Annotated in this window: 53 protein-coding genes; 38 read left to right on the plus strand and 15 right to left on the minus strand. The window is 70.7% G+C overall.

Translation table 11 applies throughout. The features are described 5' to 3' along the window. The coding region (locus tag IZR01_RS16880; RefSeq protein ID WP_194924389.1) for a class I SAM-dependent methyltransferase at positions 1–824 on the minus strand (824 nt) is incomplete at its 3' end. Positions 825–883: 59 nt separating this feature from the next. On the opposite strand from IZR01_RS16880, the gene IZR01_RS16885 reads away from it, so the two are divergent. Further along, positions 884–1,465: a TetR/AcrR family transcriptional regulator gene (locus IZR01_RS16885; protein WP_194924409.1), complete on the plus strand. Its 582-nt coding sequence runs from the start codon at positions 884–886 to the stop codon at positions 1,463–1,465. A gap of 43 nt (positions 1,466–1,508) precedes the next feature. On the opposite strand, the gene IZR01_RS16890 is transcribed toward IZR01_RS16885, so the two are convergent. The 5 genes from IZR01_RS16890 to IZR01_RS16910 all read right to left on the minus strand — a co-directional run bounded on the left by IZR01_RS16890 (position 1,509) and on the right by IZR01_RS16910 (position 7,100). Continuing rightward, a complete protein-coding gene (locus IZR01_RS16890) occupies positions 1,509–3,356 on the minus strand; it encodes a protein kinase domain-containing protein (protein WP_194924390.1) in 1,848 nt (615 codons plus the stop codon). Between the two features lie 62 nt (positions 3,357–3,418). Beyond that, on the minus strand, positions 3,419–4,381 hold the full coding sequence (locus IZR01_RS16895; protein ID WP_194897172.1) for an ABC transporter ATP-binding protein: 963 nt from the start codon (positions 4,379–4,381) through the stop codon (positions 3,419–3,421). Between the two features lie 5 nt (positions 4,382–4,386). Next, positions 4,387–5,229 carry an ABC transporter permease gene (locus IZR01_RS16900; protein ID WP_194924391.1) on the minus strand — a complete coding sequence of 281 codons (843 nt, stop codon included), beginning with the start codon at positions 5,227–5,229 and terminating at the stop codon, positions 4,387–4,389. Beyond that, positions 5,222–6,016: an ABC transporter permease gene (locus IZR01_RS16905; protein ID WP_194897170.1), complete on the minus strand. Its 795-nt coding sequence runs from the start codon at positions 6,014–6,016 to the stop codon at positions 5,222–5,224. The genes IZR01_RS16900 and IZR01_RS16905 overlap by 8 nt, the downstream gene beginning before the upstream one ends. Before the next feature lie 193 nt (positions 6,017–6,209). Then, positions 6,210–7,100: a helix-turn-helix transcriptional regulator gene (locus IZR01_RS16910; protein ID WP_194924392.1), complete on the minus strand. Its 891-nt coding sequence runs from the start codon at positions 7,098–7,100 to the stop codon at positions 6,210–6,212. A 193-nt stretch (positions 7,101–7,293) separates the two neighbouring features. On the opposite strand from IZR01_RS16910, the gene aroC reads away from it, so the two are divergent. From aroC to nusB, 7 genes are read left to right on the plus strand one after another with little or no spacing between them, the layout of a single operon-like run. Continuing rightward, the gene (aroC, locus tag IZR01_RS16915) at positions 7,294–8,523 is read left to right on the plus strand and encodes a chorismate synthase (RefSeq protein ID WP_194897168.1); all 1,230 of its coding nucleotides are present in this window, start codon (positions 7,294–7,296) and stop codon (positions 8,521–8,523) included. After that, complete coding sequence (locus IZR01_RS16920) at positions 8,520–9,020, plus strand: shikimate kinase (protein ID WP_194924393.1); 501 nt, start codon at positions 8,520–8,522, stop codon at positions 9,018–9,020. The genes aroC and IZR01_RS16920 overlap by 4 nt, the downstream gene beginning before the upstream one ends. Beyond that, positions 9,020–10,135, plus strand: coding sequence for a 3-dehydroquinate synthase (gene aroB / locus IZR01_RS16925; RefSeq protein WP_194897166.1), 1,116 nt, complete (start codon positions 9,020–9,022; stop codon positions 10,133–10,135). Before IZR01_RS16920 ends, aroB begins: the two co-directional genes overlap by 1 nt. After that, the gene (aroQ, locus tag IZR01_RS16930; RefSeq protein WP_194924394.1) at positions 10,132–10,611 is read left to right on the plus strand and encodes a type II 3-dehydroquinate dehydratase; all 480 of its coding nucleotides are present in this window, start codon (positions 10,132–10,134) and stop codon (positions 10,609–10,611) included. The genes aroB and aroQ overlap by 4 nt, the downstream gene beginning before the upstream one ends. Before the next feature lie 24 nt (positions 10,612–10,635). Continuing rightward, positions 10,636–11,775 carry an aminopeptidase P family protein gene (locus tag IZR01_RS16935; protein ID WP_194897164.1) on the plus strand — a complete coding sequence of 380 codons (1,140 nt, stop codon included), beginning with the start codon at positions 10,636–10,638 and terminating at the stop codon, positions 11,773–11,775. Between the two features lie 57 nt (positions 11,776–11,832). After that, on the plus strand, positions 11,833–12,396 hold the full coding sequence (efp, locus tag IZR01_RS16940; protein ID WP_194897163.1) for an elongation factor P: 564 nt from the start codon (positions 11,833–11,835) through the stop codon (positions 12,394–12,396). After that, complete coding sequence (gene nusB / locus IZR01_RS16945) at positions 12,396–12,833, plus strand: transcription antitermination factor NusB (protein WP_194897162.1); 438 nt, start codon at positions 12,396–12,398, stop codon at positions 12,831–12,833. The genes efp and nusB overlap by 1 nt, the downstream gene beginning before the upstream one ends. Positions 12,834–12,938: 105 nt before the next feature. On the opposite strand, the gene IZR01_RS16950 is transcribed toward nusB, so the two are convergent. Both IZR01_RS16950 and IZR01_RS16955 read right to left on the minus strand, forming a co-directional pair. Then, positions 12,939–13,928 (minus strand): phosphotriesterase family protein, encoded by a 990-nt coding sequence (locus IZR01_RS16950; RefSeq protein ID WP_194924395.1) that lies wholly within the window; start codon positions 13,926–13,928, stop codon positions 12,939–12,941. Continuing rightward, a complete protein-coding gene (locus IZR01_RS16955) occupies positions 13,925–14,314 on the minus strand; it encodes a carboxymuconolactone decarboxylase family protein (protein ID WP_194897160.1) in 390 nt (129 codons plus the stop codon). The genes IZR01_RS16950 and IZR01_RS16955 overlap by 4 nt, the downstream gene beginning before the upstream one ends. A gap of 85 nt (positions 14,315–14,399) precedes the next feature. Between IZR01_RS16955 and IZR01_RS16960 the strand changes: the two genes are divergently transcribed. Beyond that, a complete protein-coding gene (locus IZR01_RS16960; protein WP_194924396.1) occupies positions 14,400–14,972 on the plus strand; it encodes a CGNR zinc finger domain-containing protein in 573 nt (190 codons plus the stop codon). Between the two features lie 145 nt (positions 14,973–15,117). Continuing rightward, on the plus strand, positions 15,118–15,963 hold the full coding sequence (locus tag IZR01_RS16965; protein ID WP_194897158.1) for an alpha/beta fold hydrolase: 846 nt from the start codon (positions 15,118–15,120) through the stop codon (positions 15,961–15,963). A gap of 91 nt (positions 15,964–16,054) precedes the next feature. Here the strand turns inward: IZR01_RS16965 and bldD are convergent, their stop codons facing one another. Beyond that, positions 16,055–16,612, minus strand: coding sequence for a transcriptional regulator BldD (gene bldD, locus IZR01_RS16970; protein ID WP_194897157.1), 558 nt, complete (start codon positions 16,610–16,612; stop codon positions 16,055–16,057). A gap of 332 nt (positions 16,613–16,944) precedes the next feature. Here bldD and pyrR point away from each other — a divergent pair, with 332 nt between their 5' ends. The 8 genes from pyrR to pyrF are packed head-to-tail and all read left to right on the plus strand — an operon-like array spanning position 16,945 to position 26,909. Then, complete coding sequence (pyrR, locus tag IZR01_RS16975; RefSeq protein WP_194897156.1) at positions 16,945–17,514, plus strand: bifunctional pyr operon transcriptional regulator/uracil phosphoribosyltransferase PyrR; 570 nt, start codon at positions 16,945–16,947, stop codon at positions 17,512–17,514. Next, entirely contained in the window at positions 17,511–18,497 is a 987-nt protein-coding gene (locus tag IZR01_RS16980) for an aspartate carbamoyltransferase catalytic subunit (RefSeq protein WP_194924397.1), read from the plus strand. Before pyrR ends, IZR01_RS16980 begins: the two co-directional genes overlap by 4 nt. Next, entirely contained in the window at positions 18,494–19,786 is a 1,293-nt protein-coding gene (locus IZR01_RS16985) for a dihydroorotase (protein WP_194897939.1), read from the plus strand. Before IZR01_RS16980 ends, IZR01_RS16985 begins: the two co-directional genes overlap by 4 nt. After that, on the plus strand, positions 19,783–20,355 hold the full coding sequence (locus tag IZR01_RS16990) for a PH-like domain-containing protein (protein WP_194897940.1): 573 nt from the start codon (positions 19,783–19,785) through the stop codon (positions 20,353–20,355). The genes IZR01_RS16985 and IZR01_RS16990 overlap by 4 nt, the downstream gene beginning before the upstream one ends. Next, the gene (gene carA / locus IZR01_RS16995; RefSeq protein WP_194924398.1) at positions 20,352–21,500 is read left to right on the plus strand and encodes a glutamine-hydrolyzing carbamoyl-phosphate synthase small subunit; all 1,149 of its coding nucleotides are present in this window, start codon (positions 20,352–20,354) and stop codon (positions 21,498–21,500) included. The genes IZR01_RS16990 and carA overlap by 4 nt, the downstream gene beginning before the upstream one ends. Before the next feature lies 1 nt (position 21,501). Further along, positions 21,502–24,840, plus strand: coding sequence for a carbamoyl-phosphate synthase large subunit (gene carB / locus IZR01_RS17000; RefSeq protein WP_194897942.1), 3,339 nt, complete (start codon positions 21,502–21,504; stop codon positions 24,838–24,840). A gap of 51 nt (positions 24,841–24,891) precedes the next feature. After that, positions 24,892–26,022, plus strand: coding sequence for a quinone-dependent dihydroorotate dehydrogenase (locus IZR01_RS17005; RefSeq protein ID WP_194924399.1), 1,131 nt, complete (start codon positions 24,892–24,894; stop codon positions 26,020–26,022). A gap of 53 nt (positions 26,023–26,075) precedes the next feature. Beyond that, positions 26,076–26,909, plus strand: coding sequence for an orotidine-5'-phosphate decarboxylase (gene pyrF / locus IZR01_RS17010; RefSeq protein WP_194924400.1), 834 nt, complete (start codon positions 26,076–26,078; stop codon positions 26,907–26,909). A gap of 116 nt (positions 26,910–27,025) precedes the next feature. On the opposite strand, the gene IZR01_RS17015 is transcribed toward pyrF, so the two are convergent. Next, the gene (locus IZR01_RS17015; protein WP_194924401.1) at positions 27,026–28,222 is read right to left on the minus strand and encodes a serine hydrolase domain-containing protein; all 1,197 of its coding nucleotides are present in this window, start codon (positions 28,220–28,222) and stop codon (positions 27,026–27,028) included. 151 nt (positions 28,223–28,373) lie between these two features. On the opposite strand from IZR01_RS17015, the gene IZR01_RS17020 reads away from it, so the two are divergent. Together IZR01_RS17020 and IZR01_RS17025 are read left to right on the plus strand one after the other, a co-directional pair. After that, entirely contained in the window at positions 28,374–29,537 is a 1,164-nt protein-coding gene (locus tag IZR01_RS17020) for a sensor histidine kinase (protein WP_228559634.1), read from the plus strand. Further along, entirely contained in the window at positions 29,534–30,229 is a 696-nt protein-coding gene (locus IZR01_RS17025; protein ID WP_194897947.1) for a response regulator, read from the plus strand. Before IZR01_RS17020 ends, IZR01_RS17025 begins: the two co-directional genes overlap by 4 nt. A gap of 40 nt (positions 30,230–30,269) precedes the next feature. Here IZR01_RS17025 and IZR01_RS17030 read toward each other — a convergent pair whose 3' ends face one another. Both IZR01_RS17030 and IZR01_RS17035 read right to left on the minus strand, forming a co-directional pair. Further along, a complete protein-coding gene (locus IZR01_RS17030) occupies positions 30,270–30,701 on the minus strand; it encodes an SRPBCC family protein (RefSeq protein WP_194897948.1) in 432 nt (143 codons plus the stop codon). Beyond that, on the minus strand, positions 30,694–31,059 hold the full coding sequence (locus tag IZR01_RS17035; RefSeq protein WP_194897949.1) for an MmcQ/YjbR family DNA-binding protein: 366 nt from the start codon (positions 31,057–31,059) through the stop codon (positions 30,694–30,696). The genes IZR01_RS17030 and IZR01_RS17035 overlap by 8 nt, the downstream gene beginning before the upstream one ends. A gap of 88 nt (positions 31,060–31,147) precedes the next feature. Between IZR01_RS17035 and IZR01_RS17040 the strand changes: the two genes are divergently transcribed. Further along, entirely contained in the window at positions 31,148–31,792 is a 645-nt protein-coding gene (locus IZR01_RS17040) for a TetR/AcrR family transcriptional regulator (RefSeq protein WP_194897950.1), read from the plus strand. A 119-nt stretch (positions 31,793–31,911) separates the two neighbouring features. Here the strand turns inward: IZR01_RS17040 and IZR01_RS17045 are convergent, their stop codons facing one another. Next, a complete protein-coding gene (locus IZR01_RS17045) occupies positions 31,912–32,415 on the minus strand; it encodes a cytidine/deoxycytidylate deaminase family protein (RefSeq protein ID WP_194897951.1) in 504 nt (167 codons plus the stop codon). 260 nt (positions 32,416–32,675) lie between these two features. Here IZR01_RS17045 and IZR01_RS17050 point away from each other — a divergent pair, with 260 nt between their 5' ends. Then, positions 32,676–33,356 (plus strand): HAD family hydrolase, encoded by a 681-nt coding sequence (locus IZR01_RS17050; protein ID WP_194924403.1) that lies wholly within the window; start codon positions 32,676–32,678, stop codon positions 33,354–33,356. A 190-nt stretch (positions 33,357–33,546) separates the two neighbouring features. Here IZR01_RS17050 and IZR01_RS17055 read toward each other — a convergent pair whose 3' ends face one another. Further along, positions 33,547–34,476, minus strand: coding sequence for a RecB family exonuclease (locus IZR01_RS17055; RefSeq protein ID WP_228555237.1), 930 nt, complete (start codon positions 34,474–34,476; stop codon positions 33,547–33,549). Positions 34,477–34,616: 140 nt separating this feature from the next. On the opposite strand from IZR01_RS17055, the gene IZR01_RS17060 reads away from it, so the two are divergent. From IZR01_RS17060 to IZR01_RS17090, 7 genes are all read left to right on the plus strand, one after another. Continuing rightward, positions 34,617–35,882 carry a site-2 protease family protein gene (locus IZR01_RS17060; protein WP_194924404.1) on the plus strand — a complete coding sequence of 422 codons (1,266 nt, stop codon included), beginning with the start codon at positions 34,617–34,619 and terminating at the stop codon, positions 35,880–35,882. Positions 35,883–35,936: 54 nt separating this feature from the next. After that, complete coding sequence (locus tag IZR01_RS17065; protein WP_194896624.1) at positions 35,937–36,950, plus strand: tRNA (adenine-N1)-methyltransferase; 1,014 nt, start codon at positions 35,937–35,939, stop codon at positions 36,948–36,950. Positions 36,951–37,152: 202 nt separating this feature from the next. After that, entirely contained in the window at positions 37,153–38,109 is a 957-nt protein-coding gene (locus IZR01_RS17070) for a carbohydrate ABC transporter permease (RefSeq protein ID WP_194896625.1), read from the plus strand. A gap of 65 nt (positions 38,110–38,174) precedes the next feature. Next, on the plus strand, positions 38,175–39,515 hold the full coding sequence (locus IZR01_RS17075; RefSeq protein WP_194896626.1) for an extracellular solute-binding protein: 1,341 nt from the start codon (positions 38,175–38,177) through the stop codon (positions 39,513–39,515). Then, a complete protein-coding gene (locus IZR01_RS17080) occupies positions 39,512–40,384 on the plus strand; it encodes a carbohydrate ABC transporter permease (RefSeq protein WP_194896627.1) in 873 nt (290 codons plus the stop codon). Before IZR01_RS17075 ends, IZR01_RS17080 begins: the two co-directional genes overlap by 4 nt. After that, on the plus strand, positions 40,377–41,114 hold the full coding sequence (locus tag IZR01_RS17085) for an HAD family hydrolase (RefSeq protein WP_194896628.1): 738 nt from the start codon (positions 40,377–40,379) through the stop codon (positions 41,112–41,114). Before IZR01_RS17080 ends, IZR01_RS17085 begins: the two co-directional genes overlap by 8 nt. 17 nt (positions 41,115–41,131) lie before the next feature. Continuing rightward, a complete protein-coding gene (locus IZR01_RS17090) occupies positions 41,132–42,439 on the plus strand; it encodes an MBL fold metallo-hydrolase (protein ID WP_194924405.1) in 1,308 nt (435 codons plus the stop codon). 230 nt (positions 42,440–42,669) lie between these two features. Here IZR01_RS17090 and IZR01_RS17095 read toward each other — a convergent pair whose 3' ends face one another. Further along, the gene (locus IZR01_RS17095) at positions 42,670–42,972 is read right to left on the minus strand and encodes a ferredoxin (protein ID WP_194896630.1); all 303 of its coding nucleotides are present in this window, start codon (positions 42,970–42,972) and stop codon (positions 42,670–42,672) included. Positions 42,973–43,301: 329 nt separating this feature from the next. On the opposite strand from IZR01_RS17095, the gene arc reads away from it, so the two are divergent. From arc to IZR01_RS17140, 9 genes are all read left to right on the plus strand, one after another. Continuing rightward, positions 43,302–45,086 carry a proteasome ATPase gene (gene arc / locus IZR01_RS17100; protein WP_194896631.1) on the plus strand — a complete coding sequence of 595 codons (1,785 nt, stop codon included), beginning with the start codon at positions 43,302–43,304 and terminating at the stop codon, positions 45,084–45,086. A gap of 219 nt (positions 45,087–45,305) precedes the next feature. Beyond that, positions 45,306–46,817 carry a depupylase/deamidase Dop gene (dop, locus tag IZR01_RS17105; RefSeq protein ID WP_194924406.1) on the plus strand — a complete coding sequence of 504 codons (1,512 nt, stop codon included), beginning with the start codon at positions 45,306–45,308 and terminating at the stop codon, positions 46,815–46,817. A gap of 229 nt (positions 46,818–47,046) precedes the next feature. Next, complete coding sequence (locus IZR01_RS17110; protein WP_194896633.1) at positions 47,047–47,256, plus strand: ubiquitin-like protein Pup; 210 nt, start codon at positions 47,047–47,049, stop codon at positions 47,254–47,256. A gap of 76 nt (positions 47,257–47,332) precedes the next feature. Next, on the plus strand, positions 47,333–48,190 hold the full coding sequence (gene prcB, locus IZR01_RS17115; protein WP_194896634.1) for a proteasome subunit beta: 858 nt from the start codon (positions 47,333–47,335) through the stop codon (positions 48,188–48,190). A 63-nt stretch (positions 48,191–48,253) separates the two neighbouring features. Then, on the plus strand, positions 48,254–49,123 hold the full coding sequence (prcA, locus tag IZR01_RS17120; protein ID WP_194924407.1) for a proteasome subunit alpha: 870 nt from the start codon (positions 48,254–48,256) through the stop codon (positions 49,121–49,123). A gap of 73 nt (positions 49,124–49,196) precedes the next feature. Then, on the plus strand, positions 49,197–50,558 hold the full coding sequence (gene pafA / locus IZR01_RS17125) for a Pup--protein ligase (protein WP_194896636.1): 1,362 nt from the start codon (positions 49,197–49,199) through the stop codon (positions 50,556–50,558). A 179-nt stretch (positions 50,559–50,737) separates the two neighbouring features. Continuing rightward, complete coding sequence (locus IZR01_RS17130) at positions 50,738–51,760, plus strand: FKBP-type peptidyl-prolyl cis-trans isomerase (protein ID WP_194896637.1); 1,023 nt, start codon at positions 50,738–50,740, stop codon at positions 51,758–51,760. A 76-nt stretch (positions 51,761–51,836) separates the two neighbouring features. After that, a complete protein-coding gene (locus IZR01_RS17135; protein ID WP_194896638.1) occupies positions 51,837–52,211 on the plus strand; it encodes an FKBP-type peptidyl-prolyl cis-trans isomerase in 375 nt (124 codons plus the stop codon). Between the two features lie 169 nt (positions 52,212–52,380). Beyond that, on the plus strand, positions 52,381–53,010 hold the full coding sequence (locus IZR01_RS17140) for a LysE family transporter (RefSeq protein ID WP_194924408.1): 630 nt from the start codon (positions 52,381–52,383) through the stop codon (positions 53,008–53,010). Positions 53,011–53,912: the final 902 nt, after the last annotated feature.

Consider the following 53,912-nt stretch of genomic DNA (forward strand, 5'->3'; position numbering starts at 1 on the left):
CCACCGTCCTGCCGCACCGCAGTCACCGTCACCGTCGCGTACTCCACCACCAACTCCCCGCCGGCCGCGTCGATCGCCGCGCCGATCGCTTCTCGCAGCGCGGCCACGGTCTCGGGCGGCATGAGTGCGTGGCCGCCGAAGGTGGGGAAGAGGTCCAGCCACTCGGCGCGGGTGTACGTGCGTTGCCATTCGTCGCGCCATTGTTCGACCTGATCGAAGCCGTTCTTCTGCAGGAGGTCGGCGGTGCTGGTCAGCAGGGGTGCGTAGACGTTCCTGGTGTCCCGATTCTCGCTGTCGCGCAGGCCGCGCTGGTACATGGGCGCCTCGGGCAGGATGGTGGCGTAGGCCTGCGCGAAGGCCTTGGTGAGGTCCGGTGGGATCTGGAAGGCGTTCCAGAACAGGGCGATGCGGCCGCCTGGGCGGATCACGCGCGCTGCTTGTCGGGCGCCGGCTGTCGGGTCGACCCAGTGCCAGGTCATGCCGGCTGTGAGGGTGTCGAAGTGGCGGTCGGCGGGGTCCCAGTCCTCGAACTTCGCGATCTCGACGCTCAGGCCGCTTCCCGTCGCGAACGCCGCCATGCGCGGGTCGGGTTCGACGCCGGTGACGGCGCAGCCTGCGGCCTGGAGTTGGCGGGCGACGATGCCGGTGCCGCAGCCGACGTCCAGGACGGTGCGGCCGCTGTGCCCGGCGGCGATGCGGTCGATGAGCTCCTGGGGATAGCGGGGGCGGGCCCGGTCGTAGTGGGCGGGGTCTTCGCCGAAGGATTGCGCGATCGCGGACTTGCTGGGCTGCTCAGCGGGGGTTTCCGCAGGTATAGTGGTCATGTGCCCACTCTAGTGGGCGCGTGCCCACTCGTCGATCGCTGCCGAAGGGAGTCGCCGCCGTGCCGACCGGCGTCGCCATCCGCGACCCCCGCCAACAGCTGTTCGAGGCCGCCGAGCGAGTCCTGCTTCGGGCCGGGCCTGCGGGCTTGACCAGCCGCGCGGTGACCGACGAGGCCGGCGTGGCCAAGGGCGTGCTGCATCGGCACTTCGCCGACTTCGACGCCTTCCTCGCCGACTACCTCATCGACTGCGCGCGGCGCGTGGCGGAGCGGGACGGGCGGCTGCGGGCCCGGGCCGGCCGGGGCGATCTCGCCGACAACCTGACCGAGGCGCTGACCGACTTCTTCGGCTCGGTGGCCCAGCACGTCCTGGTGCTGGTGACCTTCCGCGACGGCCTGCGGGCCCGGCTCCGCGCGGCCGGCGTCCCCGGCCTGCCGGTGCTGACCGAGGGCACGCGCATGGTGGCCGGCTACCTGGCGGCCGAACGCGCGCTGGGACGCCTCCCGGCCGAGCTCGACACCGACCTCAAGACCCTGATGCTGGTGGGCTCCGCGCAGCTGGCGTTCGCCGAACGCGGGGCCGGACCGCTGACGTTCAGCGAGGTGAGGCCGTTCGTCGTGGACGCGCTGGGGCTGACGTAGCCGCCGCCCGATCGTCGGCCGCCCGATCGGCCCACGCGCGATGTCAGCTGCTGGCGCCGCTGGTGGGAACGCCGCCGCCGGTACCGCCGGGGCCGCCGCCAGTGCCGCCGCCGGTGCACTTGATGTCCACGGACCCGGCCGTCGCCGCACCGCCCGACGTGCCCGGGGCGCTCCAGTCCACCTCGACCGTCCCGGACAGCCCCTTCTGCGAGTGTGGGTCGTCGGAGACGGTGAACTGCTCGGTGGTGCTCCCGTCCTGGGCGTTGACCGAGTTCCAGCCGCCACCCGCGCCGCCGCCCGCCACCCGCCAGTGGTAGGAGATCGCCTCCGAACTCCCCGAGGGCAGCCCGCTGACGGTGAACGTGACCGTCCCGGTCGGCGGGTCGGTGGGCGGACACGGCCCGCTGTATGTGCTGTTCTTCATGGTCGCGCTCGCCGAGACCGTCACCGTCACGCTCGGCGTCGTCGGCGGCGTGCTGCCCCCGGCCGACGTGGTGGGCGACCCGCTCGACGGCGGTGGCGCGGACGGATAGCTCGGCAGGGACCCGACCGAGCTCGAGCTCGGCAGCGGCACGCCGATCGGCGTCGCCCCCGGGCCGGAGGTCGGGGGCGTCTTCGCGGTGGCCGACGAAGTAGCCGAGCTGCCTGAAGTGGCCTGCGTGGGAGAAGCGCCGCTGTCCGAACTCCGCGAACCCGGCGTGGGACCGGCCCCGGCCGCCAGCCCCGGAGAAGAGCCGTCGATCACCGACGAGGTGTCGGACGCCGACACGATCTCGCCGGACGGCCCGGCGGTCGCGGCCGCGTGCTTGCCGGGCGAGAAGGCCACGGCCGCCAGCACCGCTCCGATGACCGCGACGACGGCCACCGATATCCCGATCTTGGTCCCGCGGCCCATCCGCTCGCCGTCGTCGCCCAAGGATTCCGGGGCGCTGTCGTCGGCCCAGATGGAAGGGACTTCACCGACACCGACACCGACACCTACACCGACACCGCCGGCCACCGCCGGCAACACACTCGTCGCCACCCCGTCCTCAGAACCGACCCGCGCGACCAGCGCGGCCAACTCCCGCCGCCCCCGTTCCTCCCACTCCAGCCCGTACGCCACCGCCGCGGCCGCCTCCAACTCGGCGAGGAACCCCGCCGCGTCGGCCGGCCGCTCCACCGGCGCCTTGGCCAGCCCCAGCGCCAGCAGCGGCGCCAGCGCCGCCGGCACGTCGGCCGCGGGTATCGGCGCGGCCCGGTGCAGCGTCTGGAGCTCGAACACCGACTCCGCGGTGTATGGCACCCGCCCGGTCAGGCACTCGTAGAAGGTCGCCGTGACCGCGTAGATGTCGGTCACCGATCGCGGCGAAGCGCCCTCCCACAATTCGGGCGCCATATAAGAAGGCGTACCCGCTGCCGGCATCATCGCCTCGGTGCGCACGGCGAGCCCGAAGCCCGTGACCCGGCAGACCCCCTCCGCGCTGACCAAGACGTTCGAAGGCTGATAGTCCCGGTGCACGACTCCGGCTTCCTGCGCCGCGCCCAACCCCGACAGCGACCCGCGCAGCACCGCGAGCGCCGCCTCCGGGGACAGCGGACCCGAAGTCGCGAGCACCCTGCGCAGCGCCGCGCCCTGGACCGCGTCCGTGATCAGCGCCAAGCCGGTCTCGGTCGCCACCAGCTCGCGGACCCGCACCACGTTCGGGTGGTCCACGTCCCGCAGCAGCTCCATCTCGGTGCGGAACCGCTCGCGGAATGCCTCGTCCGAGCCCAGCCGCGGGTCCGGATACGTGATCAGTACCCGCGCCCCGGTGGCGTCCTGGACGGCCTCGGCCACCCGGCCGTCGTCTCCGGCGCCGGGGGCGGACACCCCCGTCGCGGTGTACCCGGCAACAGTCCAGCCGGCCAACGCGCCTCCCAGATAAGTCGTCGCAGTTCAGCAGCCACGCCCGAGATTGCGCGGTTACCGTATCAGCCTGTGTACAGGTTGCGAATAACTTCCTCGATGTCTGCGTCCCTGATCGAGACGTCCAGCAGTTCATAGCGTTCGGCGATGTCGGCCACCAGGGCCGCCGCGTTCGCCTCGGCCGGGAAGGCCAGCCACTGGCGCGGGCCGTCGATCCGGGTCACCGCCGCGCCCGGCACGGCGATCGCCGGGACCGGTTCGGCCAGGTCCACGACCAGGGTCCGGTCCGCGGCCACCCGGGCCCGCAGGGTGTCCAGCTCGCCGTCGTAGGCGACGGTCCCGTGGTCGACGACCACCACCCGGCGGCACAGCCGCTCGATGTCGTCCAGGTCGTGGGTGGTCAGCACGATCGTCGTGCCCTGTTCCCGGTTCAGCTCGGCCAGGAACTCGCGCACCACGGCCTTGCTGGTGACGTCCAGGCCGATGGTCGGCTCGTCCAGGTAGAGCACGGCCGGGTCGTGCAGCAGCGCCGCGGCCAGGTCGCCGCGCATCCGCTGGCCCAGGCTGAGCTGACGGACCGGGGTGTCCAGCAGCGGCTCCAGCTCAAGCAGGGCCACCAAGCGCTTGAGGTTCGCGGCGAAGCGCGCGTCCGGGACCGCGTACATCCGGTGCAGCAGCGCGAAGGAGTCGCGCAGCGGCAGGTCCCACCACAGCGTGGTGCGCTGGCCGAACACCACGCCGATCCGCCGGGCCAGCTGCTTGCGGTCCCGGATCGGCTCCAGCCCGGCCACCCGCAGCCGCCCGGCCGAGGGCGACAGGATGCCGGTGAACATCTTGATCGAGGTGGACTTGCCCGCGCCGTTCGGCCCGATGTAGCCCAGCAGCTCGCCCTCGGCGACGGCGAGGTTCAGGTCGCGGACCGCCTCGACGGTGGTCCGCTCCCGTTTCAGGCGGCCGGTCTTCTTGCGCAGCGTGTAGGTCTTCGACAAGTGCTCGGCTTCGATGATTGGTCGGGATACAGAGGTCACGGCGGTCAGCTCCCGGTGGATCGGTGGTGGCGCAGGGCCGCGCGCCAGGCGAGCAGGGCCACGCCCCACAGGGCGGCGGCGAACAGCGGCCCGGCGAAGCGGAAGAAGGAGGGGGTGCCGAGCGGATCGGCGTGGTTCAGGACGTAGAGCGTCGGCTGCCAGTTCACATAGGCCATCGGCAGGCCGAAGGTCAGGAACAGCATCAGATTCCGGCCGTAGAGGGCCAGCGGGTAGGAAGTCATGAACTGGCCGCCGTAGGTGACGCTGTTCATCACCTCGGAGGCGTCCGCCGCGACGATCTGGAACGCGCCGACCAGGACCCAGACCGCCCCGAACACGACCACCCCGACCAGCAGCGTGTAGGGCACCATCGCGGCGCGCAGCAGGGTCCAGTGCACCGGGGCCTTGGCCAGCCCGACGACCAGCGCGGCGAACGCCGGGATCATCGGCGTCAGCCGGCGCGGCGTGAACTGGTCGGCGAACACCTGCGGCAGCACGCCGACCGGCCGGATCAGCAGGCTGTCGAAGGTGCCCATGCGGATCCGCACGGCCAGGTACTCGGTGCCGGTGAACAGCAGGTCGCTGGTGAAGAACGCGGCCTGCGCGGTCCCGTAGAGGTACAGCGCCTCCGGCAGCGAGAAGCCGCCGATCGACGAGACGTTCCCGAACACCACCAGGATGCCGAACAGTTCCAGGCTGCCCATGAACAGGCTGTTCACCATCACCAGCACCAGGGACGCCCGATACTGCATCGCCGAGCGTCCCCACATCCGCGCGGTGTATAGATAGGTGGCCACGGCGCCCGGCGTCCGCTGCTCGAAGCGCCGTTCGAAGGGCTGCTCAGCCACCCTGCACCACCACCCGGTGCCGGGCCCGCCGGGTGACCAGCCGCCCGGCCAGCAGCAGGGCCGCGGCCCAGCCGATCTCGAACAGGTACCCCGTGCCGACCGCGCCGCCGCTGCGTTTGCCGAGGAAGACGTCGGCCGGCAGCTGTACCAGTGCGGCGAACGGCAGCAGCCGCGCCAGCTGCCCCAGCCAGCCCGGGAACAGCACCAGCGGCACGATCATGCCGCTGAAGAACGAGGTCACGACGGTGGCCATGCCGACCACGCCCTTCTCGTCCAGCAGCCAGAAGGTGGACATCGCCGCCAGGTACCGCAGGGCGAAGCTGACGACGACGCCGAGGAACAGGGCCACCGTGAACGCGGCCCACACCCGGGGATCGGTGGGCAGGTGCAGGTGGAAGAGCAGCGCGCCGATGACGAAGGGCACCACACTGCGGCCCAGGACGCTGAAGGCCGCGCGGCCCAGATCGTTGGCGAGCCAGTAGGTCTGGAAGTCGACCGGCCGGAACAGGTCGGTCCCGATGTCGCCGGAGCGGATCCGGGCCGGGATGTCCAGGCCGTTGTTGAGCGTCGACATCGGCCCGATCATCGCTTGGGCGAGGAAGACGTAGGTGACGGCGTCGGCGACGTCGTAGCCGCCGATGCTCGGGCGCTGGCGCCACACGGCCATCATGATGAAGGCCTTGATGACGCCGAAGACGGTGTTGGCGAGCACTCCGCCGACCATCGCTCCGCGGTAGGTGAGGTAGCGCCGGAAAGCTTGTCGGGAGATGAGGGCATAGACGACCAAGGTCTTGTCCTTCCGGGGGCGAACTTGGCACTCTGCCAGCGGCCGGGAACGCGTCGCAACGGATTTTGCGCCGGCGCGCGGACGGCACCCGGGGTCAGCGCGGCTCGCGGCGGTCGAGTGGCAGACGGCCTCGGGGCCGTCGCTCTCGCCGATCGTTCAGCGCTGGCTCAGACGGACTGAGAAGGTTGGAATATCAGCTGAGTGCTTGGATCTCTGTCGCCAGCTTCTCCTGGCCAGCCGCCCACGACGCCAATAGCGCTAGACCGTCCGCGGTCGCCGTGCCGGCGGGCGCGGTGTAGACGCTCAGGAGCAGGCCGGGTTCGGCAGGCAGCTCCATCGACTCGACGTCCAGGTCGAGCTGGCCCACTACCGGATGGTGCAGACGCTTGCGCCCGGACCGGTGGAGCCGAACGTCCTGAGAAGCCCACCGCTGCCGGAATAGCTCACTGCGTGTCGATAATTCACCGACTAGGGCGATCAGCTCCTCGTCGTGCGGATCGCGGCCGGCGTCCATGCGTAGCTTCGCGGCCACATCGCAGGCGATTCGGTCGTAGTCGACGAAGAACGTTCTCGCCGCTTCGGGATCCAGATACACGAACCGCGCGGTGTTCGCCGGCCGGCGCGTGTCGGCCAGCACCGGTGAAAACAGTGCGCGGGCAAGGTGATTCATGGCCAGCACGTCATAACGGCTGTTGCAAATCCACGCCGGCGCGTCGGTGATGGCGTCGAGTACCTGCTGAAGTGCCGGACGCACCGTCACGGCGGGTCGCCGGCAGTGTGGACCGCCGGGCGCCCCGGACTGCCGCGCAAGGTGGAACAGGTGATCGCGCTCGGCCTCGTCAAGCTGCAAGGCGGAGGCCAACGCGTCGAGCACCCCGTCGGAGGCGCCGGCGAGGCTGCCGCGCTCCATACGCACGTAGTAGTCGACCGACACCTTTGCCAGGAGAGCCACCTCTCCTCGACGCAGACCTTTGACCCGGCGCTTGTCGCCGTAGGCGGGCAGTCCGGCCCGCTCGGGAGTGATCCGCGCGCGCCGCGAGCTCAGGAATTCCTTGATCTCGGTGCGCAGATCGATCTTGGCCACCCCTTCACCATAGGTCCTGTCCGCGGGCGGAGGGAGGTCCTGCTGGTACCCCCGACGGCTACGCACTCCTGTAGGGGCGCCTGCTCGCCAATCACTTTCGTGGCGCGCCGTGCGAGCTCGCGCGGCGCCCCGCGCGGCGTCCGATCCCCGAACGCTGTGCGGCTCGCCGACTGAGACATGGAAGAATCGCCCCATGTCGCTACGCTGGCTCACCGCAGGGGAATCCCACGGTCCGGCCCTCACCGCGGTCCTCGAAGGGCTGCCGGCCGGGGTCGAGACGTCCACCAAGGCCCTCACCGACGCCCTCGCCCGGCGCCGCCTCGGCTATGGCCGCGGGGCGCGCATGAAGTTCGAGCAGGACCAGGTGACCATTCTCGGCGGTGTGCGGCACGGCCTCACCCAGGGCGGTCCGGTGGCGATCCAGATCGGCAACACCGAGTGGCCCAAGTGGGAGACGGTGATGGCCGCCGACCCGGTGGACCCCGAGCTGCTGGACGCGCAGGCCCGCAACGCCCCGCTGACCCGGCCCCGGCCCGGCCACGCGGACCTGGCCGGCATGCAGAAGTACGGCTTCGACGACGCCCGGCCGGTGCTGGAGCGGGCCTCGGCGCGCGAGACCGCGGCCCGGGTGGCGCTGGGCGAGGTGGCCCGGGAGTTCCTGCGCCAGGCGATCGGCGCCGAGATCGTCTCGCACGTGGTCGGCATCGGCGCCGCCGAGTCGCCGCGGGAGGCGGTGCTGCCGCTGCCCGCGGACCTGGACAAGCTGGACGCCTCCCCGGTCCGCTGTCTGGACCCGGAGGCCGAGGCGGCGATGATCGCCGAGATCGACCAGGCGCACAAGGACGGCGACACCCTCGGCGGGGTCGTCGAGGTGGTCGTCTACGGCCTGCCGCCGGGCCTGGGCTCGCACGTGCAGTCCGACCGCCGGCTGGACGCCAGGCTGGCCGGGGCGGTCATGGGCATCCAGGCCATCAAGGGCGTGGAGATCGGCGACGGCTTCCTGCTGGCGCGGATCCCCGGTTCGCAGGCGCACGACGAGATGGAGGTCGCCGCGAACGACCCTCTGGCCGTGCGGCGCCGCACCGGACACAGTGGCGGCACCGAGGGCGGCATGTCGACCGGTGAGGTGCTGCGGGTGCGCGCCGCCATGAAGCCGATCGCGACCGTTCCGCGCGCCCTGGGCACCGTGGACACCGCCACCGGCGAGGACGCCGTGGCCCACCACCAGCGCTCGGACGTCTGCGCGGTCCCGGCCGCCGGCGTCGTGACCGAGGCGATGGTCGCGCTGGTGCTGGCCGACGCGGTGCTGGAGAAGTTCGGCGGCGACTCGGTGAAGGAGACCCGCCGTAACCACGAGTCCTACCTCGCGAGCCTGCCGGTGCGGATCGCAGGGCCCGAGCACACCGTGGGGGCGCAGGCGTGAGCCCGGTCGTCGTCCTGGTCGGGGCCCCGGGCTCCGGCAAGTCCACGGTCGGCCGCCTGGTGGCCGACCAGTTGGGTGTCGTTTTCCGGGACTCGGATGAGGACATCGAGGCCGCGGCCGGGCAGCAGATCTCGGAGATCTTCGTCGAGCACGGCGAGCCGCACTTCCGCGCGCTGGAGAAGAGCGCGGTCAAGGAGGCGCTCGCCACCCACGGTGGCGTCCTGGCCCTCGGGGGCGGCGCCATCCTGGACGCCGACACCAGGATCCTGCTCAAGGAACACCGCGTCGCCTTCCTGGAGGTCACGCTGGCCGACGCCGCGTCCCGGGTCGGCCTCAACCGCGATCGTCCGCTGCTGCTGGGCAATGTGCGCGGCACGCTGCTCAAGCTCATGGATGAGCGGCGTCCCCTCTATGAGGAGGTCGCCGTCCTGACCGTCCGCACCGACCGCGAGCCCGAGCAGGTCGCGGCCGAGATCGTCGAAAGCCTGGGGAAGTAGTGGCGAGCACGGAAACGCGCATCAAGGTCGGCGGCGAGGAGCCTTACGAGGTCGTCGTCGGGCACGGCCTGCTCGGCGAGCTGCCCGCGATGATCGGCGCCAAGGCCGCGCGGGTGGCGATCGTGCACCCGCGCGCGCTGGCCGCCACCGCCGAGGCGGTGCGCGACGATCTCCGCGAGCACGGCGGCTACCAGGCCCTGACCGTCGAGGTGCCGGACGCCGAGGAAGCGAAGTCGGTCGAGGTCCTGGCCTACATCTGGGAGGTGCTGGGCAAGTCCAACTTCACCCGCACCGACGCGGTGGTCGGGCTCGGCGGCGGCGCCACCACCGACCTGGCCGGCTTCGCCGCCGCGACCTGGCTGCGCGGGGTGCGGGTGGTGCAGATCCCGACCACGCTGCTGGGCATGGTGGACGCGGCGGTCGGCGGCAAGACCGGGATCAACACCGCCGAGGGCAAGAACCTGGTCGGCGCCTTCCACCCGCCGGCCGGCGTGCTGTGCGACCTGGACACTTTGCAGACGCTCCCCGCGAACGACTTCGTCGCCGGGATGGCCGAGGTCGTCAAGTGCGGCTTCATCGCCGACCCGGAGATCCTGCGGCTGGTAGAGGCGGACATCGAGGGCGCCAAGCGGTTCGACGGCCCGCACACCCGCGAGCTGATCGAGCGTGCCGTCGCGGTCAAGGCCGACGTGGTCTCCTCGGACCTGAAGGAGGCCGGGCGCCGGGAGATCCTGAACTACGGCCACACCCTCGGCCACGCCATCGAGCGCAACGAGCGCTACCGCTGGCGGCACGGCGCGGCGATCAGCGTCGGCATGGTCTTCGCCGCCGAACTCGGCCGGGTCGCCGGCCGCCTGGACGACGCGACCGCCGACCGGCACCGCGCCATCCTCACCGCGCTCGGCCTGCCCACCGGCTATGACGCGCAGGCCTGGCCCAAACTGCTGGAGACGATGCGCGTGGACAAGAAGTCCCGGGCGAACACGCTCCGGTTCATCGTGCTGGACGGGCTGGCCAGGCCGACGGTGCTGGAGGGGCCGGATCCGGCGCTGCTGATCGCGGCTTACGGCGAGGTGGCCAAGGAACAGGGTGCCGGAGGAGTGGTGGACCTGTGAGCGAGAACGATCCCCGCAATGAGTCCCGCGCAGGCGGTGAGCTCCGTAAAGTCCTGGTCCTCAACGGCCCCAACCTCGGCCGGCTCGGCAGCCGCGAGCCGGACGTCTACGGCTCGACCTCCTACGCCGCGCTCGTCAAGGCCTGCCAGGAGCTCGGCGCCGAGCTCGGCTTCGAGGTCGAGGTGCGCGAGACCAACGACGAGGGCGAGATCGTGCGCTGGCTGCACGAGGCCGCCGACGGCAAGCTGCCGGTGGTGATCAACCCCGGCGCGTTCACCCACTACTCCTACGCCATGCGCGACGCCGCCGCGCAGCGCACGGCGCCGCTGGTCGAGGTGCACATCTCGAACCCGTACGCGCGCGAGGCGTTCCGGCACAAGAGCGTCATCGCGCCGGTGGCCAGCGGGACCATCGCCGGGTTCGGGATCGGCTCCTATCTTCTTGCGCTAAGAGCCCTGTCTGAGCTGCCGGAGTGAACGGAGCTTCGTAGTCTGGGGAGCATGACCGCAGACCGCAGCGCAACCGGACCCGCCGCCATCGCCCCCGAGGCCTACGCCGCCCGCCGCGAGCGCCTGCGGGCCCGGCTGGAGGCGGTGGACGCGGACGCCGCGCTGGTCACCAAGCTGGTGAACGTCCGGTACCTGACCGGGTTCACCGGCTCCAACGGCGCGGTGCTGGTCACCCGGGGCGGCGCGGTGTTCTGCACCGATTTCCGGTACGACACCCAGGCCGCCTCCGAGGTGCCGGACGTGGAGCGGATCATCGTCCGGCACTGCGCCCCGGCCCTGGTCGAGCGGGCGGCCAAGGACGGGCTGCGGGCGATCGCGGTGGAGGAGCACGAGATCACCGTCGAGGAGCACCGGCAGCTGGCCGCCGAGCTGACCGCGGCGGCGCCCAGCGCGCGGCTGGTCGGGCTCGGGCACGCGGTCGAGGAGCTGCGCCGGGTCAAGGACGAGAGCGAGATCGCGCTGATCCGCGAGGCCTGCGCGATCTCCGACCGGGCGCTGGCCGAGCTCACCGAGTCCATCCTGATCGGGCGCACCGAGCGGCACATCGCCCAGGAGCTGGAGCGCCGGATGACCGACCACGGCGCCGACGGCCGGGCCTTCGACACCATCGTGGCCTGCGGCCCGAATTCCGCGGTGCCGCACCACCGGCCCGGGGAGCGGCGGGTCGGCGAGGGCGAGTTCCTGAAGATCGACTTCGGCGCGCTCTACCACGGCTACCACGCCGACATGACCCGCACCTTCGTGGTCGGCCGGGCCCCGGCGGACTGGCAGGTCGAGGTCTACGACCTGGTCTTCGCCGCGCAGAAGGCCGGGCGGCAGGCGCTGGCCCCGGGGGTGCGCTGCGCCGACGTGGACGCCGCGGCGCGCGCGGTGATCGAGGCCGCCGGCTACGGCGAGTACTTCGGGCACGGGCTCGGACACGGCGTCGGCCTGGAGATCCATGAGGACCCGAGGCTGGGCGCCGGTCTGCCGGGTACACTGGATGATCGCACTCCGGTCACCGTAGAACCCGGGGTCTATCTGCCGGGCCGCGGCGGTGTCCGTATCGAGGACACCCTGGTGGTCAGGCCGAAGGCCGAGGGCGGTCCGGAGCTGCTCACCATTACCACCAAGGAACTGCTGGTGCTGTAGGCCGCCGACGGCCTGACTCGCCAGGGCCGGCAGTCGGAAGCAGGAGTACTCACCGACGTGGCGTCCACAAACGAACTGAAGAACGGCATGGTGCTCAACATCGACGGCCAGCTCTGGTCCGTCGTGGAGTTCCAGCATGTCAAGCCGGGCAAGGGCCCCGCGTTCGTGCGCACGAAGCTCAAGGCCGTGCTCTCGGGCAAGGTGGTCGACAAGACCTTCAACGCCGGGATCAAGGTCGAGACGGCCAACGTAGACCGGCGCGACATGCAGTACCTGTACCAAGAGGGCAAAGACTTCGTGTTCATGGACAAGGACACGTACGACCAGCTCTACGTCTCCGCCGACACGGTCGGCAACGCGGCGAACTACATGCTCGAGGGCACCGACGCGCTGGTCGCCACGCACGACGGCGCGCCGTTGTACGTCGAGCTCCCGGCCGCCGTCGAGCTGGTGATCAAGTACACCGAGCCCGGCCTGCAAGGCGACCGCTCCACCGGCGGCACCAAGCCGGCCACCCTGGAGACCGACCACGAGATCCAGGTCCCGCTGTTCCTGACCACCGGCGAGAAGGTCAAGGTCGACACCCGCGACGGTTCCTACCTCGGTCGCGTCAGCAGCTGATGGCCTCACCGCGGAGCAAGGCCCGCCAACGGGCCCTGGAGATCCTGTTCGAGGCGGATCTGCGGGGCGTCGACCCGCGCACGGTCCTGGCCGACACTCAGGCGAGGGTCCGCGCCCAGGGGCCGGAGGGGACCATCCCGGCCGTGCAGCCGTACGCGGCGACCCTGGTCGAGGGCGTGCTGGAGCACGTGGACAAGATCGACGACCTGCTCGACGAGCACAGCGAGGGCTGGGCTCTGGACCGCATGCCGACCGTGGACCGCAACGTCCTGCGGATCGGCGTGTACGAGCTGCTGTGGCAGGCCGACGTGCCGGACGCGGTGGTCCTGGACGAGGCGGTCTCGCTGGCCCGGCTGATGTCGACCGAGGAGTCGCCGCAGTTCGTCAACGGACTCCTGGCGCGGATAGCCGAGGTCAAGGAACGCTTGACCCGGTAGCCGGGAAGCTTGGACGGGAAGTTTGAAAAAGGGAAAGGGCTTGGCTCGCGAAGGTTCGCGAGCCAAGCCCTTTCTGGGTCTTCGGATGTGCTCTCAGGTGCGGCTTCAGGCCTGCCAGTCGGTGTCGAAGGCGCGCGCCGGGTTGTGGAGGAAGAAGGCGTCGGCGACGTCGGGGCCGAAGTCGCGGAGTACCCGGGCTCTGATGTCGGTGAGCAGGTAGGGGATGCCCGGCCCGCCGCCGCTGGACAGCCGGGCCGCCGCGCTGGTGGTGTCGCCGCCGAGCAGGATCTGGTCGGTGTGGCCGGAGTCGATCAGCGCGGCCAGGCAGTCGAACAGGCGCCAGTCGGTCGCGTGGTTGGCGCGCGAGGGGCCGTCGAAGCCGAGGAAGGCGCCCGCTTCGGCCGCCTCGCGATGCGGCCCGAGGTCGGGGAAGCGGTTCAGGTGGCCGAGGATGACCGACGACGCTGGCACGCCTTCCAGCGCTTTCAGCACTCCGAGCGGGTGGGTGCCGCCTTCCAAGTGCACTGCGATGGTCGCGCCGGTGGCCTGGTGCGCCGCGGCGGCGGCCGCGAAGGTCATCGAGGCGTGTCGGTCGACTTGATGGAAGTCCCCGGCCACTTTGACGAGGCCGGCGCGCGGCGATCGGATCTCGGCGGCAGCGCGATCGCCATTTCCATCGCGATCGCCGCTGCCTGCTGCCGTGTCTTCGACCGGCGGGCCGTCCGGGTCCCCGTCCCGCCGCAGCCCTTCGGTGAGCTCTGCGATGAACCGCTCGGCCAGGCCGTCGAGCAGGGGCGTAAGCGTCTCGGGCGAATAGTGTCCGGCCTGGTGCAGCCCGGTCGCCGCGATCAGGTGCACCCCCGCGGCCTCCGACAGGGCGGCCAGGTGCTCGGCGCGCCGTCCCAGTCCCATCGGCGTCCACTGCGCCAGCGCCTGTCCGCCGGCCGCCGCGAACGCGCGCAGTTCGGCCTCGGCCGCCGCCGCGTCGTCGAGTTCCTGGCCGGGCAGCTTGGCCGAGGCGAAGAACAGGTGGTCGTGCGCGTCGGTGACCCCCAGCGCCGCCGGGGGGATGTCGCCCAGAACCGTGCGGATCATTGCGCCGCCTCGAACGCCGCCGCCGCGCACCGCAGCCCGGCCAGCGCCTTCGGCACGCCGACGTACGGCGCCATGTGCACGATCACTTCCACGATCTCCTCGCGGCTCATCCCGATCCGCTCGCTGGTCTTGATGTGCCCGATCAGCTGCGGCTCCACGCCGCCCAGCGCGGTCAGCGCCGCCAGGTTCGCGATCTGCCGGTCCCGCAGCGTCAGCGCGGGCCGCTGGTAGGTGCCGCCGAACAGGGCCGTCACGATCCAGTCCGTGAAGCCCGGCGCCAGCTTGTCCACGGCCTGCACGCCCGCGCTCCGGGTCGCCTCGTCCTGCAACTCCTCCAGCAGCGCGTAGCCGGCCTCGCGGTCGAAGGTCGCCTTCTCGGATTCCATGGGTCCTCCCCTGATAGGTGTAACGCCTCAAGCGTTACTTGAGGACGCTAGCAGATGTAACGGTGAGACCGTTACACTCTTTTCCATGGAACCGATCCCCTTCCGCCTCGACACCGGGGCGACGTGGCTGAACCTGCTCGCCACCCGCGGCAGTGCGTTCGGCCGCCATCCGGAGGAGCGCATCCCGACCCCGGAGCGCCTCGCGGACTGGCTGGCGGCCGTGGAGCTGACGCCGGAGGGCCCGGTCGCCGTCGCGGATCTGGAGCTGGCCCGGCACCTGCGCGAAACGCTCCGCCCCCTGGCCCTGTCCGCCACCACCGGTGCGGAGCCGCCCCCGGACGCCGCGGCGGCGCTGATCGCGTTCCTGGAGGCGTACGACGGGCCGCTGCGGCTGGCCGGTGCCGCCGAGCCGCCCGGCCTGGTCCGGCCGGCCCCGGCCGGCGCCGCCGCCGCGCTGGGCCGGATCGCCCGGCAGGCCGCCGAACAGCTCACCGGCCCCGAGCGGCACGCGCTGAAGTCCTGCCCCGAGTCCGACTGCCGCGGGGTCTTCGCCGATCCGGACGGCCGGCGCCGCTGGTGCCCGTCCCCGGCCTGCGCCACCCGCGGCCGGGTGCGGGCGCACCGGGCCCGCAAGGCGACGGCCGCACCGACCGCGTGACCGACGCGCCGACCACATGGCCAACGCGCTGACGCCCCGCTGATCGCCCGCTGTCAGCGACTCGTCAGCCGTCTGCCAGCCCCCGGCGCGAAGCTGTGTCCCGGGACGGGAACCCGTCCCGGCGAACGGAGCGAGGGGAGCTGCCATGGGCGCCTACGTCGACGTCGACGGCTTGAGCATGTACTACGAAATGGTCGGCGAGGGGGAGCCGGTGGTGCTGGTCCACGGCACCGGCGGGACCGTCGACAGCTGGTACCCGCAGCGGGATCTGCTGCCCGAGTGGTACCGGGTGTACATGCTGGAGTGCCGGGGCCACGGCCGGACCGCGGACGCCGAGGGCCCCTTCACCTACGAGAACTTCGCCGACGACATCGCCGGCTTCATCGAGGCCCTGGACCTGGGACCGGTGCGGCTGGTCGGCTGGAGCAACGGTGCGAGCGTGGCCCTGCGCCTGGCCATGCGGCGTCCGGACCTGGTCAGCCGGCTGGTCCTGCTCAGCGGCGCCGTCCTGGACCTCAGCGGCCAGACCGCCGAGGCCCAGGCGCTGTCGGTGGAACCCGGCCGGTTCTGGCTGGCCGAGACGTGGCGGCCGATCTACGAGGCCCTGTCCCCGGACGGGCCCGAGCACTTCCCGGTGGTCGAGGAGAAGCTGAACCGCATGTGGCGCGAGGCGACGCCGGTCACGACCGACCAGATCGCGGCACTGCCGATGCCGCTGCTGGTCCTGCAGGGCGATGACGACTGCGTCGAGATCGCGCACGCCGCGGCCATCGCCGGGACGGCGCCGGACGGCCGCCTGGCGGTGGTGCCGGGGACCTCGCACATCTCACCGATGGAGAAGCCCGAACTGGTGAACCTGATCCTGCTGGACTTCTTCGAGGACAAGCCGCCGGCGCGGATGTTCCCGTTGGGCTCGCTGCGCTCGGCCGCCGAAGCGGCTCGGACTGCGGGTGCGGGGGAGCAGGCCGGATCAGCCCCGCGGGCAGCCTGAATCTCAGCTTCGGCGCCTTCGTCCGAACAGCCTAAAGCCCGCCGCGCGCCTTAGCGCGGGCGGGCTTTGAGCCGTCGCAGAGTGCCTTGCCTTACGCCTCGTCGTCGTCCTCGGCGAAGCCGCCCGGGAAGCCGGCGGACTCGCCGTCGCCTTCCTCGTCGTTGTACGGGCGGGCCGCGGCCGGGTTCAGGACGTCCCAGTCGGTGAGCATCTTCACCAGCTCGGACGGGGCCATCTCGTAGATGACGCCGAGGGTCCGCAGGTCTTCGCCGCGGATGGTCATGACCCGGCCGTTCCAGTCGCCGCGCTGGCTCTGGATGCTGCCGACATAGCGCAGCAGCGGACCGGCCTGATCGACCGGGAGGGCCTTGAGCCGTTCCAGGTCCAGGACCAGCTTGCCGCCGGGCTCGTGCGCCGACGCCGGGGCGCCGGTGCCGGGCAGCAGTTCGTGGACCGGCACGCCGTAGAAATCGGCGAGCTCGGACAGACGCTGCACGGTGACAGCGCGGTCGCCGCGCTCGTACGAGCCGACGACGACAGCCTTCCAGCGCCCTTGCGACTTCTGCTCGACGCCATGCAGGGACAGGCCCTGCTGGGACCGGATGGCGCGCAGTCGGACGCCTAGCGCTTTCGCGTACTCGGTGGACATGTAGCTCCCCATTGACACAACTGCAGCCTTGCGTGTTCCCCTCGCCACACGGCTTGGCCCAGTTCAGCGGATCGGCAGTTTTCTCGTATGACCCGTTGGTGACTTAGCGTGACGGTACGCGCAGCAGAGATTCTGCGCAAGTCCCGTCGTTGTCAAGACAACCGATGACTGCCGGTGGTCTGGTCCAATCAGCTTATGTCACGCAGAGCAGTGCTCCGCACTCGGATGGCGGAGCGCCCGTGCCGATCACGCGTGATCGTCCTGGTAGAGTCGTTGCCGACCGAGTCCTTTAACGATCTGTCCCGTGAGGCAGAGAAGGGGGTCTTTTTAGTATGCCCGTGATACCGCAAGGTGCTCGCCCCGTTCTTGATGAGGCGGATATCTCCCGGGCCTTGACCCGGATAGCGCACGAGATCCTGGAGCGCGCCAAGGGCGCCGAGGACGTGATGCTCCTGGGGATCCCCACGCGCGGCACCTTCCTGGCCGACCGTCTGGCCGCCCGCATCGCCGACGTCGAGGGCACGACCGTCCCGGTCGGCTCGCTGGACGTCACCATGTACCGCGACGACCTGCGGCTCAAGCCCGCCCGCGCGCTGGAGCGCACCGAGATCCCCGATGAGGGGGTCGACGGCCGGCTGATCGTCCTGGTGGACGACGTCCTGTACTCCGGCCGCACCATCCGGGCCGCCCTGGACGCCCTGAACGACCTGGGCCGCCCGCGCGCCGTGCAGCTCGCGGTCCTGGTCGACCGCGGCCACCGGGAACTGCCGATCCGCGCCGACTACGTCGGCAAGAACCTGCCGACCTCGCAGCGCGAGAGCGTGAAGGTCCGGCTGCGCGAGCACGACGGTGTGGAGCATGATGCCGTCTACCTGGGGATTGAGAGCGAGACGGCCATATGAAGCGCCACCTGTTGTCCACCGCCGACCTCTCCCGCGACGACGCGGTGCTGATCCTGGACACCGCCGAGGAGATCGCCCGGCTGGCCGCCCGGCCGATCAAGAAACTGCCGACGCTGCGCGGCCGCACCGTCGTGAACCTCTTCTTCGAGGACTCCACCCGCACCCGGACCTCCTTCGAGGTCGCGGCCAAACGACTGTCCGCCGATGTGATCAACTTCTCGGCCAAGGGCTCCAGCGTCTCCAAGGGCGAGTCGCTGAAGGACACCGCGCTGACCCTGGAGGCGATGGGCGCCGACGCGGTCGTGGTCCGGCACAGCGCCTCCGGCGCCGCCTATCGGCTGGCCACCGCCGGCTGGAGCTCCAGCCACGTGGTGAACGCCGGCGACGGCACCCACGAGCACCCGACCCAGGCCCTGCTGGACGCCTTCACCATGCGCCGCCACCTCGGCGGCTTCGAGGAACGCCGGGTCACGGTCGTCGGCGACGTCCTGCACTCCCGGGTCGCCCGGTCCAACGTGCACCTGCTGGCCACCCTCGGCGCCCGGGTGACCCTGGTCGCCCCGCCCACCCTGCTCCCGGTCGGCGTCGAGAGCTGGCCCTGCGACGTCTCCTACGACCTGGACGCGGCGATCCCGGGCAGCGATGCGATCATGATGCTGCGGGTCCAGCGTGAGCGGATGAACGGCGGCTTCTTCCCCACCGAGCGCGAGTACAGCCGCCGCTACGGCCTGGACGCGCAGCGCATGGCCAAGCTGCCGGACAAGGCGATCGTCCTGCACCCCGGCCCGATGGTCCGCGGGATGGAGATCTCCGCCGCGGTCGCCGACTCCGACCGGTCGGTGATCGTCGAGCAGGTCGCCAACGGCGTCAGCGTCCGGATGGCCGTGCTGTACCTGCTGCTGAGCGGGAGCGAGTCGGCGATCGGCAGCGAAGAGGGCCACAGCCAGCACCAGAACACCGAACCGAAGGGCGCCGTCGCGTGAGCACCACCTACCTGATCAAGAACGCGAGCATCCTGGGCGGTGACCCGCGGGACCTGCTCCTGCGCGACGGCATCATCGCCGAGGCCGGGGCCCTGGGCCCGGTCGCCGGCACCGTGGTGATCGACGCCGGCGGCCTGATCGCCCTGCCCGGCCTGGTCGACCTGCACACCCACCTGCGCGAGCCGGGCCGGGAGGACGCCGAGACCGTCGACACCGGCACCCGGGCCGCCGCGCTCGGCGGCTTCACCGCGGTGCACGCGATGGCCAACACCGACCCGGTCGCCGACACCGCCGGCGTGGTCGAGCAGGTCTGGCGCCTGGGCCGCGAGGCCGGGCACTGCGACGTCTTCCCGGTCGGCGCGGTCACCGTGGGCCTGAAGGGCGAGCGGCTGGCCGAACTCGGCGCGATGGCCGACTCCGCGGCCCGGGTCCGGGTCTTCTCCGACGACGGCAAGTGCGTCTCCGACGCCAACCTGATGCGCCGCGCGCTGGAGTACGTGAAGGCCTTCGACGGCGTGGTCGCGCAGCACGCGCAGGAGCCGCGCCTGACCGAGGGCGCGCAGATGAACGAGGGCGAGCTGTCCGGGCTCCTGGGCCTGGCCGGCTGGCCGGCGGTGGCCGAGGAGGCGATCATCGCCCGCGACATCCTGCTGGCCGCGCACACCAAGTCCCGGCTGCACGTCTGCCACGTCTCCACGGCCGGCTCGGTCGAGCTGATCCGCTGGGCCAAGTCCAAGGGCCACCCGGTGACCGCCGAGGTCACCCCGCACCACCTGATCCTCACCGAGGACCTGGTGAAGAGCTACGACCCGATCTACAAGGTGAACCCGCCGCTGCGGTCCGCCACGGACGTCGCCGCGCTGCGGGAAGGGCTGGCCGACGGCACCATCGACGCCGTCGCCACCGACCACGCCCCGCACCCGCAGGAGGACAAGGACTGCGAGTGGGCCGCGGCGGCCATGGGCATGCTCGGCCTGGAGACCGCGCTGTCCGTGGTGCAGCAGACCATGGTCGACAGCGGCCTGATGACCTGGGCCGACGTCGCGGACCGGATGTCGGTGCGGCCGGCCGCCATCGGTCAGGTCGACGACCGGCACGGCCGCCCGCTGGCGATCGGCGAGCCGGCGAACGTGGTCCTGGTGGACCCGAGGGCGAAACGCACCGTGGACCGCACCGGCCTGGCCTCGCTGTCGCAGAACACCCCGTATCAGGCGATGGAGCTGCCCGGCGCGGTGGTGGCGACCTTCCTGCGCGGCACCGCCACGGTTCTGGACGGGAAGCTCGCATGAACAACCCGCCGATCTTCATTCAACACAGCCTCGCCGCGGGCGAGCACTCCGCGCCGGTGACGCACATCGGCCAGCGGATCCTGTGGACCATCGTGACGCTGGTCGCGATGGGCGGCATCTACCTGCTGATGTGGCGGGGCTGGAAGAAGCGGCAGGCCCGCCAGGCTGACCTGCAGCCGCTGAACGAGGTCCCCGAGGGAGTCTTCTCCGGCGAGGGCTTCGAGACCGTCTACGTCTCGACCACCTCCGAGGGCGACTGGCTCGACCGCATCGCCGTCCACGGTCTCGGCCAGCGCAGCAACGCGCAGGTCCGCGTGGCCGCCGCCGGCGTGCTGATCGACCGCGAGCCCACCGCGGTCTTCATCCCGGCCGCCGCGATCCGCGGCATCCGACTGGCCTCCGGCATGGCCGGCAAGTACCTCCGCGACGAGGGCCTGGTCGTCATCACCTGGCAGCACGGCGACCGCACCCTGGACACCGGCGTCGACCCCCGCCACGGGACTGATGAACTGATGCGGGCACTGGAAGCCCACTTCGCAGTGAGCGCTACAGAAAGGCCGTCCGCATGAGCAATCGACCCCCGGCGATCCTGGTCCTGGAGGACGGACGGACCTTCCGCGGCGACGCCTACGGCGCGCTCGGCGAGACCTTCGGCGAGGCCGTCTTCACCACCGGTATGACCGGCTACCAGGAGACCCTGACCGACCCCTCCTACCACCGGCAGGTCGTCGTGATGACGGCCCCGCACATCGGCAACACCGGTGTGAACGACGAGGACCCCGAGTCCCGGCAGATCTGGGTGGCCGGCTACGTGGTCCGTGACCCCAGCCGCGTCGCCTCCAACTGGCGCTCGCAGCGCACCCTGGACGACGAGCTGACGGCGCAGGGCATCGTCGGGATCTCCGGCGTCGACACCCGGGCCATCACCCGGCACCTGCGCGAGCGCGGCGCGATGCGCTGCGGCGTGTTCTCCGGCGAGCTGGCCGAGCAGGACCCGAAGACACTGGTCGAGAAGGTCGCGGCGAGCCCGGCGATGGCCGGTGCGGACCTGGTCGGCGACGTCACCACCAAGCAGGGTTATGTGGTCGAGCCGATCGGCGAGCACAAGTTCACCGTGGCCGCCTACGACCTCGGTATCAAGTCCATGACACCGCGCCGGATGGCCGAGCGCGGCGCCCGGGTCCACGTGTTGTCCGCCTCGGCGACCCTGGAGGACGTCCTGGCCCTGGAGCCGGACGGCTTCTTCATGAGCAACGGCCCCGGCGACCCGGAGACCACCGAGGAGTCGATGGTCCCGATCGTGCGCGCCGTCCTGGACCGGCGGATCCCGGTCTTCGGGATCTGCTTCGGCAACCAGATCCTCGGCCGGGCCCTGGGCTTCGGCACCTACAAGCTGAAGTACGGCCACCGCGGCATCAACCAGCCGGTGCAGGACCGCGCCACCGGCAAGGTGGAGGTCACCGCGCACAACCACGGGTTCGCCGTGGACGCGCCGCTGGACCAGGTCTCGGACACCGAGTACGGCCGGGTCCAGGTCAGCCACGTCTGCCTGAACGACGACGTCGTGGAGGGTCTGCGGGCGCTGGACGTCCCGGCGTTCAGCGTGCAGTACCACCCGGAGGCGGCGGCCGGTCCGCACGACGCCGCCTACCTGTTCGACCGATTCGTGGATCTGATGGCCACCGCCAAGAACGACGAGAAGGGCGAGGCCTGAGATGCCGAAGCGTGAAGATCTGAAGTCCGTCCTCGTCGTCGGCTCCGGCCCGATCGTCATCGGCCAGGCCGCCGAGTTCGACTACTCCGGCACCCAGGCCTGTCGCGTGCTGCGCGCCGAGGGACTGCGGGTGATCCTGGTCAACTCGAATCCGGCGACGATCATGACCGACCCGGAGGTCGCCGACGCCACCTACGTCGAGCCGATCACCCCGGAGTTCGTCGAGAAGATCATCGCCAAGGAGCGCCCGGACGCGCTGCTGCCCACGCTGGGCGGCCAGACCGCGCTGAACACCGCGGTCGCGCTGGCCGAGAACGGCGTCCTGGACAAGTACAACGTCGAGCTGATCGGCGCCAACATCGCCGCGATCCAGTCCGGCGAGGACCGCGAGAAGTTCAAGCGGATCGTCGACGCCATCGGCGAGACCGGGCTGAACGCGCACAGCGCGAACTCGGTCATCTGCCACTCCATGGAGGACTGCCTGGCCGGCGTCGACGAACTCGGCGGCTACCCGGTCGTGGTCCGACCCTCCTTCACGATGGGCGGCGCCGGCTCCGGCTTCGCCCACGACGAGGCCGAGCTGCGCCGCATCGCCGGCACGGGCCTGGCGCTCTCGCCGACCACCGAGGTGCTCCTGGAGGAGTCCATCCTGGGCTGGAAGGAGTACGAGCTGGAGTTGATGCGGGACAAGAACGACAACGTCGTCGTGGTCTGCTCCATCGAGAACTTCGACCCGATGGGCGTGCACACCGGCGACTCGATCACCGTGGCCCCGGCGATGACCCTGACCGACCGGGAGTACCAGGAACTGCGCGACGTCGGCATCGCGGTGATCCGCGCGGTCGGCGTCGACACCGGCGGCTGCAACATCCAGTTCGCGGTGAACCCGGAGGACGGCCGGATCATCGTCATCGAGATGAACCCGCGGGTGTCCCGCTCCTCGGCCCTGGCCTCCAAGGCCACCGGGTTCCCGATCGCCAAGATCGCCGCCCGGCTGGCCGTCGGCTACACCCTGGACGAGATCCCGAACGACATCACCCAGCAGACCCCGGCCTCCTTCGAGCCGGCGCTGGACTACGTGGTGGTGAAGGTGCCGCGGTTCGCCTTCGAGAAGTTCCCGGCCGCCGACAGCACCCTGACCACCACCATGAAGTCGGTCGGCGAGGCCATGGCCATCGGCCGCTCCTTCCCCGAGGCGCTCCAGAAGGCGTTGCGCTCACTGGAGAAGAAGGGCTCGGAGTTCACCTGGGTCGGTCCGGTCCGGGACAAGGCGACGGTCCTGGCCGAGGCCGCGCGGCCCACCGACGGCCGGGTCAACCTGCTCATCGAGGCCTACCGGGCCGGCGCCTCCATCTCCGAGCTGCACGAGTCCACCAAGATCGACCCCTGGTTCCTGGACCAGGTGCTGCTGATCCACGAGACCGCCTGCGAGCTGCGCGACGCCGAGCGCCTCTCGCCCGCGCTGCTGCACCGGGTCAAGCGGACCGGCTTCTCCGACAAGCAGATCGCCGACATCCGGAACCTGACCGAGTCGGTGGTCCGCGAGCTGCGGCACTCGCTGGGCGTGCGGCCGGTCTACAAGACCGTCGACACCTGCGCCGCGGAGTTCGCCGCGAAGACCCCGTACCACTACTCGTCCTACGACGAGGAGACCGAGGTCGAGCCGCGCGGCAAGCCGGCGGTGATCATCCTGGGCTCCGGTCCCAACCGGATCGGGCAGGGCATCGAGTTCGACTACTCCTGCGTGCACGCCTCCTTCGCGCTGCGGGACGCCGGCTACGAGACCGTGATGGTCAACTGCAACCCGGAGACCGTCTCCACCGACTACGACACCTCCGACCGGCTCTACTTCGAGCCGCTGACGCTGGAGGACGTGCTGGAGATCGTGGACGCCGAGCGGGCCGCCGGGCCCGTGGCCGGGGTGATCGTGCAGCTCGGCGGCCAGACCCCGCTGGGCCTGGCGCAGTCGCTGAAGGACGCCGGGGTGCCGGTGGTCGGCACCTCGCCGGAGGCCATCCACCTGGCCGAGGACCGCGGCGCCTTCGGGCGGGTGCTGGCCGAGGCCGGGCTGCCGGCCCCCAAGCACGGCACCGCGTTCTCCTTCGCCGAGGCCAAGGCGATCGCCGACGAGATCGGCTATCCGGTGCTGGTCCGGCCGTCCTACGTGCTGGGCGGGCGGGGCATGGAGATCGTCTACGACGAGGCCATGCTCCACGGCTACATCGAGCGCGCCACCCAGATCTCGCCGGAGCACCCGGTGCTGGTCGACCGGTTCCTGGACGACGCGATCGAGATCGACGTGGACGCGCTGTTCGACGGCGAGGAGCTCTACCTCGGCGGCGTGATGGAGCACATCGAGGAGGCCGGGATCCACTCCGGCGACTCGGCCTGCGCGCTGCCGCCGATCACCCTGGGCGGGCACGACATCAAGCGGCTGCGCGCCTCCACCGAGGCGATCGCCCGCGGCGTCGGCGTCCGGGGCCTGATCAACATCCAGTACGCGCTGGCCGGCGACATCCTGTACGTGCTGGAGGCCAACCCGCGCGCCTCGCGCACGGTGCCGTTCGTGGCCAAGGCCACCGCGGTGCCGCTGGCCAAGGCCGCGGCCCGGATCGGGATGGGCGCCACCGTGGCCGAGCTGCGGGCCGAGGGCCTGCTGCCGCGCGAGGGCGACGGCGGCACGCTGCCCTCGGACTCGCCGATCTCGGTGAAGGAGGCGGTCATGCCGTGGTCCCGGTTCCGGACCCCGGACGGGCAGGGCGTGGACGTCATCCTCGGCCCGGAGATGCGCTCCACCGGCGAGGTGATGGGGATCGACGCCGACTTCGGCAAGGCCTTCGCCAAGTCCCAGGCCGGCGCCTACGGCTCGCTGCCGCTGCGCGGCAAGGCGTTCGTCTCGGTGGCCAACCGCGACAAGCGCTCCATGGTGTTCCCGGTCAAGGCGCTGCACGACCTGGGCTTCGAGATCCTGGCCACCGACGGCACCGCCGACGTGCTGCGCCGCAACGGGATCCCGGCGACCACGGTGCGCAAGCTGTCGCAGGGGACCGGCCCGGACGGCGAGCCGACGATCGTGCAGATGATCGTGGACGGCGGGATCGACCTGATCGTGAACACCCCGTTCGGGGTGGGCTCGCGGCTGGACGGCTACGAGATCCGGACCGCGGCGGTGCAGGCCGGCAAGCCGTGCATCACCACGGTCCAGGGCTTCGCGGCGGCCGTGCACGGGATCGAGGCGTTGCAGCGCGGCGAGATCGGGATCGGGTCGCTGCAGGAGTACGCGGACAAGATCAACGCCTCGCGGGCGGCGGCCTCGGACCCGGCGCGCGCCGCGGACTGAGATCTTCTCGCGCAGGTCTGTGGTCGCGTCGAACTGAGAGAGGTGCCTGAGGTGAGGATCTATCCGAAACTGTTCAACCTGGTGTTCCGTCGGATGGATGCCGAGCAGGCGCACCGCCTCGGCTTCGGCGCGATCCGGGCGGTCGGCGCGCTGCCCGCCGGAAGCGGCCTGGCGCTGCTGGAGCGGCTGTTCCCGGCGCACGACACGGTCCTGAAGCAGACCGTGTTCGGCGTCGGGTTCCCGGCCCCCTTCGGGCTGGCCGCCGGCTTCGACAAGAACGCCGAGGGCATCGACGTGCTGGCCGCGCTCGGCTTCGGCTCGGTGGAGATCGGCACCGTGACCGGCCAGGGCCAGCCCGGCAACGAGCAGCCCCGGCTGGCCCGGCTGATCGCCGACCGCGCGGTGGTGAACCGCATGGGCTTCAACAACGGCGGCGCCGAGGAGGTCGCGCGCCGGCTCAAGCGGCGGGTGGCCAAGCCCGAGCGCTGGGACAAGGTGCCGCCGGTGGTCGGGGTCAACATCGGCAAGACGAAGATCGTGCCGGAGGACGAGGCGGCCACCGACTACGTGGTGTCCACCAAGCTGCTGGCGCCGTACGCCGACTACCTGGTCGTCAACGTCTCCTCGCCGAACACCCCGGGCCTGCGCAGCCTGCAAGCAGTCGAGGTGCTGCGGCCGCTGCTCAAGGCGGTGCGCGCGGCGGCCGACGAGGTGGTCCCGGGCCGGCGGGTCCCGCTGCTGGTGAAGATCGCCCCGGACCTGGCCGACGCCGACATCGACGCGGTCGCGGACCTGGCGCTGGAGCTGCACCTGGACGGCATCATCGCGACCAACACGACGATCGGCCGCGAGGGGCTGAAGTCGGCCGCTGAGAAGGTCGAGACGGCCGGTGGCGGCGGTCTGTCGGGCGCGCCGCTGAAGGAGCGCTCGCTGGAGGTCCTGAAGCGGCTGCGAGCGCGGACCTCGGGCCAGCTGGTGTTGATCTCGGTCGGTGGCGTCGAGACCGTCGGGGACGCCTGGCAGCGCCTGGTCGCCGGTGCCGACCTGGTGCAGGGCTACACCGGCTTCATCTACGAGGGGCCGGCCTGGGCGTCGCGGATCAACCGCGGGATCGCCGAGAAGGTCCGGGCCGGCGGCTACACGAACCTGCGCGACGCCGTCGAGGCGGCCCGCGTCTCGTAATACGTAGACAAGCACACGTATACAAGAGCGCGTATACAAGAAGGAGAGTCGTCATGGCATCAACGTTCGGCGCCCGCCTGCGGATGGCTCTGGACACGCGGGGGCCGCTGTGCGCGGGCATCGACCCGCACAGCTCGCTCTTGGCGCAGTGGGGCCTGACCGACGACGTCGCGGGGCTGGAGAGGTTCTCCTTTACGGTGGTCGAAGCCCTCGCCGACCGGGTCGCGGCGCTCAAGCCGCAGTCGGCGTTCTTCGAGCGCTTCGGCAGCCGGGGGATCGCGGTGCTGGAGCGGACCGTCGCCGACGCGCGCTCGGCCGGCGCCGTGGTGATCATGGATGCCAAGCGCGGGGACATCGGCTCGACGGTGGCGGCCTACGCGGACGCCTATCTCGACCCGACCTCGCCGCTGTTCTCAGACGCCCTGACCGCCAGCCCTTACCTGGGCTTCGGTTCCCTGGAGCCGCTGTACACGCTGGCCGAGAAGAACAACGCGGGCGTGTTCGTGCTCGGGCTGACCTCGAACCCCGAGGGCGCGCAGGTCCAGGGCGCGGTCGGCGCTTCGGGCCGGACGGTCGCCGAGGAGATCATCGCGGCCGCCGCCGCGCGCAACGGCGACGCCTCGCCGATGGGACCGATCGGCGTGGTGGTCGGCGGCACCGTCGAGACGCCGAGCTTCGACCTGTCGGGTCTGAACGGCGCCTACCTGGTGCCCGGCATCGGCGCGCAGGGGGCGACGGCCGCGGACGTGAAGCGGATCTTCGGGGGCGGGGCGCGGAACGTGGTGCCGGCGAGCAGCCGCGAGATCCTGCGGAGCGGGCCTTCGGTGGCCGGCCTGCGGGACGCGGCGGCTCGGACAGTGGAGGAGCTGCGGGGGATTCTGGACTAGGGCTCGTCCCGCCGATCATCCGATCGAGGATCAGGGCTGCTGATCCTCGATCGGCAGGACCGGCCCCGGGCTCACTTCCCCTGGGCTTACTCCCGGGCTCACTTCTCGGCCCGGAACTACCCCGCGCGGCACAGCTCCCGGTCCACCAGGGCGTTGGTGGCCAGCTGGATGTCCTGGCTGCCGTCGCCGGTGCTGGAGACGACGACGGCGCGGCCGGTGCCGGGGGCGACGGCGTCCCAGGTCTGGTAGCCGGGGACGCCGCCGGGGTGGCCGAAGTAGCCGCCGCCGCAGGAGAGCGGGAACCAGGCCAGGCCCAGGCCGTAGCGGGCACCCGGCCAGAAGACGCTCAGCTGGGCCGCCGGGATGGTGGTCTCCATGGCCGCGAGCTGGGCCGGGGCCAGCAGGCGGCCGCCGGTCAGGGCCGTGTAGAAGCGGCCCAGGTCGCCGGTGGTGCTGATGATCGATCCGGCCGCGTCGATCATGCTCGGGTTGAGCACGGTGACGTCCACCGGGTCGGTGCCGCCGAAGGTCGAGTAGCCCTCGGCGTGTGGGCCGCGGATGTACGGAACCGTGCCCGGAATCACGGTGTGGCGCAGTCCCAGCGGCCCGATGATCCGGGCCTGGACCTCGTGGGCCCAGGTCTGGCCGGTGACCCGGTTGATGATCATGCCGAGCAGGACGTAGTTGGTGTTCGAGTACGAGGTGCCGGTGCCCGGCGGGAAGGTCGGCTGGTGCTTCATCGCCATCGCCACCAGCTGGGCCGGCGTGTAGACGTCGAGACGGCCGGCCTGGTAGCCGGCGGCGGTGGCTATCTCGGGCAGGTCGTGGGCGAAGTCGTAGATGCCCGAGGTGTGCTGGAGCAGTTCCTTGACGGTGATCCGGCTGCCGTCGTTGCCGTTGCCCGTCACCACCCCCGGCAGCCAGCGGTCGACCGGGTCCGACAACGACAGCCGCCCCTCGCCGACGAGTTGGAGCACGACCGTGGCGACGAAACTCTTGGTCGCGCTGCCGATCCGGAACCGGGCATCGAGCGGCACCGGCGCTCCGGTGGCGGTGTCGGCCACGCCGGCCCGCACGGTCTGACGCCCGTTCGGCGTGGTCACCGTGACCAGCACACCGGGCGCCCCGGCGGTGTGGATCGCGTCCGCTTCCTGTTGCAGGACGCTGGCAGGCCGCGAGCTTCCTTGGGCCGCGCCGGTGCCGGCGTCGGCGCTGTTGCCGGCGTCGGCGCTGGCAGGTGCGGCCACCGCCAGCCCGACAGCCGCCGTGAGGAGGATCGCGGGCCCGGTGTGATTCAGTGTCTTCCAGCGCATGGTCGATCTCGCTTTCTGGTCGTCGGCGTATCGCTGACAGGGACGCTAGTGAGATCGGGGACACAGACCGCCCCCCCACCGGGGTCACCGTCCATACCCCCGTGGGGGGACGGCTGCGGCCGCGCAGGCGTTTAGGGTCTGAAGCGTGCTGATGCAGACGGTGGACGTGACGGGCGCTGCGACGCGTGCTCTGCGCCGGGTCCCCGAGGACGTCGCCGACGCGGCGCTCGCCGCCGCGTTCCTGGCCGCGATGGTCGTCGAGCGGGCCCGGATGCTGTCGGGGGAGCGGTTGTCGGCCGCGGTCGCGCTGAGCGTGGTCATGGCCGGCGGTGTGGCGTTCCGCCGCCGAGTGCCGTACGCGGGCTACATCGTCGGCTCGACGGCGCTGATCGCGGAGGCGCTGTGGATCGCCCCCAGCCCGATCTCGCCCTACGCGAACCTGGTCTGTCTGTACTCCCTCGGCCTGTACGCGACGCGGAGCCGGGCTCGCTGGGGACCGCTGATCCTGATCCCCGGCGTCGTCGCCTACTTCGCGAAGTTCCCGTCCGCCACGCTCACCATGCCCGCCGGTGTGCTGTTCACCTGGTGGCTCGCCTGGGCCGTCGGGTACGGCGCGGCCCGGCGGCACGAGGAACAGCGGGCGGCCCGCCAGGCGGTGCGGCGGGCGGCGGTGGCCGACGAGCGGCTGCGGCTGGCGCGCGAGTTGCACGACCTGATCGGGCACACGGTCAACGTGATGGTGGTGCAGGCCGGCGCGGGCCGGCGGGTCCTGGACCGGGATCCGGCGAAGACCCGCGAGCTCCTGACGGGGCTGGAGCACATCGGCCGGGACGCGCTCACCGAACTGGACCGGGTGCTCGGCCTGTTGCGGCGGCACGAGCCGGCCGGCCTCAGTGACTCTCTCGGCACCGCGCCCGGTATCGCGGAGCTGCCCCGGCTGGTCGAGCGGATGGCGCAGGCCGGGGTCCAGGTGAGGGTCCGGATGGACCCGTCGGCGTCCGAAGTGATCCCGAGCATGGACCTGTCGGCCTACCGGATCGTCCAGGAGGCGCTGACCAACGCGCTGAAGCACGGCGGCGCCAAGTCGGCGAGGGTCACCCTCCGCCACGACGGGCGGGCCCTGGACATCGAGGTCTGCGACGACGGCCGCGGCAGTCCGGCCGGCTACCTTCCCGGGCGCGGGCTGCTGGGCATCGCCGAGCGGGTCGCGGCGTTCGGGGGCAGCGTCGAGCACGGCGGCATCGAGCACGGCAGCGTCGAGTCCGGCGGCGACCGGGGCGGGTTCCGGCTGCGGGCCGTGCTCCCGGTGCCATGACCGTCCGGGTCCTGGTGGCCGATGACGACGCCCTCCTTCGGGCCGGCGTCGCCGTCGTCCTGGGCACCGCGGACGACGTCGAGGTGGTCGGCGAGGCGGCGGACGGGCTGCGGGCCGTCGAGCTGTGCCGGTCCCTGGAGCCGGACGTCGTCCTGATGGACGTGCGGATGCCCGGCGTCGACGGCATCGAGGCCACCGGCCGCATCGTCGCGGCCGCGCTGCCCACGCGGATCCTCGTGCTCACCACGTTCCACCACGACGAGTACGTGTGGGGCGCGCTCCAGGCCGGTGCCAGCGGCTTCCTGCTCAAGCGTTCCCCGCCCGAGCGGCTGATCGAGGCCGTCCACACGGTCGCGGCCGGCGAGGCGCTGCTGGACCCGGCGGTGACCCGGGACCTCGTCCGACGGTTCGTCGAGCTGAGCGCGGCCGGGGCGGCCCGGCAGACGGCTCCGGCCCGGGCGGCGGCCCAGTGGCGGCGGCGCGGACTGGACCGCCTGACCGAGCGGGAGACGCAGGTGCTCCGGCTGGTCGCCGAAGGCCACGCCAACGCCGAGATCGCCGACCTGCTCGTGATCGCGGAGTCCACCGCGAAGACCCACGTGAAGCGGATCCTCGCCAAGATCGGAGCCCGGGACCGCGCGCAGGCCGTCGTCATCGCTTACCAGAGCGGGCTGATGAGCCCCTGGACGTGAGTGCCGCCCGGCCCAGCTGGTCCGGCTGTGCGGCGGGCGATCAGCCGGTCTCCAGAACGCGCTTGAGCCGGCCGAGCGAGACCTTGAAGAACAGCCTGGTCGTCGGCCCGATGGCCAGCCACCCGATCTTCCCCAGTACCCCCAGCGGCAGCTCCACCCGCTCCCACCAGGTCACCCGGCATCCACCGGTCCCCAGCCGCGCCACCTCGAACCCGCCGGTCCCGCGCACCACGTGCCCGGTGTGCTCGACCACGCAGCGGCGGGGCGGCTCCCACTCGGTGACCGTCATCGTGTCCAGGAAGCCCAGCGGCCCGATCCCGGTCCAGCCCTCCAGCCGGCCGCCGACCGCGCTCGCCGTCCCGCGCACCTTCGTCGCGACCATCCACGTGCCCTGCGACTCCCAGTCCGCGATCGCCTCCCAGGCCCGCTCGGCCGGGACCGCGATGTCCTGCGACACCCTGAGCTCAGTCAAGGCGGGCCACCAGCGTCTTCGGCGCCACCTTGCGGTAGGCGTCCCGGACCATGTCCTGGACGTCGTCCCAGTCCGGGTCGTCGTCGAGGTTGACGCCGAGCCAGCCCCGGACGCCCACGTACGGCGGCCGGTAGAACGTGTCCGGGTCCTGCTCGATCCGCAGCTCCTGCACGCCTTCGGCGGCCGGGCACCAGAAGCCCAGGCGCGCGCCGTGGTGGTGGTCGCAGAACATCACCAGCGTGCGCTTGCCGCGGATGAACCAGGTCGGTTCGCCGTGGCTCTGGCGCTCCTCGACTTCGGGGAGCGCCAGGCAGATGGCGCGGAGCCGTTCGAGGACGGCCGTCTCTTCGGGCGTCATGACCCCATCCTCACGGTCCGCACCGACAGCGTCGAGCCCGTTGAGCGGCCGCTCAACGAACCCTTGTGCGATCCGGTAGCGTCGCGGCATGAGCACCGACACCCGGGACCGCCTGCTGCACGGCACGATCGAGGCGCTGCGGACCCAGGGCATCGCCGGGGTGTCGGCCCGCACCATCGCGGCGGCCGCCGGGGTGAACCAGGCGCTGGTGTTCTACCACTTCGGCAGTGTCGACGAGCTGCTGGCCGCGGCGGCCATCTGGTCGACCGAGCAGCAGGTGGCCGGGTATCGGGAGCGGTTCGGGCGAGTCCGGACCCTGCGGGAGTTGCAGCGGGTCGGCCGGGAGCTGCACCTGCGGGAGAGCGCGAACGGCAACGTCACGGTGCTGGGACAGATGCTGGCCGGGGCCCAGACCAACCCGGCGTTCGCCGCCGCGACCCGCGACGCGCTGGGGTTGTGGACCGTGGAGATCGAGCAGGTGCTGACCCGGGTGCTGGCGGACTCCCCGCTGGGGGAGGTGGCCGACGTGCCGGGGCTGGCGCGCGCGGTGGCCGCGTCGTTCATCGGGATGGAGCTGCTGGCCGCGGTCGATCCGGAAGGGGACCAGGCGGCGTTCCGGGCCCTGGATCAGCTCGGCGCCCTGCTGGAGTACCTGGACGACTTGGGGCCGGCCGCGCGGGTGGCGGCGCGGCGCGCGGTGCGGACCGCGGTACGGCGGTCGGTGCGCGCGTAGGGCGGTCGGTGCACAGGACTGTCGGTGTACACAGGACTGTCGCTGTACGCAGGGCCGTCGGTGCGCGAGTAGGGCGGCGGCGCGCAAGCGGAGCCGCCCCGCCGGATCGGAATGGAGCCTCAGCCCCCGCCGAGCAGCTGCGCGTTCGCGGCCTGGACCATCGGCGCGAACTCCGGGAACTCCACGACCTCGATCCCGGCGGCGCGCAACAACTCCGCGCCCTGGCAGTCCTCGACCAGCAGGGAGGGCTCGCGCCAGGCGAACACCACGCGGCGGATGCCGGAGTCGATGATCAGCTGGGTGCAGCTGACCGGCCGTGACTTGCGGACCGAGCAGGGCTCCAGCGAGGAGTAGACGGTCGCGCCGGGCAGCCGCGGATGGCCCGGCGCCACCCGGGCCAGGGCCGACTCCTCGGCGTGGACGTGCTCGTCGGTGTCGCGGGACCAGCCGCGGGCCAGCTCGCGGTCGTCGGCGTCGATGATCAGCGCCCCGACGTTGAACGCGCGCGGCGCCGGCGGGCAGCGCCAGGCGAGGTCGACGGCGGTACTGAGCCATTCCCGGTCCTCGCCGCGGGTGCGGGCCGAGAAGGACGGATGAGCGGAGGCGGCGTCGGTGGTGGTCACTTTCCAAAGCCCTCGGTTCTGATCGGGTCCGGTGGGTGGGTGCCGGCCCAGGGCGGGCGCGGCCGTGCGGCCGGAGTGGGGGAGGCGCGGGACGCGGGACGGTAGGGGGTGACCGGGCCGCGGTGGCTGACGGAGACGGCACTGTCTGTGGTCACAAGTCCCAACAGTAGTCGCGGTGCGGCGCCGTTTCTCGGGTTCGGCGCCAAGCCGCCGTACGATCGGGCGAAGCGCCGGGGGCGCGGATTGGTATCTTGATCGGCATGCTCCACCCCATACCGCCGGCGGCCGTCCTGTTCGACATGGACGGTCTGCTCATCGACTCCGAGCCCACCTGGTTCCAAGCCGAGCAGGACCTGCTCGCCGCCTACGGGATCACCCTGGGCCCCGAGCACTACCCGCACGTCCTGGGCAAGCCGATAGAGGTCTCGACGGCCTACCTCCTGGAGCTCACCGGCCACCCGGTCGGCGCCGCCGAGTTCGCCGCCGGCATCGAGACCGCCATGGTCGAGCGCCTGCGCGACGGCGTCCCGATGATGCCCGGCGCCAAGGACCTGCTGGTGGAGCTGGAGGCCGCCGGCCTGCCGCTGGCCCTGGTCTCGGCCTCCTCCCGCCGCATCGTCGACGCCTGCCTGCCGCTGATCGGCCCCGACCACTTCCGGGTCACCGTCTCCGGCGACGACGTGGAACTCGGCAAGCCCAACCCGGACCCCTACCTGCTCGCGGCCCGGCACCTGGACGTCGACCCGGCGCGCTGCGTGGTCCTGGAGGACTCGCCGACCGGCGCCGCCGCCGGCCACGCCGCGGGCTGCCGGGTGATCGCCGTGCCGCACGCCGCGGAGGTGGCCGCGCGCGAGCGGGTGACGATCGTGGACTCGCTGCGGCGGGTGAACCTGGCCTTCCTGCGGGGGTTGTTCGACGAGCGGACGTCGGACGACAGATAACTGGCCGGGCAGTACTGCGGACTGATGCCCGCCGCCCGAAGTCAGTAACCTCGGGCACCACAATGAGGCGCGGATGCGAAAGCACTGTGCGGTGCTTGTCGAAAAGCCCGTTCTCGGCGCCGAGCAAGTCGTCTTGCTCGGCGCGCGGAATCGGTGCCGCGAATCAGGGACCTGGTTTGCCAACCAGTCCCTACTCGCCCTCACCCTCCGCCGCCACAGCCCGCCCTCGTTGCCCCGGCACCGCCTCCGAAGCCTGGACCACCTCGACCGGCGGCAGCGTCGGCGGCGTTCCGCCGAACTCCGGGCACAGCGCCTTGTGGTCGCACCAGTCGCACAGGCGCGAGGGGTTCGGGCGCCATTCGCCGCGTTCGGCGGCGGCGCGGATCGCGCTCCAGAGAGCGGCGACTTTGCGTTCGGTGGCGCGCAGGTCGCCTTCGTCGGGGTCGTAGGTGACGATCTGGCTTTCGCCGCCGAGATACATCAGTTGCAGGCGGCGGGGGACCACGCCGCGGGTCTTCCACAGGACCAGTGCGTAGAACTTCATCTGGAACAGGGCTTTGCCTTCGAAGGCCGGGCCCGGTGCGCGGCCGGTTTTGTAGTCCACGACTCGGATCGCGCCGTTGGGGGCCACGTCGAGGCGGTCGACGAAGCCGCGCAGCAGGAGGCCGTCGGCGACGCGGGCGTGGACGAACAGTTCGCGCTCGGCCGGCTCCAGGCGGTTGGGGTCCTCCAGGCGGAAGTAGCGCTCCAGCAGGTCCACGGCGCCGGCCAGCCAGGCCTCGTCGCCGCCGGCCTCCTCGGCGAGCGCCTTCAGTTCCGGGTCGGCCTGGACCATGCGCTCCCACTCCGGGGAGAGCAGGCTGGAGGCCGAGGTCGGGGTGCGCTGGCCGGTCGGCAGGTCGAAGAGGTGCTCCAGGACCGCGTGGACCAGGGTGCCGCGGGTCGCCGCCGCGCTCTTGCGTTCCGGGAGCTTGTCGATGACGCGGAAGCGGAACAGCAGCGGGCAGGTCATGAAGTCGGACGCCCGGGACGGCGACAGCGCCATCGGGAGCGGGATGGTGGTCAGGGCCGTGGCCGAGGGCTCCGTGGCTTCAGCGGCGGGTGCGTCCAAAGCGTCCATGGGCCTGGACCCTACTCGGCGGTACCGACATCGCGGCGCACCCCGCCCCCTCCCTCAACGCGCCACCGTGACGCCCCTGTGATGAGATCGCCCGCGCGGTGAGTGGTCTTGCAAGTTCGGCTGCGCATAGAGTCGAAGACGTGGCGGAAGACGAGGGCGGACAGAGCACCGGTGAGTCGGGCAAGAACGAGCCCGGCAAACGCGGCGCCTCTCAGGTTGTCCGCGGCCCTGGTCTGCGTCTGGGCCGGCCGTTCGGCATCCCGCTCTACGTCTCGCCGTCCTGGTTCGTCGTCGCCGCCTTCATCACGGTCCTGCTGGCCCCGCAGTCCGGGGACGCGACCGACCCCTCCAACGACTTCGGCAACGAACTCGGCGGCTGGCGCTATGTGCTGTCCCTGGCATACGCCGTGTTCCTCTACGGATCCGTCGTGGTTCACGAGCTCGCGCACTCGGCCCTGGCCAAGCGCCTGGGGCTGCCGGTGCGGCGCATCGTCATCCACTTCCTCGGCGGCGTGTCGGAGATCGAGAAGGAGTCCGACAGCCCCGGCAAGGCCTTCTGGATCGCCTTCGTCGGCCCGCTGACCTCGGCCGCCCTGGCCGGTATCGGCTTCGCCGTGTACCAGGCCATCCCGCACGAGGACTCGGTCAGCCTGGGCCAGAAGGTCGCCGCCACCCTGATCTTCGGGTTCTGGGCGTCCAACCTGCTGGTCGCCATCTTCAACATGCTGCCGGGCCTGCCGCTGGACGGCGGCCAACTGCTGCGCGCCGCGGTCTGGAAGGCCACCGGCCGCCCGATGGCCGGCACGGTCGCCGCCGCGTGGGCCGGCCGGGTGCTGGCGATCGCGGTGTTCATCGTGATGAACCTGATCTACGTCCACGACGGCACCATCCAGCCCTTCGGCCTGGGCCTGGCCGTGTTCATGGCGATGTTCATCTGGTACGGCGCCACCCAGGCCCTGGTGGTCGCCAAGCTGCGGGAGCGCATCCCGGGCCTGTCGGCCCGCAAGATGACCCGCCGCGCGATCAGCGTCGACGCCCGGATCCCGCTGGCCGAGGCGCTGCGCCGGGCGCACGAGGTGAACGCCCGCGGCATCGTCCTGGTGGACGGCAACGAGCGGCCGACCGGCCTGGTGAACGAGGCCCAGGTGATCGCCACCCCGGAGCAGCGCCGGCCCTGGGTCGAGGCCGGTGACGTGGCGCACCCGCTGGACGCGAGCCTGATAGTGACGGCGGACCTGATGGGCGAGGAACTGCTGGACGTGCTGCGGGCCAACCCGGCGCCGGAGTACCTGGTGGTCGAGACGAGCGGGGAGATCGTCGGGGTGCTGGCGGCCTCCGATGTGCAGGCCGCCTTCCTGGGCAAGCCGCCCGGGCCGCCGCCCGCGCCCCGGAAGATGCCGGTCTAGACGCCCCGGAAGACGCCGGTCTAGGCGCCCCACCACCGCCGGTAGGCTGAAGGGATGGACAGCACGCCCTCCCACGAGCCGACCGTCGCGACCGGCGAACCGATCGTCCCGACCGGCGCCGATCACCGTCGCGGCCCCTTCAAGCCCGGTGACCAGGTGCAGCTCACCGACGCCAAGGGCCGGATGAGCACGATCACCTTGCAGCCGGGCAAGCAGTACCACACGCACAAGGGCTCCTTCGAGCACGACGAGCTGATCGGCTCCCCCGAGGGCGTGGTCGTGAAGACCTCCGGCGGCAACGAGTACCTGGCGCTGCGTCCCCTGCTGTCCGACTTCGTGCTGTCGATGCCGCGAGGCGCCGCCGTCGTCTATCCCAAGGACGCCGGCCAGATCGTGCAGATGGCCGACATCTTCCCCGGCGCGCGGGTGGTCGAGGCCGGCGTCGGCTCCGGCGCGCTGACCTGCTCGCTGCTGCGGGCCGTGGGCGACTCCGGCAGTGTGCACTCCTACGAGCGCCGCGAGGAGTTCGCCGAGATCGCGGCGAAGAACGTGCGCTCCTTCTTCGGCGCCGAACACCCGGCGTGGGAACTGACCATCGGCGACCTCGCGGAGAAGCTGGCCGACGAGGAGGTCGACCGGGTCGTCCTGGACATGCTGGCGCCCTGGGACTGCGTGGACGCGGTCGCCAAGGCCCTGGTCCCCGGCGGCGTGATCGTCTGCTACGTCGCCACCACGACCCAGCTGTCGCGCACCGTGGAGGCCCTGCGCGCCCACGGCGCCTTCACCGAGCCGCAGCCCTGGGAGTCGATGGTGCGCGGCTGGCACGTCGAGGGGTTGGCGGTGCGGCCGGACCACCGGATGATCGGCCACACCGGGTTCCTGGTCACCTCGCGCCGGCTGGCTGACGGCGTCACCCCGCCGGTCCGCCGCCGTCGCCCCTCCAAGGGCGCCTACGCCGCGGACTACGCCGCCGAGGGCGCCACGCCCGCGGCCGGAAGCGTCGCCGACCCGGAGTTCAATGAGGACGGCACCGTGACCTCCTCCGTCGCCCGCCGCGTGTTGCCCTAGCTGTACTTCGGGCTGCGCACCCGGCCCGGCCGGGGGGCCGGTTTCCCCTGGCCGGGGGCCGGCGTCCGGCGGTTCGTCCCGGTGGTCGGAAGGTGGCCAACGTACCAGGACACCACAAGATCGCGAATATAAGTAGCCTTGTAGTCGACTGTTCATCGAAACGTCGCGGGATCGACATCATGACCCGCGACAGTTTCGTGCCGTGACCGCAACGACCGAGGCCGCCAAGGCCCTCGCCGCACCGCCCGGCCCGGCGCGCCGGAACCGCGCCCGGGACTTCCGCGCGACCCGCTGGGGGTGGGCCTACTCGGCGCCGGCCGTGCTGGTGTTCCTGGCCTTCGTGATCATCCCCACCGGCTACACCTTCTACGTCTCGCTGTGGAAGTGGAACGCGCTGAATCCGGCGCTGTCGAAGTTCAAGGGCCTGGGGAACTACTCGCGGCTGTTCAACGCCACGCAGCCGACCTTCCTGAGCAGCCTGTGGCACTCGCTGTACTTCACCGGGGCGATGGTGGTCGGCGGGACGGCGATCTCGCTGGCGCTGGCGCTGCTGTTGCAGCGCGGCGGCCTGCTGCTGAACTCCACGCGGGTGGCGGTCTTCCTGCCGCACGCCACGCCGATGATCGCCACGTCGATGATCTGGGTCTGGATCTTCAACCCCAAGTTCGGCCTGGCCGACTGGTTCCTGCACAGCCTGCACCTGCCGACTTCGCAGTGGCTCCAGTCCTCGGCCTCCTCGATGCCCGCGGTCATCATCTACAGCCTGTGGCACGAGGTCGGCTTCACCACCGTGGTGTTCCTCGGCGGGCTGGCCATGCTGTCCAACGAGCTCTCCGAGGCCGCGCGGGTCGACGGCTGCTCGGCCTGGCAGGAGTTCTGGCACGTCACCTGGCAGCAGCTGCGGCCGGTGACCGTGTTCGTGATCGCCATCACCGCGATCACCTCGCTACAGGCCTTCACGCAGTTCTACCAGCTCTCCAGCGGCGGCCCCGCCTACGCCACGACCACCCTGAGCTACCTGGTCTACCAGGAGGCCTTCATCTTCAGCGACACCGGATACGGCGCGGCGCTGGCCGTGGTCCTGTTCGCCATCACCGTCTTCTTCACTCTCGTCCGGCGCCGCACCGCGGCCGGCGGCGAGTCGCACGCTCTCGTCTGATCGATCCGCCACACCGAGTTCCGCACCGCCACCGAAACCCCTCACCTCGGGAGACCTGAACCATCATGGGTAAGCGCATCACCGCGGCCGCCGGGCTGGCCGCCATCGCCCTCACCGCCACGGCGTGTGCCGGCGGCGGCGCCTCCACGCCGAAATCCGACAACACCGGGGCCAAGAGCAGCGGCTCGGGCACCGAGCTCGCGGTGCCCACCGGCCCGGTCACCATCACCTTCGAGGAGGCGATGACGATCGGGACGCTGAAGCCGGCGATGGACAAGCTGGTCTCGGACTTCCAGGCGAAGTACCCGAACATCACCGTCAAGCTTCAGGGCGACCCGGACTACGCCACGATGTACACCAAGGAGAAGGCCGAGGTGCAGGCCGGGAACGCCCCGACTATCGGCCAGGCCTACGAGAGCTGGGCCGACTACTTCCAGTCCGCCGGCAAGCTGGTCCCGATCAGCGACCTGGCCGGCACCGACACCCCGGCCGAGATGTCCACGTTCTACAAGGGCATCCAGGCGGACATGAAGCTGCCGGACGGCAAGACCTGGATGTGGCCGTTCAACAAGAGCGTGCTGATCCTGTTCGCCAACGCCGACCTGCTGGCCCAGGCCGGGCAGAGCGAGCCCAAGACCTGGGACGACTACGCCACCGCCATGAAGGCGGTCTCCAAGAACGGCGTCACCGGGTCCACCATCGACCCCGGCTCGGCCACCGGCGCGGCGTTCGGCACCCAGTGGTTCGAGATCCTGGCCCGGGCCGACGGCGCGAACCTCTATGACGCCGACGGCACCCCGCACCTGAGCGATCCCGGTGTCGTCAAGGCCCTGCAATACATGAAGGACCTGAAGGACGCCAACGCGCTCGCGACCGGCAAGAACTACCCCGGCGAGACCGCGCTGGGCGCCCAGAAGGGCGTGTTCGACATCTCCTCGGCGGCCGGCTACGGCTTCGAGAACAAGACCGTCGGCGGCAAGTTCAAGCTGGACATCTCCGCGCTGCCCTCCGGCCCGTCCGGCGCCGTCAACGAGCTGACCGGCACCAACATCGTGATGTTCAGCGGCGCCAGCGCCGACCAGAAGGCCGCGGCCTGGGCCTTCCTGAAGTTCATCACCACCCCGGCCGAGCAGGCCCAGTGGGCCGCCACCTCCGGCTATCTGCCGGTGACCAGCCAGGCCATGACCGACCCGGTGATGCAGGCCTTCGTGGCCAAGAACCCCTACGAGACCGCGGCGGTCTCCGAACTCGACACCGCGTTCACGCTGCCCGGCTTCGACTGGATCTTCAAGTGCCAGGGCTACGAGGCCACCGCGATCCAGGAGGTGCTGGAGAACGGCAAGCAGCCCTCTGACGCGCTGAACACCGCGCAGGGCGCCTGCACCGCCGCTAAGGCGCAGGGGTGAGCAAGACGTCCGCATCCCGCGGCATGGCGGGAGCGAGCCGCGCCGGGCGTTGGGCCCGGCGCGTGCTCGCCGTCGCCATCGGCGTCGCGTTCGTGTTCCCGTTCTACTGGACCGTGGTGATCTCGCTCGGGCACCCCGGCGAGTTCAGCGACTTCCCGCCGGTGCTGGTGCCGCACTGGGACTGGTCGAACTGGTCCCGGGCCTGGCATTCGGCGCCGTGGCTGCGGTTGTTCGGGAACACCATCCTGATCGCCTCGTGCACGGTGGTCCTGTGCCTGATCACCTCGCTGCTGGCCGGCTTCGCCTTCGGCGTGCTGCGCTTCCCCGGCCGCAAGGTACTGACGCTGGTCGTGCTCTCGGTGCTGATGATGCCCGGCACGGTGCTGATCATCCCGGACTACGTGCTGGCCAACGACCTGCACCTGCTGAACACCTACTGGATCCAGATCATCCCCTGGGGCGCCAGCGTGTTCGGGATCTTCCTGGTCCGGCAGTTCTTCCTGACCATGCCGTCCGAGATCCTGGACGCCGCGGCGCTGGACGGCGCCTCGCGGCTGCGCTTCCTGCGCTCGATCGGGGTGCCGATGGTGCGCCCGGCGCTGGTCATCGTGGCCATCAACGTGTTCCTGGGCTCCTGGAACTCGTTCCTGTGGCCGGTGATCATGACGAACTCCAGCATGGAGTCCTCCAGCACGGTGCAGCCGGTCGAGGTCGGGCTGTCCACCTTCGCCAACGCCGAGGGCACCGACTTCCCGGGCCTGGCCGCGGCCGTCACCTTCACCACGCTGCCGGTCATGGTGTTCTTCCTGCTGTTGCAGCGGCAGTTCATCCGCGGCGCGCTGTCGGCGGCCGGAGGCGTGCGTGGCTGAGGCACAGACCACAGACCGCCGGCCGATCCTGGTCGTCGACTTCGACGGCACCGTCTACCGCGACGACGCCCCGGTCCGGTTCTACGCCGAGCACGCCGCCGGCGGCCTGCCGGCGGAGTGGCGCGGCCGGTTCCTCGACCTGTTCGGCGCCTACCTCGACCGCGGGGTGGCGGCGGCGGACGGCGTGGCCGACGAGGCCGTGGCCGCCGTGCTGCGCAGCTCGGTCGACGCCTGGGGCGCCGCCGCCGGGCTCGCCGCGCTGTCCGGGGTCGGCCCGGCGGCCACCGAGGAGGCGTTCCTGGCCAGCCGGCAGTACATGCTGACCGCGGCCTGCCGGGTCACGGCGGTCCCGGCGCTGGTCGAGGCGCTCGCCAAGCTGCGCGGCCGAGTACGGATCGTGCTGGCCACCAACAGCCCGGCCGGCGGCTTGGCGCCGCTGCTGGACCGGCTCGGGGTCACCGCCCTGTTCGAGGAGGTCGTCTCCGGCGCCAACAAACCTGAGGGACTGCGGCGGTGGATCGCCGCGGAGCTGGCCGACCGGCCGGCCGCCGAGCTCTTCTCGCTCGGCGACCACTACTTCAACGAGATCGAACCCGCGATGGCGGTCGGCGCGTGCGCCGGCTACATCGACCGGTTCGGCCGCGCCGACGGCCCCGCGACGGTCTGCGCCGCTGTGGTCGAGGACATCCTGCCCGGGATCTTCTCCTGGGCCGGCGCGCACAATTCATAGGAAGAACACGAATTCACATGGCAGCAACCGTCGAGTTCTGGGGCGGGGTCGGCGTCATCGGCTCCAGCAAGGTCCTGATCACCGAGGGGGACCACCGGGTCCTGCTCGATTTCGGGCTCGACATCCCCCGAGGCACCGACCTGTTCCGGCCGCCGGTCGTGCCCCGGCAGCACCGCTACCTCGCCGACCGGCTGCGGGTCGGCGCGGCGCCGCGGGTGCCGGGGGTCTACGACCCGGCGATGATCGAACCCGTAGCTGGGATCGATGCTGTTCCGCTGGCCGAGGAGGGCCCGGCGACGGCGGTGTTCGTCAGCCACGCCCACATCGACCACTGCGGGCTGGTCGGGACCCTGCGGCCGGGGATCGAGGTGCACGCCGCCCCGGAGACCGTCGCGGTGATGCGCGCGCTGGCCGAGGCCGGGGACGGCCTGCCCGGCGGCGATCCGGACTGGCAGGGGCTGGCCGACTCCACGCCGGTGCGCTTCGGCCCGATGACCGTGGAGCGGATCACCGTCGACCACGATGTGCCCGGAGCCAGCGCCTACCTGGTCACCACCTCTGACGGCGTAGTGGCCTTCACCGGCGACATCCGGTTCCACGGCCGCGCGCCGGAGCGCGCCTGGCGGCTGGCCGAGCGCGCCGCGGGCTGTGAGATGTTCGTCACAGAGGGCACCGCTTTGGGCTTGCCGGTGTTCCCGGGGCTGGTACGCACCGAGGACGACGTGGTCCGGGACTTCGCCTCGGCGCTGGCGGACGCGCGCGGGGACCTGGTGCTGCTGGCGATGTATCCGCGCGATCTGGAGCGGGTCGCGGAGTTCATCGAAGTGGCCGGGGCGGCCGGGCGGCAGATCCTCTGGGGGGAGGCCGTGGCGGCCTTCCTGCGGGCCTTGGACATCCAGGGTGTGGTGGCGTACTCCGAGGTGGGCCTGGAGGCCATCCAGGCTGCTCCGGGGGACTGGGTCTACCAGCCGGATCTGCGCGACCTGCGCGGCATCCCGGACCTGGCGGACCTGCCGGTCGGGGACCGGACCGTGTGGCTGCACGCCAACGGGGAGCCGCTGGGCCCGTTCGAGTCGCGCTGGGCGCTGTTCATGGAGTGGCTGGACGTCCTGGGCATCCCGCTGCGCCGGATCGGCTCGTTCGGCCACGCCACCGCCGACGACCTGCACACCCTGGTGCACCGGGTGGCGCCGCGGACCGTGGTGCCGATCCACACCGACGCCCCCGAGCGGCTGCACCCGGTGGCCGGACCGACCCGGCTGCTGCCGATTCTGGCGCAGCCGTATGACCTGGGGGGTCACCCGATTGAGCGAACCTGGGCTTGATTCGCAACCTCGGAGGGGGATGAAGCGTCTGGTTCTGCGAGAGCGGGGGCGGGCCGGCTCAGGAGGCGGCGCGCTCGCCATCGGGCGGCGGTCGGGGGTGACGGCGGAACGGATCGGTGCCGAGCTGGGGCGGAACTGGTTCTCCCGCCGTCCAACGCCTGCCCGGACCGCCGTTTGTCCTTATATATGACGTGTATGACCAACGCCGGGCCGGCGGTGCGGGGATTCGGCTATGCGTCCTCGGCGTTCGGTCCCGCGACCGTCACCCCGTCAGCGGCCCGCCGGACGTGGATGCAGTCGCCGGGGCACTCCTTCGCCGAGTCGAAGACCGCCAGCACCAGATCGGCCGGGACCGGTACACGCGCCTCGGCGCCGGTGCGCAGTTCGGCGTCCGGGCCGTCCTTCACGTAGGCCACGCCGTCGATGTCGAGTTCGAACACATCCGGCGCGTACTGTGCGCAGATGCCGTCGCCCGTACACAGATCGTGGTCGATCCAGACCTCTAGCGCATCCGTGTCAGTAGTGGCCGTCATATTCGAGACGCTATCAAGGTCGGGCGCAGAACCGGGCGCCGGTCTCAGTCGTTGATCCAATGCTGCTCGACAAAGAACCACCGGTGGGCAAGGATCGGATCACAACTCCGTACCGGCGCAACATAACCAGCCGAGTGAGGGGGAATCGTGATGACGACAGGCCTTGTTGTTCCTACGAAGAACACCCGAGTTCCGGACCCGCGGGGGATGCCGCTCCCGGTCTCGGTGGCAACTGCACAACATTCAGCGGTTTCAAGAACGCCTCCGCTAGGCAGGACAGCAGCAAGGAAGTTCTTGAGCATCGCAGCTTCCGGCGGGAGGTGAGGACCGTGCCAGCACACGACGACGACATCCGCGAGGGCGCCGGCCGCGCGAGCCGAGGATCGGACGACCTCGCTGCCCAGGTCACGTACCTGGAGCAGGAGATCGCCGTCCTGCGGCGCAGACTCCGCGACACCGCGGACGCCCCACGGGGCGGCCGGGCCGTGGAGGAGCGGATCAACGAGTTGCAGGCCACTGTGGCCGGGCTCACGAGCCAGAACGAACGGCTGGTGGCGACTCTTCGTGAGGCGCGTGACCAGATCGTGGCGTTGAAGGAGGAGATCGACCGCCTCGCGCAGCCGCCGAGCGGTTTCGGGGTGTTCCTGGAGGACGCCGGCGAAGGCAACGCCGACATCTTCACGGGCGGCCGCAAGATGCGGGTGTCCGTGAGTCCCTCCATCGAGCCCGGAACATTGACCCCCGGCCAGGAGGTGATGCTGAACGAGGCCCTGAACGTGGTCGCCGCGTTCGGCTTCGAGAGTGTCGGGGAGATCGTCAGCCTCAAGGAGATCCTGGAGGACGGCAGCCGCGCCCTGGTCACCGGGCGCACCGACGAGGAGCACGTGGTGCGCCTGGCCGAGCCGCTGCTGGAGTCCGGCGTCAAGCTGCGCCCCGGCGACGCCTTGCTGATGGAGCCGCGCAGCGGCTACGTCTACGAGGTCATCCCCAAGTCCGAGGTCGAAGACCTCGTGCTGGAGGAGGTGCCGGACATCTCCTACCTGGAGATCGGCGGCCTGGACGGCCAGATCGAGCTGATCCGCGACGCCGTCGAGCTCCCGTATCTGCACCCTGACCTGTTCAAGGAGCACAAGCTCCGGCCGCCCAAGGGCGTGCTGCTGTACGGGCCTCCCGGCTGTGGCAAGACCCTGATCGCCAAGGCGGTGGCGAACTCGCTGGCCAAGAAGGTCGCCGAGGTGACCGGCTCGGACAACGTGAAGAGCTACTTCCTCAACATCAAGGGCCCGGAGCTGCTCAACAAGTACGTCGGCGAGACCGAGCGGCACATCCGCCTGGTCTTCCAGCGGGCTCGTGAGAAGGCCAGCGAGGGTGCCCCGGTCATCGTGTTCTTCGACGAGATGGACTCGCTGTTCCGCACCCGCGGCAGCGGCATCAGCTCCGACGTGGAGAACACCATCGTCCCGCAGCTGCTCTCGGAGATCGACGGCGTCGAGGGCCTGGAGAACGTCATCGTCATCGGCGCCTCCAACCGCGAGGACATGATCGACCCGGCGATCCTGCGCCCGGGCCGGCTGGACGTGAAGATCAAGATCGAGCGTCCGGACGCCGAGGCGGCCAAGGACATCTTCGGCAAGTACGTCACCACCGAACTCCCGCTGCACGCCGACGACCTCGCCGAGCACAGCGGAGACCGGCAGGAGACGGTCACGGCGATGATCCAGGCCACGGTCGAGCGGATGTACAGCGAGATCGACGAGAACCGGTTCCTGGAGGTGACCTACGCCAACGGGGACAAGGAGGTCATGTACTTCCGCGACTTCAACTCCGGCGCGATGATCCAGAACATCGTCGACCGCGCGAAGAAGTCCGCGATCAAGGACTTCCTGGACCACAAGCAGAAGGGTCTGCGCGTCTCCCACCTTCTCGGCGCCTGCGTCGATGAGTTCAAGGAGAACGAGGACCTGCCGAACACCACCAACCCCGACGACTGGGCCCGCATCTCCGGCAAGAAGGGCGAGCGGATCGTGTTCATCCGCACGCTGGTCACCGGCAAGCGCGGCGGCGACACCGGCCGCTCCATCGACACGATCGCCAGCACCGGTCAGTACCTGTAGTACCCGCAGTACCCGGCAAGGCCTGAGCGCCGCCCGCACGCTGTCACCATCGACAGCGCGCGGGCGGCGTGTGCGTTTTTCCCGGGCGGCAACCCGCCATCGGCCCACGATTCATTGATCACCCCCCGGGTACACACACCGAGTGGCAACCCATCACCCCAGCAAAAACCGTGCACAAGGCACTGCCACACGTCACCCCCGCGGAATAAGGTGGCCGGTATGAGCGTGTGGCGAATCATGGGCACCGAGACCGAGTACGGCATTTCTGTACCAGGAAACCCCGGCGCCAACGCGATGCTGATCTCGTCCCAGATCGTCAACTCCTACGCCGCGGCCATGCACCGGGCCCGCCGCGCGCGCTGGGACTTCGAGGAAGAGAACCCACTGCGGGACGCCCGAGGGTTCGACCTGGCCCGGGATATCGCCGACGCCAGCCAGCTCACCGACGAGGACGCGGGCCTGGCCAACGTGATCCTCACCAACGGCGCGCGCCTGTATGTCGACCACGCGCACCCGGAGTACTCCTCGCCGGAGGTCACCAACCCGCGTGACGCGGTGATCTGGGACAAGGCCGGGGAGTGGATCATGGCCGAGGCCTCGCGCCGGGCCGCCGAGATCCCCGGCACCGCGCCGATCAACCTGTACAAGAACAACACCGACAACAAGGGCGCCTCCTACGGCTCGCATGAGAACTACCTCATGCAGCGGACCACCCCCTTCGCCGACATCGTGCGCAACCTGACCCCGTTCTTCGTCTCCCGGCAGGTGGTCACCGGCGCCGGGCGGGTCGGCATCGGCCAGGACGGCCGCGCGCACGGCTTCCAGATCTCCCAGCGCGCCGACTTCTTCGAGGTCGAGGTGGGCCTGGAGACCACCCTCAAGCGTCCGATCATCAACACCCGCGACGAGCCGCACGCCGATCCTGAGCGCTACCGCCGGCTGCACGTCATCATCGGCGACGCCAACCTGGCCGAGATCTCCATCTACCTCAAGATGGGCACCACCTCGCTGGTCCTGGCGATGATCGAGGAGCGCTTCATGTCCACCGACCTGTCGGTGGAGGCTCCGGTGCGCACCCTGCACCAGGTCAGCCACGACCCGACGCTGCGGCAGCTGGTGACGCTGCGCAGCGGCCGCAAGCTCACCGCGGTGCAGTTGCAGATGGAGTACTGCGAGCAGGCCCGCAAGTTCGTGGAGGACCGCTACGGCTCCGACGTGGACGACGTCACCAAGGACGTGCTGGAGCGCTGGGAGTCGGTGCTCACCCGGCTGGAGTCCGACCCGATGACGCTGTCCAAGGAGCTGGACTGGGTCGCCAAGTACGAGATCCTGCAGGGCTACCGCAAGCGCGACAGCCTGGACTGGGACTCCTCGCGCCTGGAGCTGGTGGACCTGCAGTACTCCGACGTGCGCCCGGCGAAGGGCCTGTACCAGCGTCTGGCGGCCCGCGGGCGGTTCGAGCGCATCACCACCGACGAGCGGATCCGCCAGGCCGTGGACCACCCGCCGGAGGACACCAGGGCCTACTTCCGGGGCCGGTGTCTGGACAAGTACGCGGACTCCGTGGCCGCCGCGTCCTGGGACTCCGTGATCTTCGACGTGCCCGGCCGGGAGTCGTTGCAACGGGTGCCGACGCTGGAACCGACCCGCGGAACCAAACAGCACGTCCAAGCGTTGATCGATCGAAGCCGTACCGCCGAGGATCTGGTACGCGCACTGACCGAGGGCTGAGACGGAACGTGTCACATTCCAGGACCAGCGCCTCCCGGCGCTGGTCCTGGAACTTTCACCGGTTGTCACGCCCACCCGTCTCCCACCACCGCCCGTCAAGGGGGTGCTTCGCACCGCTGAACTTTTTTTGCCGTCACCCCCATCGCGAGTGGAATACCTCCGTTCGGGGGAAGTTGAAGCTAGAGTGAGGAAGATCGGCAACCTTGCCGAGGAGTGGGAGAGGGCTGAGATGGCAGCGGACGAACGCGGCGGCCAGCAGCATGCGAACCGCGACAAGCAAGAGGTCGAGGAGACCGCCCCGGAGGCGAGCAACGACCTCCAGGAGCGCCAGGAGAAGATCTCCGAGGACGTCGACTCCATGCTGGACGAGATCGACGAGGTGCTGGAGGCCAACTCCGAGGACTTCGTCCGGGGCTTCGTTCAGAAGGGTGGCCAGTGAGGTTCGCGATCAACTAGGGTCGCACCACATCAAGGTCCGATTTCGTACCGAACCTTTATAGAAGGGGATTGCTGAAGTGGAATCCAACGCGGACTGGGGCTCTCGGGGCGGTCTGCCGCAGGCGTTCCTCACGCCGGGCATCTCCTCTTTCAGCGAGTTCTTGAAGGGCTTCGCCCCCGACTACCTGCCGGCCGGGCGCCCCCTGCCGGCCGGCGCGGCATCGGCCAAAGACATCGCGCCGCACGGCACCACCATCGTCTCCCTCACCTTCCCCGGCGGCGTGCTGCTGGCCGGCGACCGCCGGGCGACCATGGGCTCGATGATCGCCCAGCGCGACATCGAGAAGGTGTTCCCGGCCGATGAGTTCTCCGCGGTCGGCATCGCCGGCACCGCGGGCCTGGCCGTGGAGACGGTCCGGCTGTTCCAGCTGGAGCTGGAGCACTACGAGAAGATCGAGGGCGTCACGCTCTCCACCGACGGCAAGGCCAACCGCCTGGCCACCATGATCCGCGGCAACCTCGGGATGGCCATGCAGGGCCTGGCCGTGGTCCCGCTGTTCGCCGGCTACGACGAGGAGACCGGCCAGGGCCGGATCTTCAGCTACGACGTCACCGGCGGCCTTTACGAGGAGCACGACCACTACTCGGTGGGCTCCGGCTCGGTGTTCGCCCGCGGATCGCTGAAGAAGCTGTTCCGCCCGGACTTCACCGCCGAGGACGCCGCGATCGCGGCCGTGCAGGCGCTCTATGACGCCGCCGACGACGACTCGGCCACCGGCGGCCCCGACCTGTTCCGCAAGATCTACCCCGTCGTCGCGGTGGTCACCGCCGACGGCTACCGGCGGCTGCCGGACGAGGAACTGTCCACGCTCGTAGCCGGCGTCATGGATGCCCGCCGCGAGGTTCCCGACGGTCCCCGCTCCCCGCTGCGATAACTTGCAGATCGCAGCAGAACCAACAATCTTGCAGACCTCGGTCCCAGTCAGGAGTGACCCGTCGTGACGACGCCGTTCTACGTCTCGCCCGAACAGATCATGAAGGACCGGGCCGAGTATGCCCGTAAGGGCATCTCGCGTGGCCGGTCCGTGGCAGTCATCTTCTATGACAAGGGCATCCTGTTCGTCGGGGAGAACCCGTCGCGGGCCCTGCACAAGATCTCCGAGATCTACGACCGCATCGCCTTCGCCGCGGCCGGCCGCTACAACGAGTACGAGCAGCTGCGCATCGCCGGCGTGCGGCACGCCGACATGCGCGGCTACGTCTACGACCGCCGCGACGTCACCGGCCGGGCCCTGGCCAACACCTACGCCCAGGCGCTGGGCACGATGTTCAGCGAGGGCGCGGGCAAGCCGTACGAGGTGGAGCTGGCCGTGGCCGAGGTCGGCGAGAAGGCCGCCGAGGACCAGGGCTACCGGGTCACCTTCGACGGCCAGGTCACCGACATCCGCGGCTTCCAGGTCCTCGGCGGCGCCGCGGACGCGGTGACCCAGGTGCTGGAATCCTCCTTCGAGGAGAACGCCGCGCTGGAGACGGTCCTGAACGCCGCGGTCGACGCCCTGGGCCGGGACGGTACCGAGCCCCGCACCCTGACGCCGAACCAGCTCGAGGTCGCGGTCCTGGACCGGACCCGGACCCGGGTGCGCAAGTTCCGGCGGATCACCGGCCCGGCACTGGCGAGCCTGCTCGGCGTCGAGGGCGACGGGGACGGCGACGGCAAGGGCGGCGACGGCGGCAAGGACGGTAAGGACGGTAAGGACGACGGCGCGGCGAAGAAGGACGCGCCGGCGGCCGAGGCCGAGTTGGGCGACGGCGACGTGCTCGGCGCCGTCGACGACCTCCTCGACGAGGGGGACTCCTCGGAGTCCTGACATCTGCGGCAGCCGAACAACGACGCAGAGGCCTGACGCGGATTAAAGTCTAACGCGGCATAAGGTGGTCATCATGGACCGGCGGATCTTCGGGCTCGAAAACGAATACGGCGTCACCTGCACGTTCCGCGGACAGCGCCGCCTGTCCCCGGACGAGGTGGCTCGCTACCTGTTCCGCCGCGTCGTGTCCTGGGGACGCTCCAGTAACGTCTTCCTGCGCAACGGCGCGCGCCTGTACCTGGACGTCGGCTCGCACCCGGAGTACGCCACCCCCGAGTGCGACTCGGTGCGCGAGCTGATCGTGCACGACAAGGCCGGCGAGCGGATCCTGGAGGGCCTGCTGGCCGACGCCGAGCGGCGGCTGCACGAGGAGGGCATCGCCGGGGACGTCTACCTGTTCAAGAACAACACCGACTCGGCCGGCAACTCCTACGGCTGCCACGAGAACTACCTGGTGGGCCGGCACGGCGAGTTCTCCCGGCTGGCCGACGTGCTGATCCCGTTCCTGGTCACCCGGCAGCTGATCTGCGGGGCCGGCAAGGTGCTGGCCACCCCGCGCGGCGCGGTGTACTGCGTCTCGCAGCGCGCCGAGCACATCTGGGAGGGTGTCTCCTCGGCCACCACCCGGTCCCGGCCGATCATCAACACCCGCGACGAGCCGCACGCCGACGCCGAGAAGTACCGGCGGCTGCACGTGATCGTCGGCGACTCCAACATGTCCGAGACCACCATGATGCTCAAGGTCGGGGCCACCGACCTGGTGCTGCGGATGATCGAGGCCGGCACCACGCTGCGGGACATGACCCTGGAGAACCCGATCCGGGCGATCCGCGAGGTCAGCCACGACATAACCGGCCAGAAGAAGGTGCGGCTGGCCAACGGCCGGGAGATGAGCGCCCTGGAGATACAGGAGGAGTACTTCAGCAAGGCGCGCGACTTCGCCGAGAAGCGCGGCCTGCGCACCGGCGCCGTGGACAAGATCCTGGACCTGTGGGAGCGCACGCTGACCGCGGTGGACACCGGTGACCTGGACCTGATCTCCCGGGAGATCGACTGGGTGATCAAGTACCAGCTGATCGAGCGCTACCGGGCCAAGAACAACCTGGCGATGTCCGCCCCGCGGGTGGCCCAGCTGGACCTGGCCTACCACGACATCTCCCGCAACCGCGGCCTGTACTACCTGCTGGAGAAGCGCGGCATGGTCGAGCGCACCGCCACCGACCTGGAGATCTTCCAGGCCAAGTCGGTGCCGCCGCAGACCACCCGGGCCCGGCTGCGCGGGGAGTTCATCAAGCGGGCGCAGGAGCAGCGGCGGGACTTCACCGTCGACTGGGTGCACCTCAAGCTCAACGACCAGGCGCAGCGCACCGTGCTGTGCAAGGACCCGTTCCGCTCGGTGGACGAGCGGGTGGAGAAGCTGATCTCCTCGATGTAGACGCAGGCACAGGCGGATGTGAGGCCTTTGCCCTTTCGTGGCCCGCTCTCGGCTCCGGCCGAGCGCGGGCCGCGCTAGTGTGGTGCGGTCCCTGAGACATGTGGTTGTCCCACCATCACGTCTCGACTTTCTGCCGGGGGCCGTCGGCGTCCCGGCCCCGCGCCGATTCGAGGTATTCCGTGCGCCGTCCCGTGGCCACCCGCCGGACCCAGACCGCCCTCGCCGGGCTCGCCGCAGGCCTGCTGCTGGTGGCCGCCGGCTGCTCGTCGAGCAAGTCCACACCGAGCGGGTCCCCGGCCGCCTCGACCGGCTCCACGGCCTCCTCGGGGGCGTCGTCCTCCGGGGCACCGGTCGCCGACGCCTTCGGGGTCAAGCCGAATATCCAGATCCCGGCCGGTCAGCCGGACAGCAAGCTCGGCGTCAAGGTGAAGATCCCGGGCGACGGGCCCAAGGTCACCGACGGCGCCGTGGTGGTCCTGAACTTCACCGCCAAGCTCTGGCGCGATGGTTCGGACCTGGGCAGCAGCTATGACCAGGGCCAGCACCCGGTGACCGCGGTCGAGGGCCAGGGCCAGATCCTGCCGGGCTGGGAGCAGGGGATCAAGGGCCAGGCGGCCGGCAGCCGGGTGGAGCTGACGGTGCCGCCGGCGCTCGGCTTCGGGGCCAAGGGCAGCACCGACGGCAAGATCACCATCACCGCCACCGACACCCTCGTCTTCGACCTGGACATCGTCGGGGTCTACCCCTCGCCGCAGGCCGACATCGCGACCGGCCCCAGCGTGCTCAACGACCCGTCGCTGCCGACGGTGGGCACCGCGGTGGGCACCGCCGACCCGAAGATCACCATCCCGGCCGGCAAGCAGCCGCCGTCCGGCGCGGTCTACAAGCCGGTGATCGTCGGCAAGGGCCCGCAGGTCAAGAAGGGGCAGACGGTGGTCGTGCAGTACGAGGGCATGGTCTGGCGCACGGGCCAGATCTTCGACTCCTCGTTCAGCAAGGGCAAGTCGCTGTTCGCCACCCAGATCGGCGTCGGCTCGGTCGTGCAGGGCTGGGACGACGGGCTGATCGGGCAGACCGTCGGCTCCCGGGTGCTGCTGGTGGTGCCGCCGGCCCAGGGCTACGGGCCGTCGGGCCAGCCCAGCGCCGGGATCCAGGGCACCGACACCATGGTGTTCGTCGTGGACATCCTGGATGCCCGGTAGGCGGCCGAGAACGCCGAAGACGCCCTGATAGCGTAACGAGAAGTCCATCCCCGACAGGATTGGGAACAGCAAGCCCATGAGTCTTGAAAAGCCTGAGATCGACTTCCCCGACTTCCCGGCACCGGCCGACCTGGTGATCGAGGACGTCACCGTCGGCACCGGCGCGGAGGCCAAGGCCGGCCAGAACGTCACCGTCCACTACGCGGGCGTGTCGTTCTCCACCGGCGAGGAGTTCGACGCCTCCTGGAACCGCGGCCAGCCTTTCGAGTTCCCGCTGGGCGGCGGCCGGGTCATCGCCGGCTGGGACCGCGGCGTGGCCGGCATGAAGGTCGGCGGCCGGCGCAAGCTGGTCATCCCGCCGCACCTGGCCTACGGGGACCGCAGCCCGAGCCCGGCGATCAAGCCGGGTGAGACGCTGATCTTCGTGGTCGACCTGCTCGGCGTGCGCTGAGGCACCGAGCAGCTCCGCCTTCGATGGCCGCCCCGGGAAACGGGGCGGCCATCGGCGTGTTCGCCGGCTGACGCGCCCGGGGAACCCGTGCGGGCCAATCCGCGACCAGTGGCCCGGAACCGCCGCGCGGACCTGCCTGCCGCCCCGGCTCCCGTGGCAGCATCGAGATATGCCTGTCGCCTCGCTCGTCGCTCTGCTGACCGTCTGGACCCTGGCGCTGCTGATCCCGGGCCCGGACTTCCTCGCCGTCTCGCACGCCTCGGTCGCGCGCTCCCGCCGCGACGCGGTCTTCGTCGGCCTGGGCGTGGCCGGTGCGATGGCGGTCTGGGCCACCACCAGCCTGGTCGGCCTGACTGTCCTGCTGGTCAAGTGCCAGCCGCTGTTCGAGGCGGTCCGGCTGGCCGGCGCCGGCTACCTGCTCTGGCTGGCGTTCCAACTCCTGCGCTCGGCGGCGCGCCGCAGGACCGGCGGCCCGGTGGCAGCCGGGCCGCGGATCCGGCCGCGGGGTGCCATCGCGGCCTTCCGGGCCGGCTTCCTGTGCAACATCGGCAACCCGAAGGCCGCCGTCTTCTTCTCCAGCGTCTTCGCCGCGCTCCTGCCGCCGCACGTGGACTGGGAGTACCGCACCACGATCGGCGTCGCGATCCCGGCCATCGGCGTCGCCTGGTACGCGCTCGTGGCGTGCCTGTTCTCCGCCCAGCGCGTCGCGGCGGCCTACGCGCGGGCCCGCCGCGTCGTCGACGCCGTGACCGGGACGCTGTTCGCGGTGCTGGCCGGGGACTTGGTGTTCGCCGAGTAGCGGCGAGTTGAGCGCTTAGCTGAACGCTTAGCTGAGCGCCTAGCTAGGGGACACCTCTGTGCTGCTAGCGCTATGTGTTGCTGGTGCCGTGTCAGGCAACCTTTGCCCGGTAGTTTGCGGCGTAGTTCGCGACGCGCCGATCGCCGGGGAGGATCCGTTGTGGGCTGGGGCTGCGGGTATGTCGCTGTTGGTCTGCGGGATTAAATGCTTTTTACGGCCTTCGGTCATGGTTGTGCCGGTTCGGGGTTCGGGGTGGTGGGTGTGTTTGTCGGCTGCCGGTTTTCGCGTTCACGACCCCGCCGCGACTCAGGCCTCTTCAACTCCGGCAAGTCAGAGCAAGGGCACAGGCCAGGTCAAGAGCAAGAGCAAGAGCCACAAGCAAGATCAAGAGCAAGAGCCACAAGCAAGATCAAGAGCAAGAGCCACAAGCAAGATCAAGAGCAAGAGCCACAAGCAAGATCAAGAGCTGAAGATCAAGATCAAGAGCTGTGGTGAAGAGCCGGGCCTCCGGCGGGCCTCGGCAACCTCAGGGAAACTAGCGCGGTTCCCTCGGGTGGCCGGGTGAGTCTCAGCGGCGGCGGTTTGTGGGGTGGTGCGGTCCGTTCCCCACGGTCGCGTCGTCAGCCCCAAGGGGTACAGCACCGGTGCCCGGGGGTAAAGTCCGCGCGCGGCGGACATGCGTGGAAGCGGCGGTTTCGCACAGCGCGAACTTGACCCCCGGCCACCGGCACTGTAGGCGAAGCCCTGCCGACGCGACCGAGGGGAACGAACCGAAAACCGGCCGGAGAAGTACAAAACTGGTGGTTCGGTACCGGCAGCTCGGCGAATACGGCCGCCGGTCAGGGCAACGGCGGCGCGGCAGTCCCGAGGGTGGGCATTCTTGGCGGGTGCGGGTGCGGGTG

The organism is Catenulispora pinisilvae, from assembly GCF_015356865.1.
Taxonomy (GTDB): domain Bacteria; phylum Actinomycetota; class Actinomycetes; order Streptomycetales; family Catenulisporaceae; genus Catenulispora; species Catenulispora pinisilvae.

Bases quoted from the DNA above. Each gene is read 5' to 3' on its own strand.
- aroC (WP_194897168.1), top strand. From the start codon at position 7,294: ATGTCGCTACGCTGGCTCACCGCAGGGGAATCCCACGGTCCGGCCCTC.
- IZR01_RS16935 (WP_194897164.1), top strand. From the start codon at position 10,636: ATGACCGCAGACCGCAGCGCAACCGGACCCGCCGCCATCGCCCCCGAG.
- nusB (WP_194897162.1), top strand. From the start codon at position 12,396: ATGGCCTCACCGCGGAGCAAGGCCCGCCAACGGGCCCTGGAGATCCTG.
- IZR01_RS16950 (WP_194924395.1), bottom strand. From the start codon at position 13,928: ATGATCCGCACGGTTCTGGGCGACATCCCCCCGGCGGCGCTGGGGGTC.
- IZR01_RS16955 (WP_194897160.1), bottom strand. From the start codon at position 14,314: ATGGAATCCGAGAAGGCGACCTTCGACCGCGAGGCCGGCTACGCGCTG.
- IZR01_RS16960 (WP_194924396.1), top strand. From the start codon at position 14,400: ATGGAACCGATCCCCTTCCGCCTCGACACCGGGGCGACGTGGCTGAAC.
- IZR01_RS16965 (WP_194897158.1), top strand. From the start codon at position 15,118: ATGGGCGCCTACGTCGACGTCGACGGCTTGAGCATGTACTACGAAATG.
- bldD (WP_194897157.1), bottom strand. From the start codon at position 16,612: ATGTCCACCGAGTACGCGAAAGCGCTAGGCGTCCGACTGCGCGCCATC.
- pyrR (WP_194897156.1), top strand. From the start codon at position 16,945: ATGCCCGTGATACCGCAAGGTGCTCGCCCCGTTCTTGATGAGGCGGAT.
- IZR01_RS16980 (WP_194924397.1), top strand. From the start codon at position 17,511: ATGAAGCGCCACCTGTTGTCCACCGCCGACCTCTCCCGCGACGACGCG.
- IZR01_RS16990 (WP_194897940.1), top strand. From the start codon at position 19,783: ATGAACAACCCGCCGATCTTCATTCAACACAGCCTCGCCGCGGGCGAG.
- carA (WP_194924398.1), top strand. From the start codon at position 20,352: ATGAGCAATCGACCCCCGGCGATCCTGGTCCTGGAGGACGGACGGACC.
- carB (WP_194897942.1), top strand. From the start codon at position 21,502: ATGCCGAAGCGTGAAGATCTGAAGTCCGTCCTCGTCGTCGGCTCCGGC.
- pyrF (WP_194924400.1), top strand. From the start codon at position 26,076: ATGGCATCAACGTTCGGCGCCCGCCTGCGGATGGCTCTGGACACGCGG.
- IZR01_RS17015 (WP_194924401.1), bottom strand. From the start codon at position 28,222: ATGCGCTGGAAGACACTGAATCACACCGGGCCCGCGATCCTCCTCACG.
- IZR01_RS17020 (WP_228559634.1), top strand. From the start codon at position 28,374: ATGCAGACGGTGGACGTGACGGGCGCTGCGACGCGTGCTCTGCGCCGG.
- IZR01_RS17025 (WP_194897947.1), top strand. From the start codon at position 29,534: ATGACCGTCCGGGTCCTGGTGGCCGATGACGACGCCCTCCTTCGGGCC.
- IZR01_RS17035 (WP_194897949.1), bottom strand. From the start codon at position 31,059: ATGACGCCCGAAGAGACGGCCGTCCTCGAACGGCTCCGCGCCATCTGC.
- IZR01_RS17040 (WP_194897950.1), top strand. From the start codon at position 31,148: ATGAGCACCGACACCCGGGACCGCCTGCTGCACGGCACGATCGAGGCG.
- IZR01_RS17050 (WP_194924403.1), top strand. From the start codon at position 32,676: ATGCTCCACCCCATACCGCCGGCGGCCGTCCTGTTCGACATGGACGGT.
- IZR01_RS17055 (WP_228555237.1), bottom strand. From the start codon at position 34,476: ATGGACGCTTTGGACGCACCCGCCGCTGAAGCCACGGAGCCCTCGGCC.
- IZR01_RS17065 (WP_194896624.1), top strand. From the start codon at position 35,937: ATGGACAGCACGCCCTCCCACGAGCCGACCGTCGCGACCGGCGAACCG.
- IZR01_RS17075 (WP_194896626.1), top strand. From the start codon at position 38,175: ATGGGTAAGCGCATCACCGCGGCCGCCGGGCTGGCCGCCATCGCCCTC.
- IZR01_RS17090 (WP_194924405.1), top strand. From the start codon at position 41,132: ATGGCAGCAACCGTCGAGTTCTGGGGCGGGGTCGGCGTCATCGGCTCC.
- IZR01_RS17095 (WP_194896630.1), bottom strand. From the start codon at position 42,972: ATGACGGCCACTACTGACACGGATGCGCTAGAGGTCTGGATCGACCAC.
- dop (WP_194924406.1), top strand. From the start codon at position 45,306: ATGAGCGTGTGGCGAATCATGGGCACCGAGACCGAGTACGGCATTTCT.
- IZR01_RS17110 (WP_194896633.1), top strand. From the start codon at position 47,047: ATGGCAGCGGACGAACGCGGCGGCCAGCAGCATGCGAACCGCGACAAG.
- pafA (WP_194896636.1), top strand. From the start codon at position 49,197: ATGGACCGGCGGATCTTCGGGCTCGAAAACGAATACGGCGTCACCTGC.
- IZR01_RS17135 (WP_194896638.1), top strand. From the start codon at position 51,837: ATGAGTCTTGAAAAGCCTGAGATCGACTTCCCCGACTTCCCGGCACCG.
- IZR01_RS17140 (WP_194924408.1), top strand. From the start codon at position 52,381: ATGCCTGTCGCCTCGCTCGTCGCTCTGCTGACCGTCTGGACCCTGGCG.